Consider the following 57,671-nt stretch of genomic DNA (forward strand, 5'->3'; position numbering starts at 1 on the left):
GCCAGAAAGGCGACTGCATTGGCAACGTCGGAGGGCCGTCCGATTCGTCCGAGCGGCGTACGGTCGAGGAGGAACTTCACGGCCTCCTGGTTTTCCAGTACGGACTTGGTGAACGGGGTCTCGATGAAGCCGGGGGCGACAGCGTTAACGCGGATCTTGGAAGCTGCGGTTTCGATGGCCAAAGCCTTCGTGAACATAAGAAGTGCACCCTTGGAAGCGTTGTAGTGCACCTGGGGATGCCCGCTGCTGGCAATGACGATATGGGCCTCGACAGAAGTGATGTTAACGATGGCGCTGGTCGAATCGTCGCCCCGGGCTCCAGCGCCCTTCTCCAGCAGCGGCCGTGCGGCCTGGCTGACCAGGAACGGTCCGGTGGAGTTCACGGCGAAGACCTGGTCCCATTCCGCTACGCTCACGTCGTCGAAGTTGCTGCCCTTGACGATGCCTGCGTTGTTGACGAGGGTGTCGAGCCGGCCGAATTTTGCGTCGATCTCGGCCATGCCGCTGCGCACTGAGGCTTCGTCGGCGACGTCCATAACAACAGCCACCATTTCGGGGTGCTGGCCAACCAGACGCTCGAGCGCGGCCTCGTCACGGTCGAGGGCTACGACGGTGGCGCCCTCCTTGAGCAGCTTTTCTGCGATGGCAAGGCCGTTTCCGGACGCGGCTCCGGTGACTGCAGCGATCTTTCCGGGGTGAGTAGTCATTGGGTGCTTCTTTCTGAGTATGAAATACGGGAATGAACGTTCTTCGCGCGGTGTTGGGCGCTAGATTCGTTCCAGGTAACGTGCGATTTCGAAGTCGGTGACACTGGTCTGAAGCTTGCGAAGCTCCCAGCGCCTCGTCTGGACGTAGTGGGTAACGAACGTTTCGCCGAAGTACGCCTTGGCGACCTCGCTTTTCTCGAACTGTTCGATGGCCTGGTCGAGTGTTCCGGGCAGCTGCTTTACCTGGTGTCCTTCCTCCAGGGCGTAAGCGTTTCCTACCACCCGCTCCGGGGCAGTCAGTTCCTGCTCCACGCCGTGCAGGCCGGCGGCGATGCTTGCGGCGATGACCAGGTAGGGATTGGCGTCAGCGCCCGGTACCCGGTTTTCGATGCGTGCAGCACTGCCCTTTGACGGAATGGACCTGATTGCGACCGTACGATTGTCGAGCCCCCAGGTGGCGCTGGATCCGGCCCACTGACCACCTTCGGTCCGCTTGTAAGAGTTGATAGTGGGCAGGTAGACGGCCGTGAGCTCCGGCGCCGTCTCGACGACGCCCGCCAGGTAGTTGTACCCGATGGCGCTCAGTTCGCTGGGCTCGTCGGCATTGGCGAAAGCTGACTTGCCAGATTCCGGATCCCAAAGGCTCTGGTGCATGTGTCCGGAAGAACCGGCCCACTCCGGGTTGATCTTGGCCATGAACGATGCCGTGTAGCCGGCTTCAGCTGCAGCCTCCTTGACGGTGGCTTTAAGCCGGAGGGCGTTGTCCGCGGCCGCGAGAGCATCCGAATAGTGGATGTTCATCTCGAACTGGCCTGGACCGTTTTCACTGTTGCTGGCCTCGATGAAAATGCCCTGCTCAGACAGGCGGCGTCGGATCTCACCGATGAGGAACTCGGTGCCTGTGTCCCTGACAAGGCTGTAGGTATGGCTGCCCGCCGTGATGGGGGTCAGATCGCGCCAGTCCTTGGCGGCCAGGTCCGTCGGAGTGCCCTTGAACAGATAAAACTCGAACTCGTAGGCGCAGACTGGCGAGTATCCAAGGTCTTTGGCTTTCTTCACAACCCGCTTGAGAATGCTGCGAGGACAGATTGCCGCAGGCTCGCCCGACATCTCGTAGGCGTCGCAGATGACGGAAGCCACGCCGGGTTCCCCGGGAACGACCTTCAGGGTACTGAGATCCGGGAGGAGCGTCACGTCAGGATAGCCTGTGTCCCACCCCGTGTAGCTGAGATCAGAAATGATTTCGTCCTGAATGTCCCAGCCGAAGATGATGTTGCAGATATTCGTTCCGCTCTCAGCGACACTTTCTAGGAAGTACCGGGCGGGAATGCGCTTGCCGCGCCAAACACCGTCGAGGTCCACCACGCCCACTTTGAACGTTTTGATGTCGTTGTCGGAGACGAACTTTTGCAGTTCGTTATGCGCTGACGCCGCTGCGGATTGATCCTGCATGTCGATTGCCTCGAGTTCTTGGAGATCCTCCGGGACCTGTGTGATGGGATTCACTGTGTACCTCTTATCCTCATTGATATTGCTTACTAAAAACACTAAGAGCGGGATCCTATTGGCGTATGTGCAAGCTGCACATCATGATTGCCGGCTACATGCATGCGGTAAGGCAGATCACATCCAGAGCCGTACGTAGGCCAAGACTTTTTTCGAGTTCTGCCGAGTATCCGGGACACGAAAGCCCTCTGGTACTGGGCAGGGTTCAGACGGGGCCTAGTAGACGTCCTTGACGTAACGGCCCTCAGTCTTCATGGACTGCACGTAGTCGTACGCCTTTTCGGGGGTCATTGCGCCGTGGCTGCCGAGCACCGCCAATAGGGCTTCGTCGATATCAGGTGCTATCTGTTTCCCACCGCACACATAGACGGAAGCTCCGTCCGATAGCCAGGCAAAGATGTCTTCACCTTCTTCGCGGATCCGGTCCTGGACGTAGACCTTCCCCTGTTGATCCCGGGAGAAAGCCAGGCTGAGGCGGTCCAGCACACCGTTGCTCTGCAGTTCTTCCATTTCCGCCTGATAGAGCCAGGAAGGCTTTTCATGGCGGTCCCCGAAGAACAGCCAGTTCCGGCCCCGGGCTTGTGAGACTTCACGGTCACGGAGGAACCCGCGGAACGGGGCAACTCCGACACCTGGACCGATCATGATCACATCAGCTGAGCTGTCCTTGGGCAGGTGGAACTCGTGCGCGGGCAGCGGGAACACTTTCATAGCTTTTTTGGTGCGTGCGGCGGACTGGAGGAAAGCGCTGCACGCCCCCGAGTGCCGGCGCCCGGCGGTCTCGTATCGCACAGAGGAGACCGTCAAGTGGACGCGGTTGCCGTCGGCGAGGGGACTGGAGGCGATGGAGTACGACCGGTGCTGCAGAGGCCTCAGCTTTGAGAGGAACTCGCCGGGGTCGACATCTGTTGTCCGGGTTTCCTGCAGCACGTCCAGCATGTCCCGTCCCCACAGCCAGTTCTCCAGCGCGTTCCGGTCACCGGACTCGACCAGGTTCCGCACGGGATGATCCGCTGCGAGATCTTCAACGAGCCAGGCAACGATGCCCAGGTGGGGCAGCCGAAGCTCATAGTCGTTTTGAAGCGTCTCGCGTACAGTCTTGCCGTCCTCACCGAACGCCTCGCTGCCCTCGAGGCCAAGGAATTCGAGGAGGTTTTCCACGAGCTCGATGGAGTTGGTGGGGATTACGGCAAGTGAGTCACCTGGCCGGTAGTTACGGCTGTCGCCGCTGACCTCAAGCTCATAGTGCCAGACCTCTTTTTCGGACTCTGGAGCGCTTAGGAGGCGGGCCTCGACGACGGTGGCAGTGTCAGGTTCCCGGCGTGTGCTTTTGGGCTGCTCGGCGGGGTTTGCTCCTGGAACAGTGGAGTCTTGCGGGCTGTTGTCTCGCTTCTTAGGAACAACTGTCTTGAAGGTCTCGAGCATGCCCTTGATCCACTTGCCTGACGTCAGGTCATAGTCGACATCGCAGTCGAGGCGGTCGAGGATTCTCTTGCCGCCGAGTTCGCCAAAGCGCTCGTCAAGGTCGATGCCGGCTTTGCAGAAGTCTTCGTACATGGAGTCGCCAATGGCAAGGACTGCGAAGGGAACGTCCTTGAAGAGGTCTGAGCCGGCGCTTTGAAGCTGATCCCAAAACGGTTGCGCGTTGTCCGGCATGTGGCCGTTGTCGTGTGTGGCGGTAACGATCAAAAGGCGGTCCTTGCGTGCCGCATCTTGCGGGGTCAGCATGTCCAGGCTCATAAGCTCGGCTGAGTAACCCTGGCCGTTTGCCTTGTCCACGATCTTGGACGCAAGGAACTCAGCGTTCCCGGTCTGGCTGCCGTAGAGGACGCTGAGGGTCTGCACGGCGGTGTCTGTCTCACTGGATACTTCGGATGAGGTGCCTTGGTTGGTCCGAACCAGCTCCCCTGTGTCAGTTGTCACGGTTCTGTCCTTACAAATACGGTCTTGAGTTCGGTGTATGCCTCGATGGCAGCTTGGCCCAGTCCGCGGCCGATGCCTGACTGTTTGAAGCCGCCATAAGGTGTCTGGATTCGAATTGATGAGTTTGAGTTGACCGAGAGAGTCCCGGACTCGAGTGCCCGCGCCGTCCGCAGGGCCTGGCCGACGTCGTTGGTCCAGATGGAGCCGCTCAGGCCGTAGATTGAGCTGTTGGACAGCGCGATGGCTTCCTCTTCGGTGTCGAAGGGAATCACCGAGGCGATGGGGCCGAAAATTTCCTCGGTTGCCACCCGGCTCTTGGGGTCGGGGGCGATGACGATTCTGGGTGCCATCCAGAAGCCGGGGCCATCCGGTGCTTCACCGGCGGTGACGACGTTGAGCCCGTTTTCGAGGAAGCTGGAAACGGTGTCGCGGTGGGCAGCCGATACCAGAGGTCCGAGGTTGGTCTTGTCGTCCAGCGGGTTACCGATTTTCAGTGCCCGCGTAGTTTCGATGAATCCCTCAACGAACTCGTCGAAGATTCCCCGCTGCACGAGAAAGCGGCTGCGTGCACAGCAGTCCTGGCCCGTGTTGTCGAAGACCGACATCGGGGCTGCCTGCAGACACTTGGCGAGGTCGACGTCGTTGTAGACAATACTGGCGGACTTCCCGCCGAGCTCAAGAGAGACTCTTTTCATCGTCGTTGAAGCCGCTTGGACGATGGACCGGCCGACCTCGGTGGAACCAGTAAAACTTACTTTGTTAACATCCGGGTGTTCAGCGAGGGCATTGCCGACGCGGGCGCCCGAACCAGTGAGAACCTGAAGCGCGTCTCCGACGACGTCCAGTTCCTTCACGATTTCACCAAATCGGACAGTTGACAGGGGGGTAAGGGCGGCGGGTTTCACAATCACGGAATTGCCGCTGGCCAGTGCCGGCGCGATACTCCAGGATGCGATAGGCAGAGGGAAGTTCCAGGGGGCAATTACGGCCACCACGCCCAGCGGCTCGCGGAAAGTCATGCTGACGCCGCCGTCGACGGGAATGGTGTCTCCGAGGATCTTGTCCACCGTTCCGGCGTAGTACTTGAAGCACTCGGCGACACCAAGAACTTCCTGTCGGGCCGCCGCCAATGGCTTACCAACGTCGGTGGATTCGAGTAAGGCCAGCTCGTCGCTGTGAGCGATGACAGCATCGGCAATAGCCCAGAGGGCATCACGGCGTTCAGCCAGTGGCTTGCGGACCCAGGCGCGCTGGGCGGCCCGTGCGCGTTCGACCGCTGCATTCACGTCCGGCAGGTCGTAGGCGGGCACTTCGCCTATCTGTTCTTCTGTAGCGGGGTTGTAGACCGAAATAGTGCTGCTCATAATCGGGTGCTCCTTCAGGAGAAGTGGGTTTTGTCGAAAAGTTCCTAGTCCCGTGTGGAGTCTGGGAAGCTCCGTTAGTTCCGACAATGCCTGAGGAAACTGCGGCCAGCGAGTGCTGGGAGCACCACGATAACTAGCTGTATGTGCGTGGTGCACATTCCAGAAACTCTTCGGTCATCGGACCGCGTCCATTCTTTTGCCAGCTGATAGCTGTGCATCAAGACCATGCGCAGGACGGATGTATGTGCAGGCTCAACACCGCAAACCCTGGGGTAACTCCTACGCTGTAATCCAATTCACAGTGACGTTCGGCAAGGGGGCCGGCCCCACTTGTGGGTTCCGCGATGCCGTTCAACTCCGCCTTGTCGAAGGCATCGCGATGACACTCAGCTTCTACGTCCAGGAGGGACGAATGGCAATTAAAGATGTTAAATTTGAGCCGGTGGATGCGGGACCCAACAGCATATTGAGCCCGGACCGATTGCTCAGCAGGGGCCTTGGAGTCCGGTCGATCGTGTTCATGGTTGTGGCGGGAGCTGCGCCCATGACAGCTGTCGTGGCTGGTTGGCCTGTTGTCGTTTCTGCATCGGGAAGCACGGGCGGTCCGCTGTTCTTCCTTATCGCGACCGCTATTCTGTTTCTGTTTGCCGTTGGCTTTACGAGGATGACGCCCTTTGTAAAAAATGCTGGAGCGTTCTATTCCTACATCCAAACGGGGCTGGGCCGGGGTGTTGGCATGGGGGCTGCCACTTTTGCGCTCGGAACATACTTGCTGCTGTTTCTTGCGTTGTGTTCATACCTGGGATCAGCGGCCCAGACCACGGTTCACGATCTGGGCGGTCCGGATCTTCCCTGGTGGCTGTGCAGTCTGGTGCTGATGGCAACCTGCGGTGCTCTTGCATACCGGGACGTCGAGCTCTCCGCCAAGGTGCTGGGCGTGGTCCTGGTCATCGAAACAGTCGTTCTGCTGGCAGTAAACATCGGGGTGATTGTCCACGGCGGCGCGGAAGGTTTGAGTGGTGACTCGCTGTCCCCCGCGCGTTTGGGCGAAGGTGTCCCGCCTCTGGGCGTCATGTTTGCCTTCTTCTCGTTCATCGGTTTTGAGGCCACCGCCGTCTTCCGGAACGAAGCACGTGACCCCGATCGCACTATCCCTCGGGCAACCTACATCGCCGTTATCGGCGTCGGCATTTTCTACACTTTCACTGCCTGGGCCTTGCAGGCGGGAGTCGGAAGCAGCCAGATCGTCGAAATCGCCACGAATGACCCCACCAGCATTGTGGTCGGGCTCGCGGGACAGTACGTGTCCCCCCTCCTCGCCACGCTGCTCCAGGTTTTCCTCATCACCAGCCTTTTCGCCTGCATCCTCACCTTCCAGAACGTACTGACCCGGTACCTCTTCACCCTTGGAAACCAAGGTGTGCTGCCAGCTGGACTTGGTGCAATCCACCCACGTCACCACGCTCCGTCCAGGGCAGCCTTGATCGTCTCGGTAGTTGCGATAGCACTGCTAGGTGTCGAGGCGATCATCGGACTAGACCCGGTAACGCAGGCCTACACCTGGTTCTCAGGCTCGGCCACATTGGGCATCGTTGTTCTGATGGCTCTCACGTCACTCGCGGTGATCGTGTTCTTCCGGAGGAATCCACACAACAAGAAGGTCTGGGGCACGTTGCTGGCCCCCGCGCTTGCCCTTATCGGACTCGGGGGAATTGTCTTTCTGGTCCTTCAGAACTTCGGGCTTCTCGTCGGCGGTGACCTGGCGGCGGGAATTCTGTTGACGCTCATGGCTGCACTCTTCCTTGGAGGGGTGACTACTGCGCTGGTTATGCGGGCCAAGCGTCCGGCGACGTATGCCGCACTGATCCCGGCAGGTTCCAGCAGCGAGGAAAGTTCCACAGAAAGCTAAGAAAAAGACCTATCTCCTTAGGCGCCGTCGCACAAAGGGGGGGCGATGGTAACGGTGGCCGGCCGCGCAAAGCGCGGCTGGCCACCAGCGCCATATAAGACAAGAACCTGCCAGGGATTTCTATCCGACTGGCTTTAAGAGCTGCAAGAGCAGCTGCCGATATCTAGGAGCTTCCCATTTCCGACAGCGCACTGTTGAAGCAAATCATCGACAAGAAGTACCCCGTAGTCGCCTACGGCGAAGGCGTCTTCCTGTACGACACGGAAGGGCGCCAGTACCTGGATGGTTCAAGCGGCGCCATGACCGCCAGCATTGGCCACGGCGTGGACGAGATTGCGGAGGCGGTGCAAGAACAGTGCCGCCGCGTGGCTTTTACGTATAGAACCCAGTTCACCAACCTGCCCGCTGAAGAACTTGCCCGCCGCCTCACCGACATTGCTCCCGGGGACCTCGATCTGGCGTTTTTCGTCAATAGCGGGTCCGAAGCATCCGAATACGCCATCCGCACCGCAGTGAGCTACTGGCGGGAAAGAGGGCTCCCAGGCAAAGTCAAAATCCTTGGCAGGACCATCAGCTATCACGGCATGACAATGGGCGCCCTGTCGATGTCCGGGCATGCAGCACGCCGCCCCGACTACGGATCCTTGCTGCATGCGTTCTCCTTCGCCCCGCCAGCCTACGCATACCGCTTCGCCCTGCCAGGCGAGAGCGAGGAAGCGTACGCTGCGCGGGCTGCGAAAGCCTTCGAAGATGCCATTCAGAACGAGGACCCCGGCACAGTCGCGGCAGTCATCGTCGAACCAATCGTAGGAGCCGCCGGCGGAGTCCTCACACCTCCAGCGGGCTACTTAGCCCGGCTTCGGGAAATCTGTGATCGGCTGGACGTGCTGATGATCATCGATGAGGTCATTACCGGAATGGGGCGCACGGGCGACTGGTTCGCGAGTTCCTACGAGGACGTCGTGCCGGACCTTCTTCTTATCGGCAAAGGAATGAGTGCCGGTTACTCCCCAGTTGCTGCCATCTTGCTGCGAAGCCACATCGTTGAGGCGCTCAGAGAGGGCAGCGGCGTCGCGCCGTTCGGCCACACCTTCTCGGGGAACCCCCTGGGGGCAGCAACCTGCCTGGCGGTCCTGGACTTTATGGAACGCGAGGATATCCTCGCGAACGTCCGGCAACGGGGGAAGCAGCTCGAGGAGGGTCTGCTCACCCTGGCAACAAGGTACCGCTGCATGGCCGATGTCCGTGGGCGGGGCCTGCTCTGGGGCTTCGAGTTTGTTATGGACCAGGAAAGCATGCAGGCACCCGATCCTGCGCTGGGAGCGGCCAACGCATTCGTGCAGGAATGCCTGGCCCAAGGGCTCATTGTCTATCCGGCCGGGATCGCCCCGCTGAACAACGCCGTGATCCTGTCCCCGCCCTTGGTGATCTCCGAAGAGGAGACACGCGTACTGCTGGCGAAGCTGGAGAAAGCCCTCCGCGCCATGGAACGCCACATTAAGCGCTGGGCAGCCGTGGGTGACCACCGGCATGGATCCCGAGTTGGAACCGGAAGCTGACGCTCATCCCGGCCGTTCCACAGTGGGGCCGGAGCTGGTCAGGTTGCACATAGTGGCCGTAAAGGCTGTTCCCTTCACACACTTTTGAAACTCGACCAGGGCTGAAGATGGTCGAAGCGACCCATCTGCAAGCACCTCAACCATCAAGGAAGCCACGTGACTACACCGATTCTTGCCGCCGTGCTGGAAAAGCCCGGAGCCCCTCTTCAGATCCGCGAACTGCTGCTGGATGATCCGGAGGACTATGAGGTCCTCATCCGCACTGAGCGAGTGGGCCTTTGCCATAGCGATCTGCACTATCTGAAGGGGTCGCTGGATATCTCCCTGCCGGCTGTCCTCGGGCATGAAGCCGCAGGCATTGTCGAGCGCGTCGGCTCTGCGGTCACAAGAATCAAGACCGGTGACCGGGTCGTGGTAACGGTCACCCCCTCTTGTGGGGCATGCCGCAACTGCATAAGCGGGCGCCCGACCCAGTGCGAACGGGTCGACTCGATGCGTGAGCGGCATCGGCCCAGGCTGCTCTCACCTGATGGATCAAGCGTTGAGTCGCTCGGCGGTATCGGTGCATTTGCAGAGGCCTTCCTCGTGAAGGAGGCATCCGTTGCAGTGGTCGGCTCGGATCTGCCTCCCCAGGTGGCGTGTCTTCTCGGTTGCTGCATCAGTACAGGAGTCGGCGCGGTTATTCACGGCGCAAAGGTAGGGCCAGAGGATACTGTTGCCGTAATCGGTTGCGGCGGTGTCGGAATAGCGGCCATTCAAGGTGCCAGGTTGGCTGGGGCACGACGAATCATTGCCATTGATGCCGTGCCGGCGAAGCTGGAGCTCGCCCGCAACTTCGGTGCCACGGACACTGTTGTCTCATCACCCAACCCGACCGAAACACTCATCCAGGTCCGATCACTTCTTCCCCAAGGTGTCAGCCATGCAATCGAGGCGGTGGGCCGCAGCCAGACAGCGGAACTCGCCTTTTCGCTCCTGAGCCCGAACGGAACCGCCACCATCCTCGGTCTCATGCCCGCAGGGTCCGAACTGCGTATCCCCGCAGATGCACTCGTCTACGGCGACCGACACCTGCAAGGCGCCTACATGGGCGCGAACAGGTTCCTCAGCGACGTCGACATGTTCACGGACCACTACCTGAACAACCGACTGGATCTCGATGCAATGGTCACCAAGGAACTGCCCTTCGAACGTATCAACGAGGGATTCGAAGCGATGGCGGAAGCATCGACGATCCGAGTTGTGCTGAACATGACCGACAGGCAATCGTGATCCGGACAACCTTGAAGACCGTTCGGCAGCTGACTGTTACGCCGATCATGATCTGATTTTGCGCCACGGCCAGCGCCGGAACGAAAGCTGCGAAATGGCGCTACAAATCCTCCTGAACATAAACGGTCAAACGTCAAGGCTCAGCCCCTACCGTCGCTGGTCCTGGACGACAAAGACAACAAACGAAAACCAGAGGAGCACCTTAAATGACTGCTGAAGGACTAGCACAACTGACCGATATCTCCCCCGACCTCGTCGAGCAACGCTCCTTCGTCGATGGCGTATGGCTGCAGCTCGACGGAAGCGGCCGCTACCTTACCAACCCAAATACGGGCGAACCCCGGCAGCCGATGCGAAAGACCGGAAGGGCTGACGTCGACCGAGCACTCGCCGCAGCCGCGTCACTGCACGAGTCCGGGAAACTTGAAGACATCAAACTCCGGGACCGTCTTGAGCTCCTGGCGAAGGTAGCCGCATCTCTCGATGCTCAGAGCGAAGAAATCGCGCTGCAGGACAGCATCAACACGGGAGTCCCTATCCGGACCACCCGCCTGATCGCCGGTGCACTCGGGGACAGAGTCCGGGGAACAATCGCTGAAGCGGAGCAGCTTGGCGAGTCGGAGACCCTTGACGGCAGCGACCGGTCTGTGGTCATCCTGCGCAAGCCCCTCGGCCCGGCCCTCATCGTAGGCCCCTGGAATGCCCCAACCTTCACCGTGGCAGGCAAGGTGGCGGCAGCAATGGCGGCTGGCTGCCCGGTCATCCTCAAACCCTCCGAGAACGCACCCGGCGGTTGCCAGCTCTTCGCCGAGTCGATCGCCGCTGCCATGACCGAACTCGGCTACCCAAGCGCCGCGTTTCAACTGGTTCATGGGAATTCGGAGACAGGATCACTGCTGACTTCGGATCCCCGCATCGAGGCTCTTTCGTTTACCGGAGGCGATTCGGCAGGCCGCACAGTCGCGCAGGCCGCGGCGTCCAATCTCGCTGTCATGCAGATGGAGCTCGGATCGAACAATCCCGTGATCATTCTGGATGATGCCGATGTCAGCTCCGCGGCACAGTCCATTGTGCAGGGCATGACCCGTCTCAATGGCCAGTGGTGCGAGGCACCCGGCAAGGTACTGGTTGACCGGTCGATTCACGACCGTTTTGTTGAAGCTATGAAGTTCGAACTCAGTAAGCTCCGGGTCGGAAATGCCTTGGATGACACAACGGAAGTGGGTCCCCTGGCGTTTGAGCGGCAGCGTGATGGTTTGAAAGCCGCAGTGAATCGACTCCTCGAACTGGGGGGAACGCTGGTCACTGGCGGCGACCTACCGGATCTTGACGGCTGGTTCCTGGCACCGGGGATGATCGTCGGATGTCCCGCCGGAGCCGCCACGGAAGAACTCTTCGGGCCTCTGGTCACGGTGCATCCCGTGCATTCCGTTGAAGAGGCGCTCAGCCATGCAAACGGACCGGCAACCGGTCTTGATGCCTACGTATTCGGCGGTGACGAAACACGGGCCATCGACGTGGCATCCCGTATTCGTGCCGGTGAGGTCCGCATCAACGGCACGTTCATGAGCGACCTGGCCGGCAATTCGCGCCAGAGTTTCTGGGGTACAAGCGGTATTGGGGGCCACGGCCCCCAGTACGGCGTACGCTTCTTCACCGGCGACCGCGTGGTTGGCGTGGACAGGACGGATTTCCCGCTCTAGGGGCAATATCCGACCCGAACAAGCGTAGGCGAGGCCGCGCGGGCCTGCGACAAACATTCCGGGAACGTGACGCGTGGCTAAGACGGGGGGCTCCGCGTCCTCTCGGGAAAGCAGCAGGCCAGTGCCTGGCAACATAATGAGACGAGAAAGTCCTTCAATGACAGATACTTCAACGACAGATACGGTGCGGCTTTCACCGCTAAGTTTCCTTGAGGGCGCCGTAGCGGCGATCCCGGCCTTTGGAAGCGACCTGGTCGATTTCCGTAGGGAAATGCACGCCGATCCTGAAGTCGGCCTGTATCTGCCCCGCACCCAGGCCAGGGTCCTTGAGGCACTCAACGGACTCGACCTCGAAATAAGCCTGGGAAAAGCAGCCTCGTCCGTGGTTGCGGTACTACGCGGTGGCGCCACCCAGGCCCCTGTCGGGAGCCGACACACTGTACTGCTCAGAGGTGACATGGATGCCCTTCCTGTGGCAGAAAAGACGGGAATACCCTTTGCCTCGGCTAATGGAGCGATGCATGCCTGCGGCCATGACATGCATACAGCGGGCCTGATTGGTGCCGCCCGGTTGCTCTCGTCCGTACGTGACAGCCTGACCGGCGACGTCATCTTCATGTTCCAACCGGGGGAGGAAGGACATGACGGGGCCCGCATCATGCTGGAGGAAGGCGTTCTTAACGCAGCCGGCAGGCGTCCGGATGCTGCCTACGCCCTGCATGTCGTTTCGGACATCCCGTCAGGCGTGTTCACGACCCGGGCCGGCTCCTACATGGCAGCCTTCGGAGATCTGTCCGTCAAGGTTATCGGGCGGGGTGGGCACGGTTCGCGCCCCTTCCAAGCTCTGGATCCCATACAGGTAGCTGCTGAAATGCTTGGCGCGCTACAAACGTACATCACCCGGCGATTCAACGTTTTTGATCCCGTGGTACTGTCCGTGGGCCAATTCCATGGCGGTTCCGCCTCTAATGTCATACCTGATTCGGCGGAATTCAGGGCCAGCGTCAGGTCTTTCAGCCCCGGTGTCGAAGCGCGGCTCGCACAGGAGTTGCCGGATCTTATCCGGCAACTGGCGACCGCTCATCAGCTGACAGCCGAGGCAACGTTCACTCCGGTTATGCCGGCCACCGTCAATCACGACAGTGACGCCGAACTCTGGGGCAGGACCGCACGGACGTTCTTCGGAGAGCACCGGTTTGTACCCAGCCCGTCCCCCAGGACCGGCTCTGACGATTTCTCCCGCGTCCTCGTGGAGGTCCCCGGAGCGTACGGGCACCTCGGAGCTGGGTCTCCAGAAATCGACCCCATGGAGTGGGCTCCCATGCACTCGCCTAAGGCAGTGTTTGACGACAGTATCCTCGTCGATCAGGCACAATTTATGGCGGGCTTGGCGCTTGGAAAGCTCCAAGAGTTGGAGGTCCAGGGGTAGACGGAGGGCCCGGACTACCGAAGGGACCAGGACCAAAGTTGCAGCGGTGAACCCTGCGGCACCGGTGCCGCAGGCCCCAAAGTGGCTGGCAGTTCAGCGCCATCGTTAGCTTGAAGTACAAATCAAGTGACGGACATGCCGCGTGGATCGCCCCGATCCTTGCCGCCGGCACGGCAATCGTTGTGACCGTCATGGTCGCCTTCGTCCTTACCGGTCCCAACTGAGCCATGGCCGCACACCAGCGCCTCCCGAGCCACGGCGACGCCGGACTGCAGCCTGAACGCACCGACCTAGCCTGGGGGCGAAGAACCCTTTCCATGCTCGTCGCGGCGGCAGTCTTCCTGCACTGGCTGCGGCATCACGACTGGTTCGTCGCAGCGTTGGTCCTGGCCGCAGCCAGCATCGCAGTGGCGATCCGAAGAAGGTACGGCGCGGTTGGTCGCGTTAATGGAACTAATTCAACCATGGCAAATGCCAGAATTCCCTTCCCGAACGGGTTTGCGTCAGCAATATCAATACACGAGGTATCCCATGCTTGATGCATGCACCGCGCTAGGATTCGATCCAGCAACGAGGATGGCGATCAAACGGGTTCAGGCGTTGTCTGGATTGTCGAGTTGCTTGCGCAACCACTGGACCTCGGCCTCCGCCGCGGCAAGTCGCGCCGCAAACTTCTTCCGGTAAAGCTTGGCGACGAGGCCGGTGCCGCAGGCGTCTTCGAACAAGCCATTCTCAGACCACTCATGAGCACCCAGTCTCCGAGGGCGACGGCGGCTCATCACTAGGTTCCAGGACGTACCCAGCGACCGTGTCGACACCAGATGAGCCTGGTATACGAGCGCATCGTCATCTCCATGGTTAAGGGCGGGGACCCGGAGGTCTATGTGAGGGGTATGTTTTTCGCTCATAACGAAGAAGAAGAAATCCCTGCGAAGTCAGCACAATCAGCCCCCTCCTACTGCGATCACCACATACTCACTAACTCTCGAGCTCCGACAACGCACGCCGGCCAAACTCGCCGTCGAGGGTGAGGGAAAGAGTTTGTGGTGCGTCCGCGTACGTTCCCGGAATTGGAGGCTCGTCCCTGGTCCGCCGCCGCTCGGATTTCGATGGTGGTCACAGGAGGCTCACGGGCAGAGCGCTCCGATGCCGATGCCTGCGGTTTTCCACATAGACCAAGACGCAGCAATCGTGAAAGCTGCGCCCTATTGGCACCGCTCCAGAATTGTCGGCCAGCATCAGTAGAGTTGACCCATGATCCCGGAAGACCGCTTGATGACCGTCAGCTCCGTGCTTCAAGGCGGGTTCACTACAGACAGTGTCTCTGCCTTGGCCTCGTTTTCTGTCCCCGAGGTTCCTAGTTGGATCACAGACATTACTGCAGCCACACCCGGCTTCGGCTTGTCGCTGGAGAAGCTTGGCTTAGACGCAACGAAGTTGGTGGATTCCACTGCCATATCGTCGATTGCTAGTGCCGCACTCCTTGGCGACAACTACATGAGTGCGATKRAAAAACTTGGCCTGGACTCGATGAAGTCCTTGGAYAAGCCGTTCGCGGGGCTGGACTCAGTCCTAGGCTCAGGACTGGATATGGGCAGCCTGTTCAAGTCCGACATGGTATTCGAGRATTCACTAGCTGCTCTAGGGGCATCWGTGGCCTCCTCGATCGACACGAACTTCATGCAGGATCTTATAGATCAAGCTGACATGTTCAAGGCAGAGATCGAAGCCCTTGACATCGATGACCGAGCAGACGAACTATTCAATGCGCACCCAGGGCTCACGGAATCCATTGAACATCTTCCAATGCTTSTGAGCCTCTCTCAGGAGAACCGCAACCTGGTCATCTGGTTCGTTCGYATAGCAGTGACTCTCTATGTCACCTGCCTCATCCTGAACGTGAGTATGGAGAATGCGGACCTGGCGGCAATCGTGGGCGCGGTGGGTTTGAGCGGGCCGACGGCGGGGATGACAGCTGGCAAAGGTGCCAAGTATCTCCTGGACAAGATTCCGACTGAAGGACAGCAGCCCGACCAGGATTAATGCGCGTTCTAAGCCGACGCTTCCTCGTCACAACGGTCATTGGCCAGCATGCACTTTCGCAAGGAGAAATGCGGCCACGGCGAGCAGTCCGTACTGCGCGCTGTCTACTCGACAGTCCCAGGCTCCGCGTCATCCAGGAGGTCGCCGGCGGCAATCCGTTCAGCTGTCCGCCGGTACGCTTCGACGATGTAATCTTCCAGATCCTGAAGGCCAATGCGCCACAGGCCGCGGCCGCCGACCTGAATTGCGCGCAGCTCTCCACTGCTGATCAGGCCCCGGATGAGGCTCGACTTCACGTTGAGCTCTTCGGCTGCCTGCTCGACTGTCAGGAAGCGCCGCTTTGTGGGTTCGTCTGTCGCCGGTTCATCCTATGTATGGGCTGGCCGATACTGACTAGTCCTTCTGCCGGTGGCCGCGAACCCGGATGACCCCGACGACCCCGCCCAGAGCGAGCGGGAATGCTTGGTTCGCCGCCGCTCGGATTTCGGTGGTGGTCACAGGAGGCTCACGGGCAGAGCGCTCCGATGCCGTTACCTGCGGTTTTGCACATAGACCAAGACGCTTCTACCGGCAGCCGTTCGCCGATGCTGCACTGAAGGCATGCTCAGCTACGAAGACATTATCCTGCTCGGAGAGGAACGGGTCCTCGTCATCCAGAAGCACGAGCAGGGCCGCTGCTGGTGCGGCCTGAGACGAGCGGCCTCGATCGCTAGGTGGCCAGATCAACCGAGATTCTGGCCAACAAAACTGAGACGGGACAGAAGTAGAACCACCGCTACAGCGCCTCTCCCCCAGCTCAGGCCGACGAAACGTGCATTATCGCGTCCCGATCTCCGTCCATGAACGCGCGTGTGGACGGTGTTGCGTTTCATCGGCCGGAAGCCTAGGTGGCTGATCGGAGGCGAAGCCCCTGCATCCCGCCGTCCACAGCTAGGGAAGTGCCGGTCGTGGAACCCGACAGGGGGCTGGCAAGGTACGCTACGGCGCCCGCAACCTCGGCGGCGTTCACCATGCGACCTTGCGGCTGGCGGGCGTTAAGCGCGACACGTTCAGCTTCGGGGTCCGTTGCCGAGTCCAGGAGGCGGCCCACCCACGGCGTATCCACGGTGCCGGGGTTCACGCAGTTCACGCGAATGCCCTCGCGGACGTGGTCGGCCGCCATCGCCAGCGTGAGCGACAACACCGCGCCTTTCGACGCGGAATACAGTGCGCGCTGCGGGAGCCCGGCTGTCGCCGCGATGGAGCATGTGTTCACGATCGCCGCGGCGGGCGAGTTCCGCAAGTGCGGGAGGCTGGCGCGGCTCACACGCACGATTCCCAGCACGTTGACGTTGAAAACCCGGTGCCATTCGGCGTCGTCGTTGGCCGTGACATCCCCTTGCGCGCCGATGCCGGCATTGTTGATAACTACATCCAGTCTCCCGAAGTGCCGGACGGCCGCGTCGACGGCGGCACGTACTGAGGTGTCGTTGGCGACGTTGCATTCGGTGCCGAAGTGCGGGGTTCCGGACGGGTTGAGGTCCAGCACGGCAACCTTCGCCCCGCCCGCGGCAAGGCGGTCAGCAATGGCGGCGCCGATGCCGGACGCACCCCCGGTTACGATGGCGGCCAGGCCCTCGAACTCGTCGGTCATCGGAGATCCCTTCCAGCACGGGCCGTGATGGATGCGACGGGCTCGGAGCCCTGGGCAGCCGCCCGGTAGAATTCCTGGCGTTGCCGCCCAAGTCCTTCAATCTCGACTTCGACGACGTCGCATGGCCGGATGTAGGGGAAGCGGCCGGACAGCGCCACACCCTCGGGGGTACCCGTGAGGATGACGTCGCCTGGTTCCAGCAGCATGTATTGGCTGACATGGTGCACCAAAGTGGAAGCATCGAAGATGAGGTCGGCGGTGTTCGAGTCCTGGCGAGGCTCGCCATTGACCCACGAGCGCAGCCGCAGCGCCCCGGCGTCGAGCTCGTCCGCCGGAACCAGCCAAGGTCCCAGCGGAGTGGACGACGGCAGTGACTTGCCCTTGGTCCACTGGCCGGCTGCCCCCGGCAGCTGGTAGTCCCGCTCGGAGAGGTCGTTCGCTACGAGGTAGCCTGCGATGCACTCCATGGCATCCTCCACCGAGGAAAGATATGACGCTTCCTTGCCGACCACGATGCCGAGCTCCACCTCCCAGTCGTACTTCTCCGACGACGGCGGGATAGGGGCGGCATCGAAAGGGCCGGCCACAGTGCTGGACGGCTTGAGGAACACGACAGGGATTTCTGGCGGGGCTGACCCGGACTCGGCTGCGTGCGCGGCATAGTTCATGCCAATGCAGACCACCGACCCGGGGCGGGTGATCGGCGCTCCCATGCGGAGGCCTTTCGCGGAAATGGCGGGAAGTTCGCCGGATTCCAGGGCTTCGCGGGTGCGGGCGATGCCGCCGCTGGCGAGGAAGCCGCCGTCGATATCCGCGGTCAGCGCCGCCAGGCTGAAGTACTGATCGACGCCGTGGGCGTCCTGTGCGATGACTGCCGGCTGTTCGTATCCGGCCGGTCCTATGCGGGCAAACTTCACGGGAATTTCTCCTCTAACATCCGAACTTTAGCTGTATTTCTCCGATCAATACTACGCAAAAGTGCGCCATTGACAAGCCATACATCCGATGTTTAGGGTTGGGTTCAGACTTCAATACGCATGGCCCCCAATACCGACCCTCCGACGAAGGATGAGGCAGAGGCAGGGCCGAAGCAAAGCAAGGAGCAGCATGAGCATTATCACTGCAGTGGATACCTTCGATGTCCGCTTTCCCACATCCCAGGGGCTGGACGGCTCGGACGCCATGAACCCGGATCCCGACTACTCGGCGGCGTACCTCATCATCCGCACGGATGCACAGGACGGCCACGAAGGCCACGGCTTCGTCTTCACGATCGGCCGCGGCAATGAAGTGGAGGCCGCGGCCATCGAAGCACTGCGCCATCACATCCTGGGCCGGGAAGCGGAGGAACTCCTCGGCGACATGGGGGCCACGTGGAAGCTGCTGGTCCACGATTCCCAGCTGCGCTGGCTTGGACCGGAGAAGGGCGTGATGCACATGGCGATCGGCGCCGTGGTCAACGCACTGTGGGACCTTAAAGCCAAGCGTGCGGGACTTCCGCTGTGGGATCTGCTGTCCCGCATGAGCCCGGAAGAGCTCGTGTCCCTCGTCGACTTCCGGTACATTACGGACGCACTGACTCCGGAGGAAGCGTTGGATATCCTGCGCCGCGCGGCACCGGAGAGGGAAGAGCGCCGTGCCGGGCTTCTCATCGAGGGCTACCCGGCATACACGACAACGCCGGGCTGGCTCGGATACAGTGACGAGAAACTCGCTCGGCTGGCCAAGGAAGCCGTGGCCGAAGGATTCACGCAGATCAAGCTGAAAGTGGGCGCCTCCCTGGAGGATGACATCCGGCGCGTCCGGATCGCCCGGGAGACGGTGGGCCCGGATATCAGGATCGCCGTGGACGCCAACCAGCGCTGGGATGTTGCCGAAGCGATCGAATGGGTGGGGCACCTGGCGCACTATGACATCGCCTGGATCGAGGAGCCCACCAGCCCTGACGACATCCTGGGTCACGCCGCTATCGCGAAGGCGCTGGCACCTATTGCCGTAGCCACCGGGGAGCACGTCCAGAACCGCGTGGTCTTCAAGCAGCTGCTCCAGGCCGGGGCGGTTGACGTTGTGCAGATCGATGCCGCGAGGGTGGCCGGTGTCAACGAGAACATTGCCATCCTGCTCCTCGCTGCGAAGTTCGGGGTGCGCGTCTGCCCGCATGCAGGCGGCGTGGGGCTGTGCGAAGCCGTGCAGCACCTGTCAATGTTCGACTTCGTGGCGGTCTCCGGAACCAAGGACGGCAGAATAATCGAGTTCGTCGACCACCTCCACGAGCACTTCGTCACTCCCGTTGACGTCCACGACGGCCGCTACTGGCCCCCATCCGCCCCTGGCGCCGGCAACGAAATGCTCAGCCAGGCCCTGACCCACTACAGCTTTCCCGGCGGTGCAGCCTGGGCCGCGGCCCCATCAGCGCTCGTCAGCCTCACCTCATCGTAAACATTGCCACGTGCGGCAGCAGCGGCCGCCGGCCGCGGCAGTGTCAGCTACCTACACAGCTCGACTAGGAGTCACCCATGATCCCGCACGCACCCTGGTTTACCGAGGCCCGGCTCGGCATGTTCATCCATTTGTGCCTCTACGCCCTGCGGGCACGGCATGAATGGGTCATGAACCAGCGTCCGGACGTCGCAGTGCCCGTCGTCGAAACTTTTCCTGAAGCCCGGGGTGTAGCGTGACCGAAACCATCGCCCTGCACACCCGCCTCAAGCCCGGCGCGGCCGAGGAATACGAGGTGGCGCACGCGAACATCCCCGCTGAGCTAGTGTCCGCCCTGCGGGATGCGGGAGTTCTGAACTGGCGGATCTGGCGTAGCGGCGAGGACCTGTTCCACCTACTGGACGTTCGGGATTATCAGGCCATGCGGCACGCGCTGGCCGAGAACCCGGTCAACGTTATCTGGCAGGAACGGATGTCCGCCCTGCTGGCGGTGGAGGATGATTACTCGGGTGACGACCGGGGCATCTCCAAGGTGTGGGAACTGTGGGAACGGCCATGAGCGAACTCTCTTTCGATCGGCTCGGTTTCGGGGCCGCGGGCATTGGAAACCTCTACCGTGCGGTGGACGACGCCGCCGCCCAGGCAACCGTCGAGGCTGCCTGGGCCGGCGGCATCCGCTACTTTGACACTGCACCGCACTACGGCCTCGGACTCTCGGAGCGCAGGCTTGGCCTCGCCCTTCGCGGCAAGCCACGGGACGAATTCCTGGTGTCCACGAAGGTCGGCCGGCTCCTCGTTCCTGCAACGAACCCGGAGGGCGCGCGTGATGACGAAGGCTTCGATGTCCCGGCAGACTTCCGGCGCGTCTGGGACCCCTCCGAGGCAGGCATCCGGCGAAGCCTGGAGGACTCACTTGATCGTCTCGGCCTGGACCGCGTGGACATCCTCTATCTTCACGATCCCGACGCTTACGACTTGGAAGCCGGGATCTCCCAGGCGCTGCCCGCGATGGAGAAGCTGCGCGCCGAAGGCCTGGTCGAGGCCATCGGTGTCGGCTCCAACTCCAGCGATGCCCTCCTGGAATGTGTGCAGCGATCCGAGCCTGACCTGGTGATGCTGGCCGGACGCTACACCCTGCTTGAACAACCGGCCCGGGAGCATCTCCTGCCGTCCTGCATCGAGCGCGGGGTGGGCGTCGTGAACGTGGGCGTCTACAACTCCGGGCTCCTCGCCCGCCCCACGATCAGCGATGACGCGCACTACAACTACGCCCCCGCGCCGCAGGAGATCCTGGACCATGCACGCCAGCTCGCGGCATGTTGCGCCGAATACGGTGTGGAACTCCCAACAGCTGCACTCCAGTTCAGCCTCCTGCACCCGGCGGTCCGCACTGTCGTGGTCGGCGCCTCAAACCCGGCCCAGATAAGGCAGAACATCGCCCGGATGAACCAGACCGTTCCGGAGGAAATGTGGGAGGAGCTGCGACGCCGGTCGCTGGTGCCGGCGTGACCTTCCGCGTGGACGCCCATCTGCATCTTTGGAACCTCGAATCCGGCGGATACGGCTGGCTCGGGCCGCAGCACGGGCCGCTCCACCGCAGTTTTTCCGCGGAGGAGGCCAGGCAAGAGCTGGCCTCCTCCGGGGTGGGCCGGGCCATCCTGGTCCAGGCCGACGACACACTGGCGGACACCCGGGCAATGCTCGATGCCGCCCGCAACAACGACTGGATCGCAGGGGTGGTCGGCTGGATCCGCCTGGACACACCCGAAGAAGCGGCACGGCAGCTGCATGACTGGCTCGACGAGCCCGGTTTCTGCGGAATCCGGCACCTGGTGCACGGCGACCCCCGCGACGACTTCCTGGCCCTTCCCGCCGTCCGCGAGTCGCTAGAAGGGGTCGCGGCGGCAGGGATCCCTTTCGACGTCCCCGACGCCTGGCCCCGGCACTTGTCGGCAGCCGCGGACCTGGCCGAGGCCATTCCGGAACTGACCGTGATCATCGACCACCTCGGCAAACCACCGCTCGGTACGCGTGATGAGGCCAGGTGGCGGGCCCAGCTGGCACGATGCGCCGCGCTGCCCAACACGGTGGCCAAGGTCTCCGGGCTGCGGCTGCCCGGTGTCCCGTACACGGCCGCAGCCCTGCGTCCGGCCTGGGATGCTGCGGTGGAGATCTTCGGTCCAGCACGTTTGATGTACGGAGGGGACTGGCCGGTGAGCATCCTTGGCGGCAACTACGCCGATACGCTGGCCGTGCTCCAGGAACTGATCGGAACTCTTGATCGAGCTGACGCCCTGAACATCTGGTCCGGCACCGCCCGTCGTATCTACGGCCATGCCATCTGGGATGAAGGCGAAACGGCTCAGTCAGGTACTTAGAGCGCCTGCCGCAGCCAGGTCTCGACGCCGCTGATGTGTACGGTGACCAGGGCGCGGACCAGCTCAGCGTCTCCACGTTCCAGGGCGTCCGCGATCGCTTTGTGCTCGGCCAGCGTATGCGCCACGGCCTTCTCCTGGGTGAGTCCGCGCCAGATCCGGGCACGGACCGTGCGGCTGGACAATGCCTCGAGGAGACTGGCAAGGTAGGCGTTGCCCGCGGCCTGGGTGATAATGCCATGGAATTCCAGGTCGTGGGCCACGAGATCCTCAACGTCCGTGTTTTCGTCGATCCCGTCCATAGTGGCCCGCAGGCTGGTCAGCTCATCCGGCTTGATTTTCCCGGCGGCTAGAAAGGCGGAAGCTGGCTCAAGGATACGCCGCACCTCGAAAAGCTCCAGAACGGACCTGTCCTGGTGGAGCTCCACCACGAAACCCACGGCTTCATTGAGCAGCTTCGCGTCCAGACTCGTGACGTAGGTTCCGTCTCCGCGCCGTACATCCAGCACCCGGATCATCTCCAAGGCCTTGACAGCCTCCCGCATGGAACTGCGGGACAGACCGAGGCGCTCACTTAGTTCCTTCTCCGGCGGAAGCCGATCTCCGGCTTTGAGTTCGCCACGGATCAACATGTCTTTGATCTTGTCGATCGCCTCGTCTGTCACAGCCATGAGACAATCCTAAGCCAATCATCCGATGTCTGGTGCTTTAGAGGATTAGAGCCGACGCCACCGCACCCCAAGTGTCTCGGCGTCGCCGCGAAGAGATTCAGTGGGACGCATTCGGCTGCAGTGAGGGCACCCTCTGCCTTCCTGGGTGGACCGGGACACGGCCCGGAATCGACCGGTCTCGGGCTGCGTGCCGGGTCACAGACCGTTCAAGCGCCCGCGGGAACATCCGACGCTTCTATAGCCGGCCGTTTTGGCGACTTCCCGCGGACACAGCTCTGGGCTTCCGCCCGGGCCCGACCACCGGGAGTCCCGCAATCGGGAAGACGCTCGGCAAACCGACGGCGGAGGCACCGGAACCGTCTCAAGCGGAACGGTGACGGTCTCCCCCACCCACTCTGATGTCGGTCATCATCGGCGTTGCCATCTGACAGGACGTTGGTTTCGCATTCCTCGTGATCGTCGGAGCAATGGACGACGTGCCGGTGACGGTCTACGAGGCCGCGTCGATTGAGGGTGCTCCCTAGTTCGCCAGTTCTTCTCCATCACCGTTCACCTTGGGCACTGGGAGTCGTCTACGTAGCGCTCTGCCTCCCGACCTGCACACTCATCCAGCATCGCTTCTACCTCGGGGTCCCAGGTGAACTGCAGGAGGCCGCGGCGCTGGAGGGTCTTGGCCTACTTCAGACTTTCGTTCGCATCGTTTTGCCGTTGTCGAAGGGGCCAATCGCTGCAGTCGGGATGGTGAACGGCTTCTTCATTTGGGGAGAGACACTACGATTGTGCTGTTGCAGTCCCCGAGTCGCACGATCCCCGTTGGCTTGCTCGATTTCCAAGGCCAGTTCAGCAACAACAGGGGAGCCATCTTCGCCGGGCGTACGCTCGCGACGGTTCCTCTCGCATCCGAACGCTCGTTTCGCCGTCGCAGCCTCGCAGTGCCCGGTGCCTACCTCTGGCCCGGATTCGGCGAGAACTCGTGTACTCGAGTGGGATCATGATCGCGTGGCAGGCTCGGTAGCCGCAGTGGACGGGCCGCAGAATGGCAGCATCGCGGACGGGGCCCGGCGCAGCTCCCACACTGTGCCTTCGGCGGCCGCGGTCTGCTCTGAGGAGATAGTCGCGCCCAAGCGGAGGCCGACTCGATCGAGGAGCTCTTCGACACCTTCGACGATCGCGTACCGGCGACTCTGTACCGGCAGTTGGAGCAGCTTAGGTCTCAGCTGGCTTAACGGTCTTGTTGCCGAACCCGACAAGCAGCGCGACGATCATTGTCGGCTGGGCCTTGACAAGCTCTACTCTTTCTCGGTCCGGGCGGGTTTCAACCGCACCACGACGCCTTCAAAGTCTCGAAGGCCGTCGATCCGTAGTTCGCCCTCCTCCACGAGGAGCGAGGTCGAACCGCATGACAGTGATTCCTCGATGCTCCAGGACCCGTCAAGTGGTATCTGCACGCTGCCGGGTCCCTTCGAGAAGGTGTGCAGCACGACCAGCAGTCCCCGGCCGTCGTCGGCGTAGCGGGTGACCGATTGCCACCCCGTTGGATGCCGTAGGGACGGCCCGTGCACGCCTCCTCGGCGCGACCGGCCGTTTCGTATGATGGGTGACGCCCTCTGGTACAGCGCGATCGCGCGACGCACGATGTCCCACTGCGTCTCGTCGAGACCGACTACGTCTCCGGAGAGGCACATTCGACCGATGAAAGTGGCGGCGAGGCTGTAGAACAGGCGCTGGTCGGTGTCGGAGGGGTGGAGCACCGACCAGATCTGCATTTGACGGGGAAGCATGACGCGAAGCAGATTCCCGGCGATGAGCGGGATCTCCGGCAGCTCGTGCGCGTCCGAGAACGAGCTCATCGCCGTTCTGCCGATCATGGACGGTTCGAGGCGGTGACCACCGCTGGCGCAGTTTTCGATCACCAACTGCGGCAACCGAGTACGGATTCCATCGAGGAACCGGTAGCCGGCGAGTACCTGCCGGCACAGACCCTCACCGAGCCCGTCCGCGTGGTCGGTGCCAAGTCCGAGGTGCTCGTTGTAGTCGACCTTCAGATAGCCGAAACCATCCTGTTCGAGTCGGTCGACGACCCGGGCAGTGAGGTAGTCAACGGCGAACGGGTCCGTCAGATCCCAAAAACGGCGGTTGCCGGCTGTGAACGGCGCGCCATCGCGCTGCAGAAGGTGGTCGGTCAGCGTGAAGGCGGTGGAGTCCTCCCCGACGGTCTCAAACTCGAACCACAGACCTGGGATGATCCCACGTTCTCGGATGCGGTCGGCGACTTCCTTCAATCCGTGCGGAAACAGATCGGGACTCGGGATCCAGTCGCCGTGCGCGAACGCCCACGACCCATCCGATGAGGTGTCGCGATACCACCCTGCATCGATCACGAGGTACTCCACGCCCTCGCCGGCCAGGCGGTCGGCGATGGCGATGAGACGCTCGCGGTCGGGGTTGCCCCATGAAGTGCACCATTCGTTGAAAACGATTGGCAATGAGCGCTCGCTCTTCGGCTGCGTATCGGCGGCCTCGTTTTGGGCTTCCACCAGGCGATCGGCGACGTCGTCTACAGTGCCCTGCGTGCAGCTCAGGATGGCAGTTGGGGCAACCAGGCGCTCGCCCGGCATGGCGGTGTGTGACCAATGACCGAATTCGCGGTCAGCGAGGCCCCCCGATATCGCCACGTCGTCGCCGAGCCGGGCGATCTCCATCTGCCAGCTCCCAGCCCAAGCCAGCTGTGCCCCCCACGTTACCTGCGCCACCTTGTCCTCGACCGCGACGAAGGGAAACCAGCCGCGGGACGGCATCGTGCCAACCTGGCCAAACCGTTCGCTCAGTCGGGCGATCCCTAACCAGGATCGCTCGAGCTGCAGGTCCTCGATCGCGTCGCTCACCGGTTGAGCCTCTGCGCTCCAAGAGCTGCGCAGCCTGTGCACGACGAGTCGCCCCGGGCTGTCGGCAGGATCGAACGGCGAGATACCCGAGAGGTTGAAGGAGGTGAGGGCGTCGACGGTGACCGGTTCTGGTGAATCGTTGACAAATTCCACCTCCACCCCGAGGTGGCTCTCCCCCGCCCGGTGGATCAGCGTGTGCTCAAGGCTGAGACCGTCGGCGGACCGCACCGCGGTGATAATGCGGGTGACGAGTCCGACACGCTCAACCAAGTGGTCAGCAAGGCGAAATCGAGAGGTGGAAGGCGACCACCGCATGGTGCGTCCTTGCCCCCACCCGCCCGTAGCAGCATCTCCTCGCAGACTCACGTGCACCAGCGGGTCTACTGTGCGCGCGGGCGGGTTGCCAACGCCGGGTTGAGTTGAGATGTACGGCTCGTCGCCGATCCCACCGCGTGCCAATACTGGCTGTACCGAAGTAGGACGAAGCATGAGTCCAACTTGGTCTGAGTCATCCACCCAATAATGGGCCGTCATGTCACCCAGGTCGTATGCCGCTAGCTCACGCATTGTTGTCTCCCAATTTTCCTACGCACCCGCCAGATCGGCGAGGGCCTCAGCCCAGACCCGTCGCGGGTCGGGTCGCGAGGGGTCGGACATGCTCGTGCAGGTGTACGCAACGGCCATGCCCGACGCAGGATGAGCAAACGCGAAGTTTCCACCAGCCCCCGGGTGCCCAAAGGTTCCACCGGTCGCGAACCGCCCGGTCTCGAACTGCGACCCCAACCAAAAACCGAGCCCGAACTCGGCAAGCCGTTGGTTGGGCACGCCGGCCAGCTGAGGAACGGGGCCGAGGCCCACGGTGCGCGGCCGGGTCACGAGGTCTAGCGTCCCGGGCGAGAGCAGGCGAATGGAGTCGACCTTACCGATGGTGGCGGCGTAGATCTTTGCCACCGACCGTGCGCTCGCAATGCCCCCTGCCCCGCCAAACTCCATCTGATGTCCTTCGGCGCTGTTGAGAAACTCGACCATGTCGGGGATCGACTGCACCTCTTCGAGCAGCTCACGGACGACTGGATCCGACATGTCCACTCCGTGCGATGACCACAGCTCGGCTGGTTCGACGGGGGGTGCAGAGTTCCACGCGCTGCGGTTTGTGACGTCGCCCTCGCGGTGCGTGGGCAAGCCTCCGATCCAGAAGTCGACTCCCAGTGGCTTGGCGACGAGTTCAGCGAAGAGTTCGCTCACACTCGTGCCCGTCACCCGGCGCACCGCCTCGCCGTTGAGATAGCCAAAGGTGAAGGGGTGATACCACGATGCGGTCCCTGGCAACCACAGTGGTTCGGCGGCAGCCAGCACCTCCGTGCACAGCTCCCAGTTCGGCAAGTGCCGACTTTCGATTCCAGCGCCCGATGGAAAGAAGGGAAGACCGGCTGCATGGCTGAGAAGGTGGGCAAAGGTTGTGTGCTCTTTGCCCTTGACGCCGAACTCTGGCCAGACAGACGACACAGCTGCCTCGGGGTCGAGCTGGCCCCGTTGGATGAGCATCGCAACGATGATCGCAATCATGCCTTTGGTCGTCGACCACAGCACGAACAGGGAATCGCCGTCGATAGGTAGCTGTGTTTCGGGGTCGGCCCCCGTCCACAGATCGACGACGACGTTGCCGTTCTGATACACGCACAGTTGGGCTGCGCCGGGATCGTCTGATTGCCCACGCTCGAAGGCATCGGCGACTAGCTCGAAGCCTGGAGCAACGTAACCGTGAATCATGGAATGAGCTCCTCTGCTCGCAGACGTGTCCACAGTTCTGTGGTCACAGTAATTCTCCTAGGTATGGGTGCGGTCAAAGAGCCGAGCGAAGAACGGCCTCGCCGCCAAGCAGAGGCCGTTCTCCGAGGGATTTACCGCTAGTGGAGCAGGATTACCTGCAGGGTGCTTCCTCCCGTCGGGTAGGTGCCCCCGGCCCGTGGCTGGTCATCGTTGCCCGGCAACGTCTCCCAGCGCAGAATATACTGCCCTCCCGCTGTGGCGCCGGCGAGGTCGTTCGCGATGAGGACCTGTAGCCCCGGGAAGGTCCCGGTCACCGTTGTCACCGAAGCGGGCAGCGGCTGCGTGGGTACCTGGGCAATCCGATTCAGCGACGAGTCGATGATGATGGACTGCCTGCCGCTGCTGCCGTTGCAGAAGAAGTCAACGCTGATGTCGCCGTTGGACAGGACACGAGAACCCTGCATGGCGACCTGGAAGTTGAGACTCCCTCCGCCCCCGAAGCTCCAACGTCCGGTCCAGTTCGTGATCTGGTTGATCTGCCACGTGCCGGAGGCCGTCGGACGCGCGGCGTACACCTGCGACCGGCCCTGAGCATCGTACTTGTGGTAGGTGATGAGGACCTTGCCCGAGGCGTCGAAACCGATCTTCGCGTTGCCGTTCAGCAGTCCACCCTGATCGGGGACCGGGTCGATCACGTCACCTTGGCCGTACTTGAGCGGCGTCGTCAACGGCGTTCCGCTGTTTGTCACCCAGTTCACGAGGTCCTGGCTTTTCGCGTACGTCAGCATGCTGTTCGTCGCCGCGTCAGGCGTGTCACGCCAGACCCAGATCATATGGAACCAGCCGTCGGGCCCCTTCGTCGGACCTTGGAAGTACGAACTCCACGTTCCCGAAGGGTTGCTCGCGGACCCGTTTCCGTCGAAAATCGGCTGGGAGACGAGGGGCGACCACGAGCTCGTCGACTCGTTGTACACATTGAAGTACGTCACGCCATCGCCGGACCCACCCTCGCGGTAGTTGAAGACAAGGCTTCCGTCCGAGCGGTTCACGAACTCGGGATAGGTAACGGAGCCCTCTGCGGCGGCGCTCACCATGTTGTTGACCTTTACCAACGTGCTGATGTCGCCCGGGGTGGTGGTGCGGAAGTAGACCAACGGAACGTTGTGCATGTTGCCCGAGACATGGAGGTTCCCACTGCGGTCAAGCCCCATGGAAACGTAGTTGTGGCTGTCCCATCCGAGAGTCGACGGAAGGGTCTTGTAGACCCATGCGCCACCAATTGTGTGCTTGGCGACGGTCATGCCGCGGTTCACGTCGTAGTACGCGACGTACTGGTCGTTTCCACTGGTGAGAAGTCCCTGCCCCACTTGCATGCCGGCCCATGTCGACCCGACCGTGCTTGTCGAAACGACAGTCAGGTTGGGATCCGGGTAGGTGTAGCTATCTCCGCCTGGTGCGCAGTTGAGGGGACCGGGAGGCGAAGCAGCGGGGCTCGTCGTCGAAAGGCTGAAGGTCTGCCCCCGTAGGTTTCCACTGTTGGAATACAACCCCGCACGGCCCCCCGTGACATTCGGGTCGACAACAGCAGCGGTGTAGGTCTGGTCCGCAAGCTTGGCTCCCGATGCCACATTGACTACTTGGGACCGAAATGAGTTACCTGTGCGTGTCAGCGTGAGATCAAGTTGCGTGCCGTACGCGGCAACGATTGTGCCGCTGGCGAGCACGCTGGCCGTCGAGCTGTTGGACATCTTCAGCAACTGCCAGCGCCCGTTCGTGCCCGTTCCAGAACCGGTCGTGACCCGGAGCACGTAGTAGTTCAGGCTGGTGGCACTCGTTCCCTGAAGGTTTCCCACGACGCCCACCCACTCTGATCCTCCCGGGGTTCCGGTCGTGACGATATTGGTCCGCGCAGAGACGGTGTAGTCATCGCCGAGGGCGAGGGGGTTGTAGGTGGCGACGGCGTTGCTGGTCGAGCTGCTTGCCAATGCGGCACCGCTCGCGATACTCCAGGTACCGCGATCTGATGTCCACGAACTCCCGAGGGCTCCGTCGGCGCGTTCAAAGTCGTCCGCCGCGGGGATGGTCGTCGACAGACCCCAAGTCTGTGCTCTCAGGTTTCCGCTGTTGGAATACAGTCCAGCACGGCCTCCGGTGACATTCGGATCAGCCGAGGTGTACGTCTGATCAGCGAGGGTGGCTCCCGACCCGGCGTTGAGTACTTGCGACCGCAAGGAGTTGCCCGTGCGAGTCAGGGTCAAGTCGAGTTGCGTGCCGTACGCGGCGACGATGGTGCCGCTGGCAAGCAGTCCGGTGCTAGTGCTGTTGGTCATTTTCAGCAACTGCCAGCGCCCGTCTGTGCCAGTTCCAGAACCGGTCGTCACCCTCAGCAGGTAGTAGTTCAGGTTCGAGGCAGTGGTGCCTTGAACGTTGCCGGCAACACCTGCCCACTCCGATCCCGTTGGGGTTCCCGTTGTCACGATGTTGATCCGCGCGGAGACGGCGTAGTCGACGGCGATGGGCAGGGGGTTGTAGGTGGTTACGGCGTTGCTCGTCGCGCTGGTTGCCAGGGCGGCACCGCTTGCGATGCTCCAGGTGCCGCGGTCCGACGTCCACGAGCTCCCGAGGGCTCCGTCGGCGCGTTCGAAGTCGTCCGTCCCCGGGTTAGTCGCTGCTGCTGCACTGAATGGACTCGCTAGCGCGAGTGCAGTCATGATCAACACCGGAACGAGGAGTCTTGCGACAGCTCTTTTCGGTCTTGAGGCGGGTGAGTACATCATTGTCTCTTCCTTTCGTTGGGTTCCGACCAAACCGCGCTTCCAATCGACTAGGGAAATGAAGCCTCGCTTGGTTGGTCATTGGGAAGCGCGAGTATGCGCTGCAGGTAGCTGTTGCGGAACGTCGAACATGGTCGGAAAAGTGCTGGGGCCGCACAAATCGGTTCGCGCCCGACCAGGTTGATCCGGACGTTTTCCAAATCGCTGACCGCCGCGAGGGGTCATGATGACGACCGAAGCTCGACAACAGGATCGTCTTCGCTGGCCGAATGTACCGTTGCATGTCCTATCGACGAGGAGCTGGAGTTGCCCCGGAATCACCATTGCGAAACGTTACGCTCGCATCATTCGCAGGTCAACCCTTTGTTTGCCACGGAAATGACCCTGATGAGTGACACGTGCGCCTGGAAGGCGAATCGTTTCAGCATCGGGCCCGTCTCAGCGAGTCGATTGGTCCCGCTGGATCGACGAGCGGGTCGCTCTATTTGAAGGGCCCGAAGTACCGGCACGGACCCGGGCGGCAGCGCCAGGGCATTGTCAGTCCTGCCAGGCGGTGCCGATCTTCCCGGAGACAGCGGAGTCGGCAAGTCGACATGCCTCTGCGGTGTCGCTGGGTGGGTGGGAAGCCATGGGTGACGATGTCGGCAGGGTGCAGTCCCCACCTGTCGAGTCATTCCAGCGATCTGTCATGTTCACTGTTGAGGTCACCCACGATCGACTTCCGCACCATCGAATTATGGCGCAGACGACGTCACTCCCCCGAGCGACATAGCAAGCTGGGCAGACCCGCCATAAGACAAAACGTTATGACATGCCTTACGAGGCGTGAAGATAGTTCCTCCTTTGCGGAGCTAAGCCTTTGCGCCCTACGGACACGCGGATTCGCACCAAGTGATGGATCAGGCGGGATCCCCACACAGTTGATTTGCGCTGCGTGGCGTTCTATTCTGAGTGAAACGTTTCGCCTTACTGTTAGCTCAAGGAGTCTCATGTCTGCCGCTGGTCTGCCTGTTGTCATTGATCCTGCGACTGCGCCTTCTCGCACCCTTCGCCCCGGTATGAGGATTCCCGCAATCGGAATGGGCACCTTCGGATCCGACCATTACGGTCCCGCCGACATCGCGGCGGCGGTGATGCAAAGCCCGGCTGAGGCTCCTGTGCCAACCGCCGTTCATATGGATTGGCCCAGGGGTTCAGTCGCTCAGCCGCCGAACCGACGCACCGATCTCCAGGTGCCCCGGAAGCTCCAGAACGACGCGGCTCCTCGGCCCGTCCGGATTGTCCAGCCGGGCATTCATTATTCGAGCGGCCTCGGTTGCGATCTGTTCGACGGGCTGCACGTAGACCGTCAGTTTCGGGCGCGTTACCTGAGCGAGCTCCACAGAGTCGAAACCGACGAGGGAGACATCGCGCCCGAGGCGGAGCCCCGAGTCGTTCAGGGCGGCCACGGCGCCTACGGTCAGGTCGTAGTTCCCTGCGAACACCGCAGTCGGGCGCGTGTCTGCCGCGAGCAATCGCATCATCGCCGCATATCCGGAGTCCACGTTGAGAGGGGCGCGTTGGATGTGGTCTTCGGCGATTGTGATGCCGGCAGCGCGAGCGGCCGCGAGGAAGCCGTCAAGCCGGCCCTGCAGGCTCCACATTCCTTCTTCGCCCACCAGGGCGCCGAGGGTTCGGTGGCCGTGGTCAATCAGGTGCTGGGTTGCAACCTTGCCCGCCTGCACGTTGTCAAGGGTGACGGAGTCCGCGTCAAGGCCGCTTGGGCACCAGTCCACGGTGACGACAGGGATGCCAATCGAGACCGCGGTCTCGAGCGCCGAGGAGTCCGCCAGGGCGGGAACGCCGATGATGCCGTCGACCCTTCTGCTGAGAAGCAACTCGACTGCATTGACGCTGGACGGAGTTCCGTCCTGCTCGTTGGAGGTCAGGAGCACTCCGATGCCCTGACTGCGCAGGTACTTTTCGATTCCGACGACGATCTCGAGGTGGAAGGGAACCTGGAAAGAGGGCAGCAACACGCCGACGGTTCGAGTCACACCGCGCCTCAAGCTGCTGGCGAACGCGTTCGGTCGATAGTTCAGTTCCGCGGCCGCCGACTCAATCACTTCTCGGTTCGAGGAAAGAACGTTTCGCCCGTTGTAGTACTTCGAAATCGTCGCCAACGACAAACCGGTCAATCGCTGGATGTCCTTGTAAGTTGCGGGAGATCTGCTGCTTGTCGACAATTTCGATCCTTCGTATCGCGAGTTATGGGCACCGTTCGCGCTCATAACGATGCTATCCCGAGTCTACCCATGATCCGCGAACCTTTAGTCGTTTCGCTCTGTCGCACAATCATGATCACTTACCAGGCAGGCGCGAAGCAGCGTCTCGCCAAACCACGCCAAGGAGAGAGTAATGACCGATAGTCCCACCCTGCCCGAATGGGCCAGACAGTCCACCCTGGGCATTTTCATCCACTGGGGGCCGTACTCGGTTCCTGCATGGGCCGAGCCGACTGGCGCATGGGGCGCTGTACCCGAAGAGAAATGGTTCTCCCACAACGCGTACGCCGAGTGGTACGCGAACACATCCCGGATCGCGGGATCGCCGGCGGCGCTACACCATGCCGCTGAGTACGGAGACAACACGTACGACGCCTTCCTTGATCGATGGAACCCCGACCAGTTCGATCCGTCCGAATGGGCCCGGCTGTTTCATCGGGCCGGTGCGGACTATGTCATCCCCGTCACGAAGCATCACGACGGGGTGACCCTGTGGGACGCGCCCGGTGCCGGCAGGCTGTCCACGGTCGCTCGGGGACCCAAGCTCGATCTCCTCGCTCCGCTCGCTGAGGCTGTGCGCAATGAGGGAATGCGCTTCGGGGTCTACTACTCGGGCGGGCTTGACTGGGCCTTCACGGATTTCCCTCCTATCGAATCGATGTCCGATGTTACCGAGTACCGCCCCAACGACGCGGAGTACGCCGAGTACGCGACCGCACACGTCCGTGACCTGATTGACCGTTACAAGCCCGCAGTGATCTGGAACGACATCGAATGGCCGGACGCGGGTAAGGCTGACGGCTCTCTCGTGCAACTGCTGGAGTACTACAAGAGTGTGGTGCCCGACGGCATCGTCAATGACCGATGGGGCGCACCAGTGTGGGACTACCGAACCAGCGAGTACTCGCACGATACACAGAACGAGCGGGGGGTCGGCTGGGAGCACAACCGCGGGCTCGGGTTTTCGTTCGGTTACAACCGCACAGAGGATGAATCCTTGACGCTCTCTGCGCGCGAGCTTGCTCGCGTGTACGCCGACATAGTTTCGCGCGGCGGCCGTCTCCTGCTGAACATCGGGCCCGAGGCCAGTGGGCGGATTCCCGACATCCAGCGCCGGACCCTCGAAGGGTTCGGCGAATGGAGTCAGAATCTGAAGCCCTACACGCTCGACAGGTCACCGATTGAGCCCGGCACTGTAACCATCACCGGCAGCGACTGGTGGGTTGCGTGGCGCCACCGCGACTCCATCGTCGTGGTGGCGGACAACCCCCTCTCCATTGTCCGCACGGATGAGGGCCTCAACGCGGTCATCGTCGGGCTGCCAGCGGCTGAGGATGCAGCATTGAACCCGAAAGCAAAGCGTTTCTCACCCGCGGACCGGTGAGGGAGAACGACATCTAGCAAGAATCGAGACACTCAACTCCGGCGGTTTTTACGCCGACGGAGCGAAACGATTCATCCTACAGAATCACCGATGTCACACAGCAATCACAAGGGAGTGAAAATGCACCAGAACCAGGTTCAGCGGGGGGCACGCACGCCCGTTGCCTCAATCAGTGCCTTCATAGGCGTGACTGCGCTCCCCCTCGCCGGCTGCACCATCTCACCCGCACCTTCGGCGTCGGATGGGAAGCCCGAGGGATGGGGCCATCATACTTGTCACACGAAACGATTCGCTATAGAATTTGTAACAGCCCGAGCACCACAAAGGAGTGAAGTGTGAATCACAGTTCCCTGCCGAGCGATTTCACGGCGGAGATGACTCGGCCGCCGCATATCTCGAAGAAGAGAGGCGCTTCATGGCGTTGACGAAGGAAAGACCCCTAGCAGCCGAACGTGCCTCCGTCGCAGGTCGGCCCCCAAGCCCGCGGCGGACCACGCGTCCTCAATTCCGCATCACCGTGTGGCTGGCGCTGCTCCCGCTGATCGCCGTATTGGGAGCATTCGCTTACTTCCCGGCCCTCTCCTCCATCTTCTGGTCATTCTTCAACTGGGCGCCCGCTGGCGTCTCCACCTTCCTCGGCGGCGCCAACTATGCACGCATGATGAACGACGACACCTGGTGGCGCTCGTTCGGCAACCTCGGCATCATCTTCGTGTTCAACCTCGCGTCGTGGATCCTACCGCTGCTTGCCGCAGAGCTGCTCGTCACCCTCAAGAGCGACCGATGGCAGTACGTGATCCGCACGCTGCTCATCATCCCGATGGCCTTCCCGGGCGTCGTGACCGCGCTCATCTGGGGCTTCTTCTACGACCCGAACGCCGGGCTGTTCAACCAGTTCCTTCGTGCGATCGGTCTGAAGGCGTTCGAACAGAACTGGACGGGCTCGCCCAGCACGGCGCTCGTCGCGCTCCTCCTCGTCGGCTTCCCGTTCATCGCCGGGCTGCCGTTCCTCATCTTCTACCAGAGCCTGCAGAACATCCCGAAAGAGGTGCTCGAGGCCGCCCAGCTCGACGGCGTCGGCCGCTGGGCACGACTCTGGCGGATCGACCTGCCGCTCATGGTGAGCCAGATCCGTATCCTATTCTTCCTGGTCGTCGTGGCTACGCTGCAGTACGGCTTCGTCGCCTTCGTGCTCACCTCGGGAGGGCCGGACAACGCGACCATGGTCCCGGTGCTCTACATCATCAACCAGGCGTTCAGCGCCGGGGACTGGGGCTACGCGGCCACTCTCTCCACCACGCTGTTCGCGATCACCCTCGCCCTCAGCCTGTTCTCGCTCTTCATCGGGCGACGCAGCGCGGGCGCAAACGACGGAGGTGAAATGTGAGCACCGTTACCACACGGCTCGCTCAGCAGCAGCCAGGGAAGATCCGCAACCGGTCCCACCTGCAGGTAGGCATCAAGGCCGTACTGATCCTGCTGGTCGTGGTCAGCCTCGCGCCCTACGTCTTTATGGTCATCACGTCGGGCAAGACGAACCAGCAGTTCGCGGACAGCTTCTGGGCGCCGGTCTTCCCGTTCCACTTCGAGAACTACGCCGTGGCGTGGAACCAGATCGCGCCGTACCTTGGCAACACCTTCTACGTGGCCATCGCCTCGATCATCCTGATCGCGGCCATCGGCTCCGTGGCCGGGTTCGTGCTCTCGCGATTCCGATTCCGCGGACGCGGTGTGGTGTACGCGCTCGTGCTCGCGCTCATGGCGGTGCCCGGCATCGTCAACCTGATCCCGCTGTTCATCATGATGAAGGACTTCGGCATCCTGAACACCTACGTGGTGCTCGTCGTGCCCTACGTCGCGGGCGGTGTCATCCTCGGCACGGTCATCATGCGCAACTTCATCGAGTCGATCCCGCAGTCGATCTACGACGCTGCCCGCATCGACGGGGCGTCGAACTTCCGCCTGTACCGCTCGATCACCCTCCCGCTGTCGCTGCCCGTGCTCGGCTCGATCACGCTGATCACGCTCAGCACGGTGTGGAACGACTTCTTCTGGCCACTTCTCGTGATCACCGACGACAGCCTGCGCACTATGTCGGTGGGGTTGCAGTTCTTCCAGGGCCAGAACGCCATCGAATACGGACCACTGATGGCCGGATATTTCCTCGCCAGCCTGCCGCTCGTCATCCTGTTCACCTTCCTGTCCAAATACTTCCTCGCGGGGGTACAGGGCGGCCTCCCCGGCGCGCACTAGGGCGCCGACCCCGAATTTCCGAGACGAACTCTGTCTCCTTCCGAAAGCACTGAATCGCACCACAACGCCCCACCCGCTCACCCGCTCCACCCCCAACCCAATCAAGGAAGATTGCAATGTCACAGCCCAAACGCCTCGTGCGACCCAAGGCGCTCGTCGCCGCGGTCGGCACAATCGCAGCAGCAGCGCTCGTACTGACCGGATGCTCGGCCGGATCCAGCTCCGACGACAAGGTCACCATCACCCTCGCCGGCCCGAACCAGTTCACCGACCAGACCAACACCTTCGGTCCGGCCTGGGACAAGCTGATCACGCAGTTCGAGAAGGACAACCCGAACATCACCATCAAGACCAACGTGCTGCCACTCTCGTCGTTCGGCACCACGCTGAGCACGCAGCTCACCGCGGGCACCGCGCCCGAGCTGATCTTCAACCAGCCGGCGCCCAAGCCGGACCAGGTGATGAACCTCGATAAGTACCTCGCCGAGAAGAACCCGTTCGACCCGAACTCGAAGACCTGGCTCGACGGGTTCGACAAGAACTACTTCGGTGACGCTCAGCGCGATGGAACCGGCCACCACACCTGGGTGCCGTTCAACCTCGTTACCGTCGGCATCTTCTACAACAACGACATCCTGAAGAAGGAGGGCATCTCCCCCTCGCAGCTGTCTACCTTCGACGGATTCACTAAGGCGTGCACCACGCTGAAGGAGGCGGGCATCGACCCGCTGGCCACCGACAAGGGCACGCTGGCCTCCATGTGGGCGACCACCGCGATCCAGTCGACCATGCTCGACCCGCTGGCGGACAAGATCAACGTCTTCGGAGGCGACGGCAACGCGGGTACCGCGAATCCTCTGGCCACGAAGAGCCTCGCGAAGGGAATCCTAGACGGCTCGCTCGACGTGAGCACCGACCCGGCCGTTGCCGACTCGGTCAAGATCATCAAGAAGTGGTACGACGCCTGCGCGACGCCGAACTGGTCGGGCATCCCCGCGGCCGGCGCCTTCACCGGCAGCACGGCCTTCCCCGGTGGCAAGGCCGCCATGGCGTGGGGCACCAACTTCTCGGCCGCCGGGCTCTCCACGGTGAAGTTCGACTGGAGCACCGTGCCATTCCCGACCATCTCGACTAAGGACTCGAAGTACGCTTCTGGCGCGCCGGCATCGTTTGGAACGGGAGCAGGTGGCACCTCGTACATGATTCCCGCGTACATCAAGGGTGCGAAGCTGGATGCGGCGATCAAGTTCCTCCAGTACATGTCGAGCCCGAAGGTTGAGAACTGGCTCGCGGAGACTGGAAGCATCCCGGCTATCACCAGCGCCAAGGCTCCGACGACAATCGAGGCACTCACCTCCAAAGACTGGTCCGCACCGGCAAAGCTGAGTAACGGCGCGCTGCTGACGCCAGCCGCCCAAACGGGGCAGAACTTGCTTACTGGCTACCTGATCGGTTCTAAGACGCTCGATGAGTACCTGGCCGCGCAGCAGGCGTCGAACGTCACCTGGGCACACGAGCAGGTCACCAACAACAAATGGACAGACGTGGGCTAGCCCCGATCTGCCCTGCAGGCTCTGGAAGGCGGGCGACGATCGCGTACCACCGCGAAAGTCGCCCGTCCTCCGGGTCTTGGGACAGCTCTACTCTCTCCACCCGGATTGCGAGGATATCTGGTGGTGAGTATCCGCGATGTCGCGCAGCATGTGGGGACCGCCGTGCACACAGATTGGCCCAGAGGTTCAGTCGCTCAGCCGCCGAACCGACGCACCGATCTGCAGGTGCCCCGGAAGCTCCAGAACTACGCGACTCCTGGACCCGTCCGGATTGTCCAGCCGGGCATTCATTATGCGAGCGGCCTCGGTTGCGATCTGTTCGACGGGCTGCACGTAGACCGTCAGTTTCCCGGCGCGTTGGATATGGTCTTCGGCGATTGTGATGCCTGCAGCGCGAGCCGCTGCGAGGAAGCCGTCGAGCCGGCCCTGCAGGCTCCACATTCCTTCCTGCAGGCTCCCGGCAGCCGCACCATCCCCGTTGGTTTGCTGGACTTCAAGGGGCAGTTTGCGAGTAACACCGGCGCGCTCTTCGCCGGGCTGACGCTCGCGACGATCCCGCTGATCATCGTCTACCTCGTGTTCAATCGCACCATCAGCAAGGGCGTTGCTCTCGGCGGAGTATTCCGATAGCAGCGAGAGCTCGCTCGCGATTCCAAATTCGCCGATCCAGGAACAATTATGCAGCTTCATTTCATTGACATCGACACAGGTCCTCAGCAGCTCCGGGTAGTCCCGTGGAGCGAGACGATCCTCAAGGTCTCGCTTTCGGGCCCGTTCTCCACAGGGACGCCACTGAGCGGCGCAGTCGTCGGAGAGTCGCCGGGCGCCCAGTCCCGAGTCAGCAGCACTGAGGGTCGCAGCATTCTTGAAACACGTGATCTTGCAGCCGAGCTCGCTGCGGACAACGACAGCATCGTGTTCACCCGCAACGGGAAGCTGGTGACAACACTCCAGAACATCAATCCAGCGCTTGCGCCGAGAGCGGTGTACAAGCCACTCCGGCCCGAAGACGTGAACGTAGAAGTGACCTCGGGGGCAGACGGGATGAGGAGCACGCTGGACGCGGTAGACAGAGAGTTCGACCGCACTGCGTACACCGGCGTACTTGAGTTTCGCACCGATCCAGATGAGCACCTATTCGGACTTGGACAGCACGAGGAGGGGCATTTCGACCTCCGAGGACAGCATCAATACCTCTACCAGCACAACCTGAAGATCTCCATACCGATCCTCCTCTCGAGCAGGGGGTACGCGGTCTTCGTCGATGGCGCCAGCGCTATGGAGTTCTCGGACGGGTCCGGCGCCTTCACCATCTCCTGCTCCTGCGTGGACCGGCTCGAGTTCTACCTCATCTTCGGCGATACCTTCGACGAACTCATTGACGGCGTACACTTCTTGACCGGCCGACCTCCGATGCTCCCGAAAGCGTTGCTGGGCTACGTTCAATCGAAGGAACGCTACGTCGACCAGACGGAGGTCCTGGACACCATCCGAGAGTTCGGCGACCGCAGCATTCCTCTGGACGTGATCGTCCTCGATTGGCGGACCTGGCCCGAAGGGCTTTGGGGGCAGAAGAGCTTGGACGGTGATCGCTTCCCGGATCCTCGCCTCATGATTGAAGAGGCCCATGACGCGGGAGTGAAGACGATGTTGTCCATCTGGCCGAAGATGGCCGGGAACGGGCCCGATCAGGAAGAGTTCCGCCAGGCTGGTCTTCTGCTCGGCGACGGGATGACCTACAACGCGTTCTCAGAGGAGGCACAGAACCTCTACTGGGATCAGCTCGAGCGCGGAGCCGGCCGGTTCGGCTTCGACTACTGGTGGGCCGATTGTTCAGAGCCCTTCGAGGCGGATTGGTACGGTGCTACTGTCGGCACCACGGCGGAGCGCGCGGCGATCAACGTCGGCTTCGCCGAACAGTTTCTCGATGCCGGACACATCTCGGAGTACTCGCTGAGCCACATCGAGGGCCTACATCGAAATCACTCGGTGCGATCAGGCAAACGTTTCGGGCTGCTCACACGTTCCTCATTCCCTGGCCAGCAGCGCTACGGTGCCATCAGCTGGTCTGGCGACGTCTCAGGTACCTGGGAGAGTATAAGGACCCAGATCGCGGCCGCCCTCAACCTCATCGCCACCGGCCAGCCGTACTGGACTTTCGATATTGGCGGATTCTTCGCTGTCTCGAAGCCAGAATTCTGGTTCTGGAAGGGGGCGGCCACTGGCCATTCGGTGGATCCCGGGTACACCGAGCTCTACGTTCGGTGGATGCAGCTAGGAGCGCTCATGCCCGTGATGCGCTCGCACGGCACCGATCTTGCACGCGAACCCTGGAACTTCGGAGAGGCTGGAGACCGCGCTTACGACAGCATCGTGGCTGCCATCGAGCTACGCAAATCCCTCGAGTACTACTTGTACGCCGCGATGGCAGAGTCGGCACGTTCCGGACGAATGTACGTTCGGATGCTGCCCTTCGACTTTCCCAACGACGAGGCCTCCTACCAAGTAGCCGACCAGTTCATGCTTGGCCCCGATCTCCTATGCGCTCCTGTGATCAACGCCGCTGCAAATGGTGGGAAGCAACGCTCGGTGTGGCTGCCAAGCGGCTCGGGATGGTACGAGTTCGGGACTGGCATCAAGCACATCGGCGGCTCGTGGATAGATATTGCCACGGACCTGGATACGGTCCCTATGTTTGTGCGCGAAGGAGCCGTGGTTCCGATCGTCGAGAACGAGGGGATCGTTCTGCAGGTGTACCCCGGAGCAGACGCAGGGACAGAGATCTACGAAGACGACGGAGAGACGAACGACTACCTCGACGATGGGTACCGCCGTCGCTCGGTTGTGTGGGAAGAACGAACGAGGCACATCACCGTGCAACCTGCGGTTGGTCATTGGAGAGGGCCCAGTCTGCCCATTCGTGCGGAGGCTCTCGATGGGGGCGAAGTGGTTCTCGAAATCCGGTAGCGCCACAGCCAAATGTTGAAGACAGCGTAAGGATGTAGAAATGGCGAAACGTGCATCGATTTTCGATGTGGCGGCGGCCGCAGCCGTCTCCGTCTCGACAGTCTCGAATGTAATGAACAAACCCAGCACAGTCGCCGGGCCCACTCGGGAGCGGGTCCTGCTCGTGATTAGCGAGCTCGGCTACGAACGCGACGAGAACGCAGCCTTGCTTAGGCTGGGCAAGAAGGTGATCAGGCGCCAGCCCACCTCGGGGCTGCCGGCTCCTGACCCTGTTTCCAAGCTAACACCATCGAAGGGGACTGACGTGGGACCAGCGGATGGAGGGACTTCGGCGCTCTTGAGTCAAGACTGGCGGAAACTTCCGTTGTCAGGAGCCGTCCATGTCGCTAGTTACGGGCAAGAAGTCGGTGGCGGGATCGTGGAAGCGAGCCTGCCCGATGGTGCCGGTGCATGGGTGAGGTTCGACGACGGGCGCGGCCGCCTCCTGTTGATGCAAGAGGACGGCTACTCCTTGTGCAGCAAGAATCAAGCCAAATGAAAGATTTGGGGTGGTCACCACCTCAAATGTGGCGCTTCCGAATGCTGGCCACGCGTCCACACGTTTGGGTGTTCTGTACACAGTCAGAGGCCCAAATGGCTTCTGACCTGCCGAAACCCTGTGTCTGAGGTGGACTCGAACCGCATCCCGGCCCCTGCAAACACCGGGAACCCGCGAAGACACAGGAAATCCGGCCCAGTCTGGCGGCGGCACAGACCTCGCACGGAACAACCGGTCGCCTACATCTGCACTTTCTAGGAGAGCTTGGTTCTGCTGTCTAGGTCTCGTTCCATGGTGATGCCATAAGGGATTTCGCTGCATAGGTTCACGGTGTACAGGCCAGGTTCATGGCGGGTCACGAGTACCCCTTCCCAGCCGTCCCTTCTTGAGTGGGTGTGGGCCAATCTGACGGCGATGCTGATGCCGTCGTCGATTTCTGTGGTGGTAAGCCCCGTGATGTGGAAATAGCGGTCGGCTTCTATTGTGGTGATCATTGAACTCCCTGGTGTCCATTTGGTAGTCGCCTCTGACGTTGATGCCGGAGGTCCGCGTCACTGTGGGATGGTTGGCAAGCTCAGTCGGGAAAGAAAGATGGACGGTATCATGCCCACCTGAGGGCGGCCCACTCGAAGAATGGACCGCCCTCTGGCTTCGCTATATTGGCCTGTCGGGGCAGCTGGTTTCTTTCTGATTAGCGATTCAGCTGCCGACTACTTGAACTGTTTCTGTTTCATTGAGAGTTACCTCAAGTGGCTGGGCTTGACGGAACCGCCTTAGGACGTTTCCTGTCATCTTCGCGACGTTGTTGTCGTAGTTGTTATGGGAGAGAGACGCCGTGTAGGCGATCGAACCGACTGAGAAGAAACCTCCCCCTCCTTCCAACGGGCAGTAGACGATGTCCGATCGGACGCCTGGTTGCTCGGTAGCGCCGATGCCGGGAATGGACTCGTACACTTCCTCTGCAGCCAGGAGGTAAGCGTCCGACAGCGGGCCTGACGTTGCAAGGACCAGTGTTCCGGGGGGCGAGCCGAGGCCGGGCTGGTAGCAGTCGACTTCGGCGCCGGCGGCGCCGCCCCCCATGATTCCGAACTCGCCGATGCGCTCGTCTGCACCGATTCCCTCGAAGATGAATGCGGCTTCCGGAGCGTGGCTGTCTTCAAGTCGTTCGTAGTAGGTGCAGCGGTCAAAGCCCTGCGCGGCGAATCCCACTCCGGCGAGTTTCTGTGGCGGTAGGCCTTTGTTCCTCCAAATGCCTGCTAGCTCGCCGGAGGTGGCGTGGCGTTTGTCTCCGTACGGGGACTGGTGGGGGCGCGTGCCGCCGTCGGAGCGTCGGAGTTCCATCAGGTGTGGCTGTTCTGGGTCGAATGAGACGGTGGCGTAAAACCCGTTGCCGCCCAAGTACATCAGTCTCCCGCCCTTGGAGGTGAATCTCTCCAGGGCGGTGAGTTCGTTGCGTGTGACGTACTCTGGGTGGCTGCCGGTGATGACTACCCGGTAGTCGCTGAGGAGACTGTATCCTTCGCGGTCAAGGTCTTCATCGGTGATGGCGTCGTAGTCGCAGTTCTCGGTTTCGAGCCAGTGAACGATGCACAGGTCTGCGGGCAGTCCCCAGACGCCTTCGGCCTGGAACCACGCCCGGTGTTTGGGCTGGAGGGTCAGGATGGGCTTGCGGACGCTTCCGAAGACAACTCCGGAGCCGTCGTTGTGGATTTCATAGCAGGAGCGGCCGAATTCGGGATGGTCCTGGAGGGTGAGGTCTTCGCGGTCCAGGATGGGTGTCCGGCTCACAATGATCTCTGCGCCGTCGGCTTCGAAGGCAATGCGGTCGTTGGCGTACGCGAGGTATGTTGCTGTGGAGAATAGCACGGCGACGTCGTTCTTGTTTTCGCCTGCCCGGACGAAGAAGGGAAGGTATTGTTCTGCGCCCTCGGCGGTGAGTTTGGCGGCGTATACGCCGCTAGGCAGGTCAGAGGGAACGTCGAGTGTGAACGCTGTCGGCCAGCCCGCGTCGGTGATGTCGTCGTCGTGGAAGTGGATTGCGTCGTACTCATCGGGGACAAGCCGGAAGTCGTCCACGAGACCAGTGAAGGAGTGTCCTGCGACGGCCCGGGTTGGTGCGTTGTGACACGTTCCGTGGAGCCGGTTTGGTGATTCGTCGATGACGTCCCACAGGAGCAGTCCATCGTCACGGTGACTGCGCCCAAAGTGCCAGTCAGCAAGGGTCTCGGTTCTGGTGGGCGTGCCTCGTTCAATGGAGACGTCGCCGATCTTGCCATTGAAGCCGTTTGCTGCGAGCCACCGCTCGCCGTCCCGACGCGCTCCGGCGCCGATTCGGAATGGGGCTTCGGGTGCGCTGGCTGCAGGGGCGGCGTCTGCGACCTTGTCTTGGGATTCCAGAGGCAGTGCGTGGTCGGTGTACCGGTTCATGATGTTGGACAACGGTGCCTGGGTCAGATGGATCTGCCCAGCTGCGGTGTCCACCTCGACCCGCAGGCTGTACCAATGGTGTCCTTCCAAGGGGTTCTCAAGAGCCAGTGACTTCACGGTACCCTGTTCGCTCCAGAGGAAGGTGGGCCGGCCGGCGTCCAGGACAAGTGCGTAGCCGCTCGAGGACTCTTCATCCCAGTTGCCCAGGATGACCTGCCTGTCGCTGCCTCCTCCGAATGAGTTCTGAGTAACGTGGTAGGCGCCATAGTTGCCGGAGCGGGAGCTCAGGGGCAAGGTGGGGTACACCTTGGCCTTGATGACCAATCCGTTCGGGTCTGTCAACAGCGAGGACGGGTCCGCCACCTCGACATAGGATCCGGGCTGGCACGCGTACTGCGTGCCCTGCTTTTGACCATCGAATTCTGATGCAACCGGAGTTTCCAGGAAGCCCGGTCCGGCTTCCCCGGTGAACCCGTGCCGTAGACGGACAAGTGAGGCTTGATATGCAGAGGGTCCCTCGCAGCTGACGTGGAAGGAGATGCTTTCACCTGGGCGGGCGGCAAAACGGTCGGTGTATCCGAAGATTTTCGGGTCGACGCGGATCTCGGTTGCGGGTGCGGCTTCGGCAGTCATGGGTTCAGCTCTCCAAAAAGTTCTGGCGACGCAACGCGAACACTCCGCGCAGCGCGTTTTCATAGGTGTAGAAGGTTGAGGGCAGGAGAACCAGGTTTCCGGGTGCTCCTACAGTGATCCTGCCGATCCCCCACGGACCGTTGGGCCCGAGGTTCAGGATGATCTCTTTGCCGTTGATCGAGGCGTTGCCCAAGGCCCGCACGACACGCGCGGTCTTGTCGTCATGAGGTCCCAGCGGGGAGCGGTCGTACGCCGCTGCTACTTCATCGGTGAAGTCGCGGCGAAGTCGGGAGGAGAACCGCTGTTCAAAAATGCTCATAAGTTCGGATGAGCGGTCCGCGCTGGTACGCATCAGTTCGCTCCCGTTCGGCAACAATTTGTTTGGCCACATGGTGGACTGGTCCGCGGAGTCAAGGGAGGTTCTCGCTTTCATTCTGAGGTGGGATTGCTGTGGAGCGACCAGGTGAGGGGAACTCCCCTGTCACCAGCGCTGCAGCCTTGTGTGTTCTAAGTAACTTCAACGTTATGGCGGCGCTGACGGGAAAAATATAGGCAGTTTTGCGTAGTCCAAGGACTGCCCTTTTTTCATGGGTGGAGCCAGTTCCCGTCGGGGACTTTTGGTCATGAAGCCTCAAGGCACGCCATGAAGGCACCGGGCGCTGCCGAAGCGGCAGGCCCGGTGTCTTCGCCCGTCTGAGAACGGGAGGTGTTCTCTTCCGGTCTAGACGACGTCCTCGGTTTCGAGGGTGCGGCCGGTGCGTTTGAGAATGAGCGCGACGATCGTTCCTATGACCAGCCAGGAGACGCCAATGATTTTGGCATTGATGTTGGTGCTGTAGAGGGCATATCCGAGTACGGCAATGCCAAGGATGGGCGAGATCCAGTGGATGAAGTACTTCTTGCTGGACCGGCGGATTCCAAAGTGGATGATGACGCTGATGTGCAGCAGGATGTAGGCGGTGAGGGCGCCGAAGGTGACCATAGTGACGATGAGTTCGATCTGTCCCACAGCCAGCACACCGATAACGGCGGTGAGGATCGTCACCACGATCATTGCAGCGGCAGGAACTTTGTGTTTCTGGGTGACTACAGCCAGACGTCGTGGCAGCTGCCCGTCGCGGGCCATGGCAAAGATCATCTTCGATGTCGTGGCATGGGAAACCAGCACGTTGGCGAAGAGCGCTATCAGGGCCGTGATCAGCGTGAACACGATTTTGAACCATGGCGCAACGACGATTTCGCTGATGGAGTAAAAGGCGTTGTTCATGGCATCGCCTTCGGCGAATGGTTCATTGTTCGGGACGAACAGAGCAGCGAAGTAGACCTGTGCAACGAACATTGCGATGACGAGCCAGAGGACGATCATGGTCGCTTTCGATACCGCCTTGCCGCCGCCCTTGGCTTCTTCGTTGAGCGTCGAGATAGCGTCAAAGCCGATGTAGCTGAGGGCAGCAACCGGGATGGCCGTGAACACGAGCTCCCAGGAGAAGAATTCAGGCTGGTAGAAGGGGGCGAGGCTGAACTGCGCCCGCCCTTCGGTGATCGCTATCAGGGCTCCGCCGACGAACACCACGAGCGCTGCTCCTTGAATGATCAAAAAGATCATGTTCATCCGTGCCGTGACGACGATTCCGCGGAGATTGATGAAGGCCACTACGGCGATAAAGCCGATGACCCAGATCCAGCCCGGAACTTCAGGCATGAGTGCTCCCATGGCGGACGCTGCGAGAATGCATAGCAGCGCCGGCAGGAGGAGGTAATCCAGAAGGATCGCCCATCCCGACAGAAACCCCACGAACTTCGTGGTGCCCAGGCGGACGTATGAGTACACGGACCCGGCAACGGGGTACTCCTTGGCCATTTCCTTGTAGCTGACTGCGCTGAAGACCATCGCAATACCGGCCACCAGATAAACCAGTGCGGCCATGCCGTGGGAGAAGTTGAAGATGGTGCCAAACACGGCCACGGGGGCCAGCGGCACCATGAAGATGAGCCCGTAAACAACAACGTCCGTCAGGGTCATGGTGCGATTGAGCTCTTGCTTGTAGCCAAGAGCCCCTAGTTTTTGCTGCTCGACGTCGTCAGTGCCGGCGTCACTGGCCGGGGTCGCGTGACTGTCAGTTTTCATGGGCTATCTGTGCCTCTCGGAAGAAATCTTAGCCGTGAATTCGGCCAGTGGATTCTGTAGATGGATCGTTGGGGACGAGCGATCGATGGGCGCTCAGTTTGTGATACGGCCTCGTGGGCGGAAATCAGTGGATGGTGCCTGTGCCCTCAGGAGTGAGCGCCCTAGGCTTGTGGGTGACGGCGAAAGGGACAAATTCCTCGACGTTCGTGGCCCTTAGTTGCAACGAGTAGAAACCTGCCGCCAAGCCTGCCGGGACCCGGAGAGTGATCTGCGATTTCCATCTCTCGGGGTCAGGACGTCTTTGGCGCAGGCGGATAGCACCGTAGCTCTCCGGCGATGCCCTAATGCCTCCGGTTGCGTTGCCGCGGTGTCCAGGAACGGCCCTCAGTGGGGCATTGACGCAGCGGGCGTCGAAGGATCCCACAACATCCGGAACCTCGTCGGTGTGGAGTCCGTCCTCGGAAAGTCCTTGCGAGAAGTCCCATGCTGCCACTAAGGCCGGGGCGTTCAGCCGCCGGGAGTGTAGTCCCCTCAGGTCCGTTGCCGGCGTGGACTTCGCAATCACGTATGGTGCCTCGATCGTTCCTATGAAGGATTCCTCTGCCGCCGTCCATCCTGAGATGTATTTGGCGCTGGCGCCCAGCATTAGGGGGACCTCTGGCAGGTGGGCCAGTTTGCGATGCCCAGTTATTGTCCGGCTTCCGCGACCTGCCCCACGAGGGGACTGAGTGGAGGAGGTGTAGGGCCTCTGGAAAAGGGCCGCGAGACCAGTCGTTTGGTCATATGACGCGGCAATTTCGTACCAGTTGCCAGGCTGCAGGGGCTCAGGGAGGCTGATTTCCAGCTTGGCGTGTCCATCTCCTACTAAGAGCGTCAGCCTTTGGTCACCGAGGAAGATCCCAATGCCCCTGTTCGCGGTTGTATCCCAGGCTGTCAGAACACCCTGATATGCAGCCTCTGGCACGTCTGGGCGTATCAGGGCTCCCAAGGTGACCCCGGATGCCCCACTGAGCGCATCTTCGCTACCCGGGACTTCCAGAAAAGGACGGACGCACATTGCATGGAGCCGTCGTTCGGTGTGAGCATCGATACTGCTCGTGACCGGCGTGGTTTCCAGCAACGGAATCGCCGCGTCCCCGCTGTACCTTTCAACTCGCAGTAACTGAGTTCGAAAGCTGGATGTTCCTCGGCACACGATAGTGAAGCAGATGTCCTCCAGCGGCCTGACGTTGAAGCGGTCCGCCTGCCCATGGATTTCAAGGGCGGACATTAGGGGGCTTCTCCGGGCTGGTTGCGTCGCGCGCCCCGTTTTTGCCGTTGCAGCGGCCCGACGGCATGGCCCTGCCAAGCGGGCAATTCTGCCCGCACCTGGTGTGGGGTTCAGGACGTTTTGGTTCATTGCCTGTCACTTTGCGCTCCAGCCCGGCTAGATTCCGCTAACTGCCATCTGCTGTGCCACATGCTGAGTGCCTGGCAGGCAGGTGAAAAATGGGGGTTGGACGACAGGCGCGAATGGGACGACGAGCCACTGGCCGCCGTACAGTTCGACATACGAATCGGAAGGGCACTTTGAGTAGGCTTCTTCGCGAGTCATCTCGTTCTCCTTTGACTTGGGGTGACGCTCTTCACTCCGTGTAATCAAGCCTAGGAATCTAGGCGTCCCCGCGACATCGGTATTTGTACGTACGCGCTAGCGGCTTCAGTGGTTCCGGGGTGCTTAGGCACATCGAAGGGCTATAAAGAGAGAGGGGGCCTATAATTAAGCCTCAAACCCGGAGGACAGGATCCTCCTGTCTTGGAGGCCTTCATGGTCAGCGGAAAGTCCCAAATTCTGCTTAAGGCGGCTTTTGCTGCCGGCGCAGCCCAATACCAGCGCGATGGAGCACTCGAGATACTGCACGTTCTGGCCGACGGCACCAGGCATGACGCGGCAGCCCTGATTTTCTGGAACCGTGCCTTGTCCAAACATGACGTGCTGGCCAACGATGGCTATCAGCCGGAAACTCTCACCGCGCTGGGTGACCCTTACGCTGCAACAAAGGTCCATCGAAGCCTGCTTAAGCTGCACCAACCGTTACGCATTGATGATCTGAAGTACGACTACCGTGCAACGCAGCTGTACCAAACGGCGCTGGCGCCCGCAGGTTTCGCGGATGGCATGAGCACCTGCCTGATCTCTGACGACGGCCAGTACGCGGGAATGCTCCACCTTTCCGCCTCCCATTTTCACAACTTCGATGATGATGCCCGTGACCTTATCGGCGCGCTGTCCCCGATCGTCGCTGAGCTGTGCCGGAGGCAATCTTCCGGATATCCAATTCTGCGACTTCGCGAAGACTGCAGGGCAGCGCTCTTTGATGGACAGGATGCGCCCATGCCCGTGATTTCCCGGGAGATGAGCGGCGTCGTATTTGAACCCCATTTCAAAGACTTCATTTCGCGCTTCCTGGCCGGGGCGGCGGCCTCCGTATCCGGGCTTTGGACCTCGGAGAACGCGACGGTAGCACTGGAGATCACCCGAACTGCCGGGGTTTCATCGGGTCGAGGGGACGTCGCTTTGATCGTTGAGACTCCCCTGGAACTTCCCTTTGGGCTGACAGCACGTGAAGCCGAGGTCACCGATCGGATTGCAAGGGGGCGCTCGAACCAACAGATCGCATCTGAACTCGGCATTTCCATCCGCACCGTCACAACTCACGTGGAGAACATTCTCGTGAAGATGGCTCAGGAATCACGCTCAGGTGTCGCTGCGGTGGCCATCAGCGCGGGCCTTCGGAGACTCGACACTCACGGAACTCACCTCTGAGAATAATCTCCATCATCGCATCACCGGGGTCCTGTCACAATGGAGTCCATTTCTTTCTTTCCTGGCAAGGTCACTAGTGGGTCTGGAACTCAACCTGACACCTGGGGGCGAAGACCTTCTCCCCTTGGAGCGCACCGCCCACCTCTGAACCACTTCCGCCGTAACCCTGGCCCCGTGGCGCGGCTAACTCGGGACTACGGAGCCCGGTCGTCCTAGAGGCATTCGGGGTCCATGCAGTCGTGCGGAAGAACGGGAAGTGGCCGCCGATGGAGTTCAGGACATATGAGGGAAGTAGCTCGGCCAGGCCGGGCAGGCGCTACTTCCGCGCGCATGTTTGCGGCAAGTCTGCCATCGCTCGGATGCCTCACGCATACACTGTTTAGAACACAGACCCGGGGGACTACACACTTAAGTGTGCATGCGCGCTGACCTGAGGTTATGTCTCAAAACGGACACCCCGGCGTGGGAGTTTGAAGGCTCAGCTCTCGTCGAACGGCAAGCGGACGACCTCATCGCCCGGGTCTTCCGGACTTGCTGGCGGAGCCGCGCCCGGGTGGTCCTGGTACAGCGCGTCCGAGGCGCTCTGGTCGTAGGTGTCGGAGAGGTCTGCACCCTTGGTCCCGAGGACCTGCTCCCAGTTGAATCCCATACACACGACTTTATCGGCCGGTATCGAACTCGCGAAGGATCGCCTCGACGCGCGCGGTCAGTTCGTCGGCGCGCTTGAGGATCTGCTCTTCCTCCTCACGCGACATCTGCCGCCGGGGGCTGGCCGGCATCGCAGCTGCAGCAGGCACCGGCGCAGGTGCGGGCTCCGGACCGTCGAGCAGCAGGGCCGCGGCACTGATGACCGCCGACAGCGAGGATGGGTGCATGGAGCGGTAGGCATCGATCCATCCCCAGCGGTCCACGGCTGGCAGCAAGCCGATGGAGAGGTGCCAATCCGGATTGGGATCCGGCCGCAGGTGCCGGTGCGCGGAGCCTACTTCGTCGCGGCGGTGTCCCAGGACCCGGACGGAACTGTGCGACCACCCGCTGTTGGTGCCGATCACATCAAGCCACGACCAGGTGGCGCACGCCGGGCAGTCCTCCGGTTCCGGGGCGACGCCGATCTGCCCGCGCACCCGGTGCATTCCGTCCGGCCGCAGTCCCAGCGCACCTGACCTGTCCAGTCCGAGGCCTCCGTGGGAGCGCGGTGCCAGCAACACCGCAGTGAACAGCATCCGGCGCAGCCGCAGCCGGAAGACCCAGTGGGTGCCTGGGTGCTGGATGATTACCGCACCGCGTCGGATCAGCCGCTGCAGGGAACTGGTGTCCTCCGTGTGCCCGCGCGGCCACGCGGGGGCCGGTGGATCTTTGGGAGCCAGCCGCCGGCGCAGCGCCGCGAGCACAGCCCGGGATGGCTGTGCCTGCTGCACGAAGCGAGAGACTGTGGTCTCATCGATCCTTCCGGCAGGCACGCCCATGACCGAGCACCAGTCGGTCCAGAGGTCGGGAAGCGCCGTCGTCATCCTCACGATTCTCCCACCGCGGCCTGGTTCGATACGAGCGTCGTCTCAGGCGAGGGTCAGGCCTGCTATTCGCGACCACCCCTGTAACTCTCGATGGGCCATCCGCCGATGCTCAGTCGTCAAGACCGAAGGCAGCAGTGAGGTGCTCGATCGTAAACTGGCTGCGCATCTTTGTAGCTGTGTTCTGGTTGGCGTAGAGCCCGGTCTTCCGCACTCCCTGATCACGCGGAACGGCGCGGGTCCATTCGACCGGTACTGCCCATTCTGCATTGTCGTCGTCCTCATCGCCGTCATGGTGATAGCTTCCTGCCAGGGCGAGGTCAGTCAGCTTCGTCTCGATTCCATCTACGATGACGGTGGTTTCGTCGAATCTCTGGGCCTCGCCCGTGACAGTACCAACTCCGACATATCCGATTTTGGGGATGTAGGCGAAGATTCGGGCACCGAGAGGCAAGTTCTTCAGCGTTTGTGAATACTTCTTGCCGCCGCCGCCTGAGACGAAGCCGTACTTCATACCGTCGACCCATTGCCGGCCTGTTGGCTCGTCGCCAAATGAGACGTACCAGTCAGACCCGTTCCAGGGTTCACGTGTTTTGTTCTTCCGTGAGGTCGCGGAAATGGACGACTTGGCTTGTTCGCTCTGATCGACCAGCCAGCTGCGGGCAAGGTACGAAGAACCGTTGTCCTGAAAATGTCTGAAGAAGACGACGTTGATGGGAACGTCGAAGTCTTCGTTGAGGAACCGCACGATGCGCTCGGTAGCGTTGTCAACGCTGGCGGCAACGATTGTGAATTCCTGTGCAGTGTTGACTTCTTCAGGAAGAGTGTCGCCGAAACGATCGGCAAACGCTTCTTCAAGAGCAAGGCCTGGACGGTAGGTGGCGAAGATATTGTCGATCTCGCTTCGGCCAAGGGTTGCTGCCCAGGAGCCATAATCGAGAGTTTGAGCCGCAACATCGCGTGGAGTTTTGTCGCGTTTGAGTTCGATTACGTGCAACGACGCCGTTTCGTCCAGCGCGAGCAGATCTACGAATCCCCCGTGCGCGGTCGGAACCTGCCGGCCAATGACGAGAAGCGGCTCGCCAAGCACTGCCGGGTCAGACTCGATGTAGCCCTCCAACTGGGATTCCAAGCCGATTGATACCGGCACGATCCGACTGAGTTGGCCACCCTCTGCCCGCCACAAGCCCATCTCAACCGCCATTGGTCATTCCCTTCCTGGTTGTTGTCGTTCGACGAGTTTCTTGAGCTGAGCGTCGTAGACATAATCAGTGATCTCGCCGGACATAATCATTGCGACGGCCTTGTTGATAATGTCCAGCGGCACCACGAACCACTCCGAGGGGTCGTAGTCGCGTCCCTGCCGGTTGACCTGCGTCAGGTCCAGACGCACCTCGGCAAACACGCGGTGCAAGAGGTGCTCCAGCCACGATGCACGCACGTTGTAGAGCCGGTAGTCCGCTAGCACCTTCACGGGTGCCATCAGGTAAGTTGGCGAATTCGTCGCGTTCTTGACGCGGGTCTCGACCTTGGTGGTGGAGAAGCCGATCTTGTGAAGGTCCTTCATTCCCGCGATTTGCGCGTCGTCGCTCAGCGACTGCAGCACGTAGATGTGACCGCTCTCTACGTCCGCATCGAGGACCTCGCCCGCATCGTGCTCCGTCCGTGCCAGGACCTGGCCCTGCGCCTCGTACATGCGGGTCATGAGGCTCTGCTTGTACATCGCCGACTCAGTGCCGTTCTCGAAGACGACGCGCAGGCGCTGCTTCTGCCGGGGCTTGCCACCGACGACCAGGTCCACGTCCTCGCCGACCTCAGCCACGAAGCACATGACGCCGCTCAGCACGAAGAACACACCCTCGCGGATGAGATCCATGCCAGTGAATGGCATCAGCTTGTACGTTCCCTCGGCCAGCTCGGCGTGCTTCGCCTTGAACAGCGGCTCGAACAGGTCGAAGTCTTCGGCCTTCACCCGTTGAGCCACTGAGTCAGGCGATTCCGGGCGTTTGATTACCGGCAGGTCTGAGACGTCGAGGATGCCGGAGTCGTCGCCGAGCAGATCGTCCAGGTCGTCGCTCTCGAGAAGGTCGTCCAGCGACTCGGGCGCTGCCTCTACGGCCAGAAGTTCATATTCTGTGTCGAGGTGTTTGAGCGCCGCGATCTTCTCGTCGTTGGCGAGGATGCCTTCGAGGCGGGCCCCAAGCTTCCGCTCGGCGATCTCCCGGGTCGCCGAGCTAGGCAGACACCCGTGCGTCCGGCGGAACTCCACGATCTCCAGAAACGCACGCTCGAGCCGGTCGGACGAGGAAACTTTCCTAGTCTTCTCAGGTGCGTCAAGCAGGCCGTCCAGGTCGTTGTCGATGAGGTCCTGCAGGGAGGACGGCACTGCTTCGAGGATGTCGTCGTTATCCCTCATTCGCTCTCCACCATCTCAGTCGCGCGCTTCTGCGCTTCGAGCTTCTGCTTGGCCCGCTGGAGCCACAGCAGCGCGTCAGCGTACCGTTTCTCAGTCGGGTCCTCGGCCCTCGGGTCCGGTTTCCGACCGTTGACCTTGATCCAGTTCTTGATTCGGGGAACGAGTGCCAGCGCCTCTTCTTCGGTGAACTCGACTCGGGTGGCAGTGATCTGGTCCTGGATGATCCGGAGTACCGAGGGAGTCACTGACTTGGAGATAACCTCGAAGGCGCGCTGGAATGGGTTCACCGAGTCGATGAGGTTGATGTTCAGCTCGTCGATGTTGACAAACTTCTCGGCCATCTTGATGAACCGCTTGTCGCCGACCGTGCGCACTTCGCCGTTCTTGATCACGGAGTCCACGACAACCTGCTGGCGGACCTCCTCGACCTGCGCCTCGGTGAGGTCCGGGTACTTTTCGCGGATGATCTTCGGGATCAGCACCTTGTTGGTCGTCTCGGCGTCCACTGAGCCGGCGGCAGCCCGCGCGAAGGTGTCGTCCTGGAGGATTGTCGCTTTCAGGTCGTTCAGATCGGTCTCCACGATCTGCTTCACGCGATCGCTCGACGGCTCCTTGAAGCCCTTGATCTTCAGCTGGCCTGGCACCGCGGAATCGTCGCCGTCGAACTTCTTCGTCTTGAAGGTGAAGTTCTGCGCGAGGACCTGCTCCATCAGCAACGACGCCGTGATGGCCTTGAGCATGTTGTTGACCGAGACCTTCACTTCGCCCTGCGAGGCGTCGGGCTCGGCGATGAGGTTCGTGAACTGCGCGTGGGATTTGCCGGGGCTGTCGCGGGTGACCCGGCCGATGATCTGGATTACCTCGGTCAGCGATGCCCGGTACCCGACGGTGAGGGCGTGCTCGGCGAAGGGCCAGTCGAAGCCCTCCTTGGCCATGCCCAGGGCGATGATGATGTCGACCGCATCGCAGTCCTTGGAGGCTGTGTGAGCCAGGTAGTGGAGGGTGTCGCCGCGCTTCTTTTGGTCAGTGTCGTCGACGAGGTCCGCGACGCGGACGATGGTTCCAGTGTCCTGCCGGCGCACGCTGATGATGCCTGTGTCGGGGTCGGTCTCCTCGACGTGCCCGATGACATCGATGATGCGACCGATCTCTTCGAGCTTGTCCTTCGTAGATTCACCCGAGTTGACGTTCGGGATGTGCACGATGGTTTTCTTGTCGAGGTCCAGCACTTCGCCGATCGCGTCGGTGTAGCGGCCCTGGTAGAAGTGGTGGCCGATGCCGAGCGAGTGCAGGTGTTCATACCCGTTGAGCTGGTCGTAGTAGTTGAAGGTGACCGGGGTGAACTTCGCTTCGTCCTCAGGCGAGAGCACCGGAACGGAGTCTCCTCGGAAGTACGAGCCTGTCATCGCGACGATGTGGACGTCACTTCCGTTCATAACGTCGCGCAGGAGCGCGCCGAGGCGGCTCGACTCGATGTCGGCGGAGACGTGGTGGAACTCGTCGATTGCCAGTACCGTGCCGTTGAACGACTCAGGTGCGAGTTTCTCGAATGCGAAGCGAAGTGTCGCGTGGGTGCACACGAGCGTTGCATCAGGCCCTTCGAGGAACTGGATGAACGCGTCGACCTTGCCTGCCGAGGATCCGGCGTCGCACAGATTGTGCTCCGGCTTGATCTCCCAGTCCGCGAAGAAGCCGAACTTCGACAGGGCCGTTGACGCGAACGACGCGCCGATCGAGCGTTCGGGGACGGCGACGATGACCTTCCTGCGCCCTTGGTTGTAGAGCTTGTCGAGGGCCACGAACATCAGTGCACGTGACTTGCCGGACGCCGGCGGGGCCTTCACGAGGAGGTGCTGTGCGTCGCGTTTCGCGAAGACTCGCTGCTGCATGTCACGCATGCCCAGGGCATCCGTGTTCACCGAGGCCTTTGTTTGGGCATAGGTGACATCGACGATGTTGATGGGCTTCTTGATCGCGTTCACTTCGCGGTCCTCCGGGTCTTCTTCACTGAGGCCCTTGCGGTCTCGGCGTTTGTCATCTCCTCATACATAGCAAAGAGGTCGGACAATCTTTGCTCGTCAGTCTCGTAGCCACGCTTGGAATAGAGAGAATCCACCAATTCATCGACCTCTGCATGCGCCTGGCGAAGGTCTCGGGGCATCAGATCCGGGTCGTAGAGCTCAGCCAGCGTTCGTTCGCAGTGATACTCGCGAACGTCCAAGACCCTGAGGGCGGCGATCGTGAGACGTTCCTTGTTTGGGCTAGAAAGCGGCGGCACCGGGAAGTTGTTGTAGACAATAGTGTTGGAGTACTGAAGGTCTTCGCGCATGCGCCCTGAGACAGCGTTGACCCACGACATGTGCATTCGTGAAGTCAGCAGCGTGAACACCCATGGCTCAGCTTCATACATGACCAAAGTTTTGTTGGATCCAATGACATTGGGACCAACATAGCCGATGGGCACATAGGTGCGACGCTGGGACGAGATGCTAGGAACGATGATCGAGTCAGAAGGTTTGTGGGCGAAATAGTAAAATCGATTCGGATATTCAGCCAATGCCCTCGTTGACTTCTCAGTGCTTTTCAGGCGATGGGCCTTGACGCCTTCGAGCCGATGTTTGATAAAAGGCACTTTCGATGCAGCGTCCAGTTCCTCATCCGGAATGACAAGACACCATCTCGTTTTCCCCTTGATGAATTCATCAGCGCCACAAAAACCTTTAACGTACGTTTCGATTTCCGGGTGGGCGGAGATCAGTTCTTCTCTTTCCTGGTCACTCAAGATCAGATTCCCGCCGTCATTCGGCATTGATCCATAACCAAGTCGCGGTAAGTGCGCAGACAAGGGAGCGCTTCGGCGACCGAGCCACAAATCTGGCCCATCTGCAAGGTAGGGGTTGATCCGTTTGGCATCAAGTCGAATCTCGTCGCTGAAGATGTACTTTGGTTCGGAAGAGATGTTGCGAAGTCCTATAACGGCACAGGTGACGCCTGCGGAATTTTTGGCATGGTTGGACCACTTGAAGGATGTGTAGGCGTAACCGATCTCAAGTTCAGTACCGAGTACCTGCGGCCAGAGAATCCCGACTTGCTCGCCTTGCGATATGGAATTTGTCGTGACGAACGCTAGCTTCGTGGCAGTGCCACGGATATAGTCGGCACCCTTGATTAGCCATGCAGATACATAGTCGAGGCTCTTGTACTTCTTCGTGACCCTCGCAAGATCCTTCTTCTGCTCGGCCGATTGATTGCGACTGCCCAAATACGGCGGGTTTCCCAATAGATAAATCTCGGAAACGCGATCGTTCGGGCAGACGGCCTCCCAGTCCGCCGTGATCGCATTACCAGCCTGGATCTGTCCGGCTTCCTTCAACGGGATCAGCGGGATTGAGAGATTGAACTTATCCTTGAACTCGGCATTCATCTGGTGTTTAGCGATCCAAAGGGAGAGGATCGCGACCTCGACGGCAAAATCGTCGATTTCCAGTCCGTAGAAGTGTTCGATGCTGATCTTCGACTCGGCGTACAGCATCTGATGCTTCGGATCGATCTCGAAAAGGCGTTCAAGGATCGCGTGTTCCAGCCGACGCAGTTCCTTGTAGGCGATGACGAGGAAGTTTCCCGACCCACAGGCAGGGTCGAAAACCTTGATCGCGCTGATGCGGTCGAGCAGCGCTTCAAGTTTCTTGACGGAATCGAACCCCGAATCGAGCTGTTCCTTTAAGTCATCGAGGAACAGTGGCTCGATGGTTTTGAGGATGTTCGGCACTGACGTGTAGTGCTGGCCCAGGTCGCTGCGCTTGCCCGGGGTGACGATCGCCTGGAACATCGAGCCAAAAATGTCCGGATTGATGTCCCTCCAGATCAACGTGCCGGACTCAATCAGCAGGTCGCGGGCCCTTTTCGTGAACTGCGGCACCACATGCTCTGGTGCCATCGTGAACAGTCGGCCGTTGACGTACGGGAACCCGGCTAGGTGCTTGGGTTTGTCCTCGACCTCTTCGGTGTCGAGGGCCGTGAACAGATCGGTCAAGAAGTCTGCGACGTCCGATCCGTCGGCTTGGGTGTGGGAGCCGACGGCGTTGGTGAACCCGGCCTCATCGAAGATTCCAGTGTCTTCGGCGAAGAAGCAGAACAGGAGCCGGGTGAAGAACACGTTGAGCGCATGACGCCCCAGCGCCATGTCGAACATTTCTGGGTTCGCCGCCAGCAGCTCATCGAAAAGCTTGCCCATCCGCTCGGCAGCTTTGACGTCTGCATGCGCCTCGGAGACGAACTGCGCCTTCTCCATCCCGGCCCAAGGCAGGAAGAACGTGAAGTGCTGGTCGATGTCCCGGAGCGGGATCAACAGGTTCTCGCCGGTCTTCGTGTCGATGGCCAGCAGTTCTGTGTAGTCAGTGACGATCACGAAGCGGGTGTTGTACCGGACGACCAGCGGTGAAGTCTTGAGTTCCTCGATGACTGCGAGAGGATCACCGATCGTCTCCTTGAAATAGACGACGTTCTTGTGCGCCACTTCAGTGGAGGGGTCAGCGGCAACGTTGAGGGAACCATTGCGCAGCCTGGTCACGTTGCCCTGGGGCTTGCCGTAGGCCAGCAGCAGGCTGAAAATGAACTCGCGGTCGTAGGATTCACGGCCTCCAAGCGGGGCAACGCGTTCCTCGACGGCTTTCAGGTTGAGCTTCACCATGAACGGGCTTCCTCCGCGAACGTGTTCTTATCGTGGGCCGTCAGTCTCTTGGTGGTTATGCACGTGCCTCGGGGGCAGGCTGAAAGACCGTCGGTCCACGGTTTACACACGTTGTTACTCCTTACGCGGCAGGGCGGAG

The 57,671-nt window shown here is 61.3% G+C and carries 44 protein-coding genes and 1 pseudogene (1 of these 45 cut by a window edge); 20 read left to right on the top strand and 25 right to left on the bottom strand.

Features of this window, described 5'->3' with window-relative positions; all coding sequences use genetic code 11:
- From AC1DRE_RS01840 to AC1DRE_RS01855, 4 genes are all read right to left on the bottom strand, one after another.
- Nucleotides 1–707, bottom strand: the 5' portion of a protein-coding gene (locus AC1DRE_RS01840) for an SDR family NAD(P)-dependent oxidoreductase (RefSeq protein WP_476983074.1). 67 nt of this gene lie to the left of the window's left edge; only the first 707 of its 774 coding nucleotides appear in the window; its start codon is at nucleotides 705–707; its stop codon lies beyond the left edge, outside the window.
- Between the two features lie 60 nt (nucleotides 708–767).
- Nucleotides 768–2,213, bottom strand: a complete 1,446-nt coding sequence (locus tag AC1DRE_RS01845) for a glutamine synthetase family protein (RefSeq protein ID WP_476983075.1) — start codon at nucleotides 2,211–2,213, stop codon at nucleotides 768–770.
- A 216-nt stretch (nucleotides 2,214–2,429) separates the two neighbouring features.
- Nucleotides 2,430–4,136 (bottom strand): diflavin oxidoreductase, encoded by a 1,707-nt coding sequence (locus AC1DRE_RS01850; protein WP_476983076.1) that lies wholly within the window; start codon nucleotides 4,134–4,136, stop codon nucleotides 2,430–2,432.
- Complete coding sequence (locus AC1DRE_RS01855; protein ID WP_476983077.1) at nucleotides 4,133–5,500, bottom strand: aldehyde dehydrogenase family protein; 1,368 nt, start codon at nucleotides 5,498–5,500, stop codon at nucleotides 4,133–4,135. Before AC1DRE_RS01855 ends, AC1DRE_RS01850 begins: the two co-directional genes overlap by 4 nt.
- A gap of 301 nt (nucleotides 5,501–5,801) precedes the next feature.
- Here AC1DRE_RS01855 and AC1DRE_RS01860 point away from each other — a divergent pair, with 301 nt between their 5' ends.
- The 6 genes from AC1DRE_RS01860 (at nucleotide 5,802) to AC1DRE_RS01885 (ending at nucleotide 13,911) form a co-directional block, all read left to right on the top strand.
- On the top strand, nucleotides 5,802–7,409 hold the full coding sequence (locus AC1DRE_RS01860; RefSeq protein WP_476983078.1) for an APC family permease: 1,608 nt from the start codon (nucleotides 5,802–5,804) through the stop codon (nucleotides 7,407–7,409).
- Between the two features lie 194 nt (nucleotides 7,410–7,603).
- Nucleotides 7,604–8,968 (top strand): aminotransferase family protein, encoded by a 1,365-nt coding sequence (locus tag AC1DRE_RS01865; RefSeq protein ID WP_476983079.1) that lies wholly within the window; start codon nucleotides 7,604–7,606, stop codon nucleotides 8,966–8,968.
- Between the two features lie 156 nt (nucleotides 8,969–9,124).
- On the top strand, nucleotides 9,125–10,240 hold the full coding sequence (locus AC1DRE_RS01870; RefSeq protein ID WP_476983080.1) for a Zn-dependent alcohol dehydrogenase: 1,116 nt from the start codon (nucleotides 9,125–9,127) through the stop codon (nucleotides 10,238–10,240).
- A 206-nt stretch (nucleotides 10,241–10,446) separates the two neighbouring features.
- Nucleotides 10,447–11,943, top strand: a complete 1,497-nt coding sequence (locus AC1DRE_RS01875; protein ID WP_476983081.1) for an aldehyde dehydrogenase family protein — start codon at nucleotides 10,447–10,449, stop codon at nucleotides 11,941–11,943.
- Between the two features lie 157 nt (nucleotides 11,944–12,100).
- Nucleotides 12,101–13,372: a M20 metallopeptidase family protein gene (locus tag AC1DRE_RS01880; protein ID WP_476983330.1), complete on the top strand. Its 1,272-nt coding sequence runs from the start codon at nucleotides 12,101–12,103 to the stop codon at nucleotides 13,370–13,372.
- Nucleotides 13,373–13,599: 227 nt separating this feature from the next.
- Nucleotides 13,600–13,911: a DUF202 domain-containing protein gene (locus tag AC1DRE_RS01885; RefSeq protein ID WP_476983082.1), complete on the top strand. Its 312-nt coding sequence runs from the start codon at nucleotides 13,600–13,602 to the stop codon at nucleotides 13,909–13,911.
- Between the two features lie 54 nt (nucleotides 13,912–13,965).
- Here AC1DRE_RS01885 and AC1DRE_RS01890 read toward each other — a convergent pair whose 3' ends face one another.
- On the bottom strand, nucleotides 13,966–14,097 hold the full coding sequence (locus AC1DRE_RS01890) for a hypothetical protein (protein ID WP_476983083.1): 132 nt from the start codon (nucleotides 14,095–14,097) through the stop codon (nucleotides 13,966–13,968).
- 529 nt (nucleotides 14,098–14,626) lie between these two features.
- Between AC1DRE_RS01890 and AC1DRE_RS01895 the strand changes: the two genes are divergently transcribed.
- Complete coding sequence (locus AC1DRE_RS01895) at nucleotides 14,627–15,415, top strand: hypothetical protein (RefSeq protein ID WP_476983084.1); 789 nt, start codon at nucleotides 14,627–14,629, stop codon at nucleotides 15,413–15,415.
- A 104-nt stretch (nucleotides 15,416–15,519) separates the two neighbouring features.
- Here AC1DRE_RS01895 and AC1DRE_RS01900 read toward each other — a convergent pair whose 3' ends face one another.
- The 3 genes from AC1DRE_RS01900 to AC1DRE_RS01910 all read right to left on the bottom strand — a co-directional run bounded on the left by AC1DRE_RS01900 (nucleotide 15,520) and on the right by AC1DRE_RS01910 (nucleotide 17,971).
- A complete protein-coding gene (locus AC1DRE_RS01900) occupies nucleotides 15,520–15,744 on the bottom strand; it encodes a helix-turn-helix domain-containing protein (protein ID WP_476983331.1) in 225 nt (74 codons plus the stop codon).
- Between the two features lie 554 nt (nucleotides 15,745–16,298).
- Entirely contained in the window at nucleotides 16,299–17,048 is a 750-nt protein-coding gene (locus tag AC1DRE_RS01905) for an SDR family NAD(P)-dependent oxidoreductase (protein ID WP_476983085.1), read from the bottom strand.
- Nucleotides 17,045–17,971, bottom strand: coding sequence for a fumarylacetoacetate hydrolase family protein (locus AC1DRE_RS01910; RefSeq protein ID WP_476983332.1), 927 nt, complete (start codon nucleotides 17,969–17,971; stop codon nucleotides 17,045–17,047). The genes AC1DRE_RS01905 and AC1DRE_RS01910 overlap by 4 nt, the downstream gene beginning before the upstream one ends.
- 184 nt (nucleotides 17,972–18,155) lie before the next feature.
- On the opposite strand from AC1DRE_RS01910, the gene AC1DRE_RS01915 reads away from it, so the two are divergent.
- From AC1DRE_RS01915 to AC1DRE_RS01935, 5 genes are all read left to right on the top strand, one after another.
- Nucleotides 18,156–19,487, top strand: coding sequence for an L-fuconate dehydratase (locus tag AC1DRE_RS01915; protein ID WP_476983086.1), 1,332 nt, complete (start codon nucleotides 18,156–18,158; stop codon nucleotides 19,485–19,487).
- Between the two features lie 77 nt (nucleotides 19,488–19,564).
- The gene (locus AC1DRE_RS01920) at nucleotides 19,565–19,726 is read left to right on the top strand and encodes an alpha-L-fucosidase (RefSeq protein ID WP_476983087.1); all 162 of its coding nucleotides are present in this window, start codon (nucleotides 19,565–19,567) and stop codon (nucleotides 19,724–19,726) included.
- Nucleotides 19,723–20,046: an L-rhamnose mutarotase gene (locus AC1DRE_RS01925; protein WP_476983088.1), complete on the top strand. Its 324-nt coding sequence runs from the start codon at nucleotides 19,723–19,725 to the stop codon at nucleotides 20,044–20,046. Before AC1DRE_RS01920 ends, AC1DRE_RS01925 begins: the two co-directional genes overlap by 4 nt.
- Nucleotides 20,043–20,996: an aldo/keto reductase gene (locus AC1DRE_RS01930; protein ID WP_476983089.1), complete on the top strand. Its 954-nt coding sequence runs from the start codon at nucleotides 20,043–20,045 to the stop codon at nucleotides 20,994–20,996. The genes AC1DRE_RS01925 and AC1DRE_RS01930 overlap by 4 nt, the downstream gene beginning before the upstream one ends.
- The gene (locus tag AC1DRE_RS01935) at nucleotides 20,993–21,865 is read left to right on the top strand and encodes an amidohydrolase family protein (RefSeq protein ID WP_476983090.1); all 873 of its coding nucleotides are present in this window, start codon (nucleotides 20,993–20,995) and stop codon (nucleotides 21,863–21,865) included. The genes AC1DRE_RS01930 and AC1DRE_RS01935 overlap by 4 nt, the downstream gene beginning before the upstream one ends.
- Here the strand turns inward: AC1DRE_RS01935 and AC1DRE_RS01940 are convergent.
- The 6 genes and pseudogenes from AC1DRE_RS01940 to AC1DRE_RS01965 all read right to left on the bottom strand — a co-directional run bounded on the left by AC1DRE_RS01940 (nucleotide 21,862) and on the right by AC1DRE_RS01965 (nucleotide 31,998).
- Complete coding sequence (locus AC1DRE_RS01940) at nucleotides 21,862–22,533, bottom strand: FadR/GntR family transcriptional regulator (RefSeq protein ID WP_476983091.1); 672 nt, start codon at nucleotides 22,531–22,533, stop codon at nucleotides 21,862–21,864. The two genes, AC1DRE_RS01935 and AC1DRE_RS01940, sit on opposite strands and share 4 nt — an antisense overlap.
- A gap of 1,016 nt (nucleotides 22,534–23,549) precedes the next feature.
- Nucleotides 23,550–23,714, bottom strand: a pseudogene (locus AC1DRE_RS01945) (phosphoenolpyruvate carboxykinase domain-containing protein); the annotation flags it as partial.
- A gap of 108 nt (nucleotides 23,715–23,822) precedes the next feature.
- Nucleotides 23,823–25,733, bottom strand: a complete 1,911-nt coding sequence (locus AC1DRE_RS01950; RefSeq protein WP_476983092.1) for an alpha-galactosidase — start codon at nucleotides 25,731–25,733, stop codon at nucleotides 23,823–23,825.
- Nucleotides 25,734–26,003: 270 nt separating this feature from the next.
- Nucleotides 26,004–27,188, bottom strand: coding sequence for a serine hydrolase domain-containing protein (locus tag AC1DRE_RS01955; protein ID WP_476983093.1), 1,185 nt, complete (start codon nucleotides 27,186–27,188; stop codon nucleotides 26,004–26,006).
- Nucleotides 27,189–27,325: 137 nt separating this feature from the next.
- Nucleotides 27,326–29,899: a BNR repeat-containing protein gene (locus AC1DRE_RS01960; protein WP_476983094.1), complete on the bottom strand. Its 2,574-nt coding sequence runs from the start codon at nucleotides 29,897–29,899 to the stop codon at nucleotides 27,326–27,328.
- A 1,256-nt stretch (nucleotides 29,900–31,155) separates the two neighbouring features.
- On the bottom strand, nucleotides 31,156–31,998 hold the full coding sequence (locus tag AC1DRE_RS01965; protein ID WP_476983095.1) for a LacI family DNA-binding transcriptional regulator: 843 nt from the start codon (nucleotides 31,996–31,998) through the stop codon (nucleotides 31,156–31,158).
- Nucleotides 31,999–32,359: 361 nt separating this feature from the next.
- On the opposite strand from AC1DRE_RS01965, the gene AC1DRE_RS01970 reads away from it, so the two are divergent.
- The 7 genes from AC1DRE_RS01970 to AC1DRE_RS02000 all read left to right on the top strand — a co-directional run bounded on the left by AC1DRE_RS01970 (nucleotide 32,360) and on the right by AC1DRE_RS02000 (nucleotide 40,921).
- The gene (locus AC1DRE_RS01970; RefSeq protein WP_476983096.1) at nucleotides 32,360–33,610 is read left to right on the top strand and encodes an alpha-L-fucosidase; all 1,251 of its coding nucleotides are present in this window, start codon (nucleotides 32,360–32,362) and stop codon (nucleotides 33,608–33,610) included.
- Nucleotides 33,611–34,025: 415 nt separating this feature from the next.
- Nucleotides 34,026–34,997, top strand: a complete 972-nt coding sequence (locus tag AC1DRE_RS01975; protein WP_476983097.1) for a carbohydrate ABC transporter permease — start codon at nucleotides 34,026–34,028, stop codon at nucleotides 34,995–34,997.
- Complete coding sequence (locus AC1DRE_RS01980; RefSeq protein ID WP_476983098.1) at nucleotides 34,994–35,863, top strand: carbohydrate ABC transporter permease; 870 nt, start codon at nucleotides 34,994–34,996, stop codon at nucleotides 35,861–35,863. The genes AC1DRE_RS01975 and AC1DRE_RS01980 overlap by 4 nt, the downstream gene beginning before the upstream one ends.
- A gap of 116 nt (nucleotides 35,864–35,979) precedes the next feature.
- Nucleotides 35,980–37,416: an ABC transporter substrate-binding protein gene (locus AC1DRE_RS01985; protein WP_476983099.1), complete on the top strand. Its 1,437-nt coding sequence runs from the start codon at nucleotides 35,980–35,982 to the stop codon at nucleotides 37,414–37,416.
- A 123-nt stretch (nucleotides 37,417–37,539) separates the two neighbouring features.
- Nucleotides 37,540–38,046: a hypothetical protein gene (locus tag AC1DRE_RS01990; RefSeq protein ID WP_476983100.1), complete on the top strand. Its 507-nt coding sequence runs from the start codon at nucleotides 37,540–37,542 to the stop codon at nucleotides 38,044–38,046.
- 48 nt (nucleotides 38,047–38,094) lie between these two features.
- Nucleotides 38,095–40,383: a glycoside hydrolase family 31 protein gene (locus AC1DRE_RS01995; RefSeq protein ID WP_476983101.1), complete on the top strand. Its 2,289-nt coding sequence runs from the start codon at nucleotides 38,095–38,097 to the stop codon at nucleotides 40,381–40,383.
- 40 nt (nucleotides 40,384–40,423) lie between these two features.
- Complete coding sequence (locus tag AC1DRE_RS02000; protein ID WP_476983102.1) at nucleotides 40,424–40,921, top strand: LacI family DNA-binding transcriptional regulator; 498 nt, start codon at nucleotides 40,424–40,426, stop codon at nucleotides 40,919–40,921.
- 254 nt (nucleotides 40,922–41,175) lie between these two features.
- Here AC1DRE_RS02000 and AC1DRE_RS02005 read toward each other — a convergent pair whose 3' ends face one another.
- From AC1DRE_RS02005 to AC1DRE_RS02025, 5 genes are all read right to left on the bottom strand, one after another.
- A complete protein-coding gene (locus tag AC1DRE_RS02005) occupies nucleotides 41,176–41,415 on the bottom strand; it encodes a hypothetical protein (protein WP_476983103.1) in 240 nt (79 codons plus the stop codon).
- Nucleotides 41,416–41,620: 205 nt separating this feature from the next.
- Complete coding sequence (locus AC1DRE_RS02010; RefSeq protein WP_476983104.1) at nucleotides 41,621–43,981, bottom strand: N,N-dimethylformamidase beta subunit family domain-containing protein; 2,361 nt, start codon at nucleotides 43,979–43,981, stop codon at nucleotides 41,621–41,623.
- Between the two features lie 4 nt (nucleotides 43,982–43,985).
- Nucleotides 43,986–44,333 (bottom strand): N,N-dimethylformamidase alpha subunit family protein, encoded by a 348-nt coding sequence (locus AC1DRE_RS02015; protein WP_476983105.1) that lies wholly within the window; start codon nucleotides 44,331–44,333, stop codon nucleotides 43,986–43,988.
- A gap of 369 nt (nucleotides 44,334–44,702) precedes the next feature.
- Complete coding sequence (locus AC1DRE_RS02020; RefSeq protein ID WP_476983106.1) at nucleotides 44,703–46,109, bottom strand: APC family permease; 1,407 nt, start codon at nucleotides 46,107–46,109, stop codon at nucleotides 44,703–44,705.
- A 124-nt stretch (nucleotides 46,110–46,233) separates the two neighbouring features.
- Nucleotides 46,234–47,379: a hypothetical protein gene (locus AC1DRE_RS02025; RefSeq protein ID WP_476983107.1), complete on the bottom strand. Its 1,146-nt coding sequence runs from the start codon at nucleotides 47,377–47,379 to the stop codon at nucleotides 46,234–46,236.
- Nucleotides 47,380–47,916: 537 nt separating this feature from the next.
- Between AC1DRE_RS02025 and AC1DRE_RS02030 the strand changes: the two genes are divergently transcribed.
- A complete protein-coding gene (locus tag AC1DRE_RS02030; protein ID WP_476983108.1) occupies nucleotides 47,917–48,915 on the top strand; it encodes a helix-turn-helix transcriptional regulator in 999 nt (332 codons plus the stop codon).
- A 478-nt stretch (nucleotides 48,916–49,393) separates the two neighbouring features.
- Here the strand turns inward: AC1DRE_RS02030 and AC1DRE_RS02035 are convergent, their stop codons facing one another.
- From AC1DRE_RS02035 to AC1DRE_RS02060, 6 genes are all read right to left on the bottom strand, one after another.
- Nucleotides 49,394–49,564 carry a hypothetical protein gene (locus AC1DRE_RS02035; RefSeq protein ID WP_161799561.1) on the bottom strand — a complete coding sequence of 57 codons (171 nt, stop codon included), beginning with the start codon at nucleotides 49,562–49,564 and terminating at the stop codon, nucleotides 49,394–49,396.
- Nucleotides 49,565–49,574: 10 nt separating this feature from the next.
- A complete protein-coding gene (locus AC1DRE_RS02040) occupies nucleotides 49,575–50,426 on the bottom strand; it encodes a hypothetical protein (RefSeq protein WP_476983109.1) in 852 nt (283 codons plus the stop codon).
- Between the two features lie 112 nt (nucleotides 50,427–50,538).
- Complete coding sequence (locus tag AC1DRE_RS02045; RefSeq protein WP_330194238.1) at nucleotides 50,539–51,630, bottom strand: hypothetical protein; 1,092 nt, start codon at nucleotides 51,628–51,630, stop codon at nucleotides 50,539–50,541.
- A 3-nt stretch (nucleotides 51,631–51,633) separates the two neighbouring features.
- Nucleotides 51,634–52,842, bottom strand: a complete 1,209-nt coding sequence (locus AC1DRE_RS02050) for a GIY-YIG nuclease family protein (RefSeq protein WP_476983110.1) — start codon at nucleotides 52,840–52,842, stop codon at nucleotides 51,634–51,636.
- Nucleotides 52,839–54,824 carry a DEAD/DEAH box helicase gene (locus tag AC1DRE_RS02055; RefSeq protein WP_476983111.1) on the bottom strand — a complete coding sequence of 662 codons (1,986 nt, stop codon included), beginning with the start codon at nucleotides 54,822–54,824 and terminating at the stop codon, nucleotides 52,839–52,841. The genes AC1DRE_RS02050 and AC1DRE_RS02055 overlap by 4 nt, the downstream gene beginning before the upstream one ends.
- The gene (locus tag AC1DRE_RS02060) at nucleotides 54,821–57,532 is read right to left on the bottom strand and encodes a DNA methyltransferase (RefSeq protein WP_476983112.1); all 2,712 of its coding nucleotides are present in this window, start codon (nucleotides 57,530–57,532) and stop codon (nucleotides 54,821–54,823) included. The genes AC1DRE_RS02055 and AC1DRE_RS02060 overlap by 4 nt, the downstream gene beginning before the upstream one ends.
- Nucleotides 57,533–57,671: the final 139 nt, after the last annotated feature.

This window comes from Arthrobacter sp. P4_H3, assembly GCF_056400885.1.

Coding starts and splice junctions, on each gene's coding strand:
- AC1DRE_RS01885 (WP_476983082.1), top strand. CDS start 13,600: ATGGCCGCACACCAGCGCCTCCCGAGCCACGGCGACGCCGGACTGCAG.
- AC1DRE_RS01855 (WP_476983077.1), bottom strand. CDS start 5,500: ATGAGCAGCACTATTTCGGTCTACAACCCCGCTACAGAAGAACAGATA.
- AC1DRE_RS01970 (WP_476983096.1), top strand. CDS start 32,360: ATGACCGATAGTCCCACCCTGCCCGAATGGGCCAGACAGTCCACCCTG.
- AC1DRE_RS02000 (WP_476983102.1), top strand. CDS start 40,424: ATGGCGAAACGTGCATCGATTTTCGATGTGGCGGCGGCCGCAGCCGTC.
- AC1DRE_RS02050 (WP_476983110.1), bottom strand. CDS start 52,842: ATGAGGGATAACGACGACATCCTCGAAGCAGTGCCGTCCTCCCTGCAG.
- AC1DRE_RS02035 (WP_161799561.1), bottom strand. CDS start 49,564: ATGGGATTCAACTGGGAGCAGGTCCTCGGGACCAAGGGTGCAGACCTC.
- AC1DRE_RS02025 (WP_476983107.1), bottom strand. CDS start 47,379: ATGTCCGCCCTTGAAATCCATGGGCAGGCGGACCGCTTCAACGTCAGG.
- AC1DRE_RS02060 (WP_476983112.1), bottom strand. CDS start 57,532: ATGGTGAAGCTCAACCTGAAAGCCGTCGAGGAACGCGTTGCCCCGCTT.
- AC1DRE_RS02010 (WP_476983104.1), bottom strand. CDS start 43,981: ATGACTGCCGAAGCCGCACCCGCAACCGAGATCCGCGTCGACCCGAAA.
- AC1DRE_RS01950 (WP_476983092.1), bottom strand. CDS start 25,733: ATGCGGTGGTCGCCTTCCACCTCTCGATTTCGCCTTGCTGACCACTTG.
- AC1DRE_RS02030 (WP_476983108.1), top strand. CDS start 47,917: ATGGTCAGCGGAAAGTCCCAAATTCTGCTTAAGGCGGCTTTTGCTGCC.
- AC1DRE_RS01920 (WP_476983087.1), top strand. CDS start 19,565: ATGATCCCGCACGCACCCTGGTTTACCGAGGCCCGGCTCGGCATGTTC.
- AC1DRE_RS02020 (WP_476983106.1), bottom strand. CDS start 46,109: ATGAAAACTGACAGTCACGCGACCCCGGCCAGTGACGCCGGCACTGAC.
- AC1DRE_RS01915 (WP_476983086.1), top strand. CDS start 18,156: ATGAGCATTATCACTGCAGTGGATACCTTCGATGTCCGCTTTCCCACA.
- AC1DRE_RS01995 (WP_476983101.1), top strand. CDS start 38,095: ATGCAGCTTCATTTCATTGACATCGACACAGGTCCTCAGCAGCTCCGG.
- AC1DRE_RS01975 (WP_476983097.1), top strand. CDS start 34,026: ATGGCGTTGACGAAGGAAAGACCCCTAGCAGCCGAACGTGCCTCCGTC.
- AC1DRE_RS02005 (WP_476983103.1), bottom strand. CDS start 41,415: ATGATCACCACAATAGAAGCCGACCGCTATTTCCACATCACGGGGCTT.
- AC1DRE_RS01940 (WP_476983091.1), bottom strand. CDS start 22,533: ATGGCTGTGACAGACGAGGCGATCGACAAGATCAAAGACATGTTGATC.
- AC1DRE_RS01985 (WP_476983099.1), top strand. CDS start 35,980: ATGTCACAGCCCAAACGCCTCGTGCGACCCAAGGCGCTCGTCGCCGCG.
- AC1DRE_RS01960 (WP_476983094.1), bottom strand. CDS start 29,899: ATGACTGCACTCGCGCTAGCGAGTCCATTCAGTGCAGCAGCAGCGACT.
- AC1DRE_RS01880 (WP_476983330.1), top strand. CDS start 12,101: ATGACAGATACTTCAACGACAGATACGGTGCGGCTTTCACCGCTAAGT.
- AC1DRE_RS02045 (WP_330194238.1), bottom strand. CDS start 51,630: ATGGCGGTTGAGATGGGCTTGTGGCGGGCAGAGGGTGGCCAACTCAGT.
- AC1DRE_RS01875 (WP_476983081.1), top strand. CDS start 10,447: ATGACTGCTGAAGGACTAGCACAACTGACCGATATCTCCCCCGACCTC.
- AC1DRE_RS01905 (WP_476983085.1), bottom strand. CDS start 17,048: ATGACCGACGAGTTCGAGGGCCTGGCCGCCATCGTAACCGGGGGTGCG.
- AC1DRE_RS01930 (WP_476983089.1), top strand. CDS start 20,043: ATGAGCGAACTCTCTTTCGATCGGCTCGGTTTCGGGGCCGCGGGCATT.
- AC1DRE_RS01955 (WP_476983093.1), bottom strand. CDS start 27,188: ATGATTCACGGTTACGTTGCTCCAGGCTTCGAGCTAGTCGCCGATGCC.
- AC1DRE_RS02015 (WP_476983105.1), bottom strand. CDS start 44,333: ATGCGTACCAGCGCGGACCGCTCATCCGAACTTATGAGCATTTTTGAA.
- AC1DRE_RS02040 (WP_476983109.1), bottom strand. CDS start 50,426: ATGACGACGGCGCTTCCCGACCTCTGGACCGACTGGTGCTCGGTCATG.